At 66.6% G+C, this 55,208-nt stretch carries 53 protein-coding genes and 1 tRNA gene (1 of these 54 running past the window's edge); 24 read left to right on the top strand and 30 right to left on the bottom strand.

The genetic code is table 11. The features are described from left to right. On the top strand, nt 1-732 hold the 3' portion of the coding sequence (xylB, locus tag AC1DYK_RS06445) for a xylulokinase (RefSeq protein ID WP_478165502.1). The gene continues 723 nt to the left of window position 1, outside the view; 732 of the gene's 1,455 nt are visible here — the last part of the coding sequence; the start codon falls outside the window, past its left edge; the stop codon is at nt 730-732. Here xylB and AC1DYK_RS06440 read toward each other — a convergent pair. Both AC1DYK_RS06440 and AC1DYK_RS06435 read right to left on the bottom strand, forming a co-directional pair. Then, entirely contained in the window at nt 729-1,301 is a 573-nt protein-coding gene (locus tag AC1DYK_RS06440; RefSeq protein ID WP_478165501.1) for a hypothetical protein, read from the bottom strand. The genes xylB and AC1DYK_RS06440 overlap by 4 nt on opposite strands. Before the next feature lie 90 nt (nt 1,302-1,391). Continuing rightward, the gene (locus AC1DYK_RS06435) at nt 1,392-1,610 is read right to left on the bottom strand and encodes a hypothetical protein (RefSeq protein ID WP_478092306.1); all 219 of its coding nucleotides are present in this window, start codon (nt 1,608-1,610) and stop codon (nt 1,392-1,394) included. Nucleotides 1,611-1,845: 235 nt separating this feature from the next. On the opposite strand from AC1DYK_RS06435, the gene AC1DYK_RS06430 reads away from it, so the two are divergent. Further along, the gene (locus AC1DYK_RS06430) at nt 1,846-2,250 is read left to right on the top strand and encodes a hypothetical protein (protein WP_478165500.1); all 405 of its coding nucleotides are present in this window, start codon (nt 1,846-1,848) and stop codon (nt 2,248-2,250) included. Between the two features lie 40 nt (nt 2,251-2,290). Here AC1DYK_RS06430 and AC1DYK_RS06425 read toward each other — a convergent pair whose 3' ends face one another. The 3 genes from AC1DYK_RS06425 to phbB all read right to left on the bottom strand — a co-directional run bounded on the left by AC1DYK_RS06425 (nt 2,291) and on the right by phbB (nt 6,225). Continuing rightward, complete coding sequence (locus tag AC1DYK_RS06425) at nt 2,291-3,982, bottom strand: cation:proton antiporter domain-containing protein (RefSeq protein WP_478165499.1); 1,692 nt, start codon at nt 3,980-3,982, stop codon at nt 2,291-2,293. Between the two features lie 38 nt (nt 3,983-4,020). Beyond that, nucleotides 4,021-5,370 (bottom strand): dicarboxylate/amino acid:cation symporter, encoded by a 1,350-nt coding sequence (locus AC1DYK_RS06420; protein WP_478165498.1) that lies wholly within the window; start codon nt 5,368-5,370, stop codon nt 4,021-4,023. Nucleotides 5,371-5,487: 117 nt separating this feature from the next. Continuing rightward, nucleotides 5,488-6,225: an acetoacetyl-CoA reductase gene (phbB, locus tag AC1DYK_RS06415; RefSeq protein WP_478092316.1), complete on the bottom strand. Its 738-nt coding sequence runs from the start codon at nt 6,223-6,225 to the stop codon at nt 5,488-5,490. A gap of 214 nt (nt 6,226-6,439) precedes the next feature. Between phbB and AC1DYK_RS06410 the strand changes: the two genes are divergently transcribed. From AC1DYK_RS06410 to AC1DYK_RS06390, 5 genes are read left to right on the top strand one after another with little or no spacing between them, the layout of a single operon-like run. Then, nucleotides 6,440-7,456 (top strand): ABC transporter ATP-binding protein, encoded by a 1,017-nt coding sequence (locus AC1DYK_RS06410; protein WP_478165497.1) that lies wholly within the window; start codon nt 6,440-6,442, stop codon nt 7,454-7,456. A gap of 26 nt (nt 7,457-7,482) precedes the next feature. After that, the gene (locus tag AC1DYK_RS06405; protein ID WP_478165496.1) at nt 7,483-8,784 is read left to right on the top strand and encodes an ABC transporter substrate-binding protein; all 1,302 of its coding nucleotides are present in this window, start codon (nt 7,483-7,485) and stop codon (nt 8,782-8,784) included. Nucleotides 8,785-8,804: 20 nt separating this feature from the next. Then, nucleotides 8,805-9,695, top strand: a complete 891-nt coding sequence (locus AC1DYK_RS06400; protein WP_478165495.1) for a carbohydrate ABC transporter permease — start codon at nt 8,805-8,807, stop codon at nt 9,693-9,695. After that, the gene (locus AC1DYK_RS06395; RefSeq protein WP_478165494.1) at nt 9,692-10,531 is read left to right on the top strand and encodes a carbohydrate ABC transporter permease; all 840 of its coding nucleotides are present in this window, start codon (nt 9,692-9,694) and stop codon (nt 10,529-10,531) included. The genes AC1DYK_RS06400 and AC1DYK_RS06395 overlap by 4 nt, the downstream gene beginning before the upstream one ends. Beyond that, the gene (locus AC1DYK_RS06390) at nt 10,528-11,397 is read left to right on the top strand and encodes an endonuclease/exonuclease/phosphatase family protein (RefSeq protein WP_478165493.1); all 870 of its coding nucleotides are present in this window, start codon (nt 10,528-10,530) and stop codon (nt 11,395-11,397) included. The genes AC1DYK_RS06395 and AC1DYK_RS06390 overlap by 4 nt, the downstream gene beginning before the upstream one ends. Nucleotides 11,398-11,545: 148 nt before the next feature. Here AC1DYK_RS06390 and AC1DYK_RS06385 read toward each other — a convergent pair whose 3' ends face one another. Next, complete coding sequence (locus AC1DYK_RS06385; RefSeq protein WP_478165492.1) at nt 11,546-12,724, bottom strand: acetyl-CoA C-acetyltransferase; 1,179 nt, start codon at nt 12,722-12,724, stop codon at nt 11,546-11,548. A gap of 47 nt (nt 12,725-12,771) precedes the next feature. After that, nucleotides 12,772-14,499: a class I poly(R)-hydroxyalkanoic acid synthase gene (phaC, locus tag AC1DYK_RS06380; protein ID WP_478165491.1), complete on the bottom strand. Its 1,728-nt coding sequence runs from the start codon at nt 14,497-14,499 to the stop codon at nt 12,772-12,774. 103 nt (nt 14,500-14,602) lie between these two features. Between phaC and AC1DYK_RS06375 the strand changes: the two genes are divergently transcribed. Continuing rightward, nucleotides 14,603-14,899, top strand: coding sequence for a hypothetical protein (locus tag AC1DYK_RS06375; RefSeq protein WP_478093813.1), 297 nt, complete (start codon nt 14,603-14,605; stop codon nt 14,897-14,899). Here the strand turns inward: AC1DYK_RS06375 and pgeF are convergent. Both pgeF and maiA read right to left on the bottom strand, forming a co-directional pair. Continuing rightward, nucleotides 14,831-15,580 (bottom strand): peptidoglycan editing factor PgeF, encoded by a 750-nt coding sequence (pgeF, locus tag AC1DYK_RS06370; protein WP_478165490.1) that lies wholly within the window; start codon nt 15,578-15,580, stop codon nt 14,831-14,833. The genes AC1DYK_RS06375 and pgeF overlap by 69 nt on opposite strands. Before the next feature lie 2 nt (nt 15,581-15,582). Beyond that, a complete protein-coding gene (gene maiA / locus AC1DYK_RS06365) occupies nt 15,583-16,221 on the bottom strand; it encodes a maleylacetoacetate isomerase (protein ID WP_478165489.1) in 639 nt (212 codons plus the stop codon). A 102-nt stretch (nt 16,222-16,323) separates the two neighbouring features. Here maiA and AC1DYK_RS06360 point away from each other — a divergent pair, with 102 nt between their 5' ends. From AC1DYK_RS06360 to AC1DYK_RS06345, 4 genes are all read left to right on the top strand, one after another. Next, a complete protein-coding gene (locus AC1DYK_RS06360; protein ID WP_478156482.1) occupies nt 16,324-17,025 on the top strand; it encodes a fumarylacetoacetate hydrolase family protein in 702 nt (233 codons plus the stop codon). Between the two features lie 3 nt (nt 17,026-17,028). Beyond that, nucleotides 17,029-17,580: an NUDIX hydrolase gene (locus AC1DYK_RS06355; RefSeq protein ID WP_478156484.1), complete on the top strand. Its 552-nt coding sequence runs from the start codon at nt 17,029-17,031 to the stop codon at nt 17,578-17,580. Continuing rightward, nucleotides 17,577-18,053 carry a CreA family protein gene (locus AC1DYK_RS06350; RefSeq protein ID WP_478156485.1) on the top strand — a complete coding sequence of 159 codons (477 nt, stop codon included), beginning with the start codon at nt 17,577-17,579 and terminating at the stop codon, nt 18,051-18,053. Before AC1DYK_RS06355 ends, AC1DYK_RS06350 begins: the two co-directional genes overlap by 4 nt. A gap of 138 nt (nt 18,054-18,191) precedes the next feature. Beyond that, nucleotides 18,192-18,731: a murein hydrolase activator EnvC family protein gene (locus tag AC1DYK_RS06345; protein WP_478165488.1), complete on the top strand. Its 540-nt coding sequence runs from the start codon at nt 18,192-18,194 to the stop codon at nt 18,729-18,731. 16 nt (nt 18,732-18,747) lie between these two features. On the opposite strand, the gene AC1DYK_RS06340 is transcribed toward AC1DYK_RS06345, so the two are convergent. The 12 genes from AC1DYK_RS06340 to AC1DYK_RS06285 form a co-directional block, all read right to left on the bottom strand. Then, nucleotides 18,748-21,711, bottom strand: a complete 2,964-nt coding sequence (locus AC1DYK_RS06340) for an FAD-dependent oxidoreductase (protein ID WP_478165487.1) — start codon at nt 21,709-21,711, stop codon at nt 18,748-18,750. Next, nucleotides 21,708-22,664, bottom strand: a complete 957-nt coding sequence (locus tag AC1DYK_RS06335; RefSeq protein WP_478165486.1) for an encapsulin — start codon at nt 22,662-22,664, stop codon at nt 21,708-21,710. Before AC1DYK_RS06335 ends, AC1DYK_RS06340 begins: the two co-directional genes overlap by 4 nt. A gap of 22 nt (nt 22,665-22,686) precedes the next feature. After that, on the bottom strand, nt 22,687-23,622 hold the full coding sequence (locus AC1DYK_RS06330) for a DUF3237 domain-containing protein (protein WP_478165485.1): 936 nt from the start codon (nt 23,620-23,622) through the stop codon (nt 22,687-22,689). Between the two features lie 30 nt (nt 23,623-23,652). Continuing rightward, a complete protein-coding gene (locus AC1DYK_RS06325; protein ID WP_478165484.1) occupies nt 23,653-26,694 on the bottom strand; it encodes an AAA family ATPase in 3,042 nt (1,013 codons plus the stop codon). A 59-nt stretch (nt 26,695-26,753) separates the two neighbouring features. Beyond that, complete coding sequence (locus AC1DYK_RS06320; protein ID WP_478165483.1) at nt 26,754-26,966, bottom strand: hypothetical protein; 213 nt, start codon at nt 26,964-26,966, stop codon at nt 26,754-26,756. A 162-nt stretch (nt 26,967-27,128) separates the two neighbouring features. Further along, entirely contained in the window at nt 27,129-32,387 is a 5,259-nt protein-coding gene (locus tag AC1DYK_RS06315) for an amino acid adenylation domain-containing protein (protein ID WP_478165482.1), read from the bottom strand. Nucleotides 32,388-32,713: 326 nt separating this feature from the next. After that, entirely contained in the window at nt 32,714-33,046 is a 333-nt protein-coding gene (locus AC1DYK_RS06310; protein ID WP_478091510.1) for a hypothetical protein, read from the bottom strand. Nucleotides 33,047-33,146: 100 nt separating this feature from the next. Then, nucleotides 33,147-33,587: an ion channel gene (locus AC1DYK_RS06305; protein ID WP_478165481.1), complete on the bottom strand. Its 441-nt coding sequence runs from the start codon at nt 33,585-33,587 to the stop codon at nt 33,147-33,149. Between the two features lie 16 nt (nt 33,588-33,603). Next, entirely contained in the window at nt 33,604-34,632 is a 1,029-nt protein-coding gene (locus tag AC1DYK_RS06300; protein ID WP_478165480.1) for a DUF2955 domain-containing protein, read from the bottom strand. Nucleotides 34,633-34,642: 10 nt separating this feature from the next. Further along, nucleotides 34,643-35,758, bottom strand: coding sequence for an HlyD family secretion protein (locus tag AC1DYK_RS06295; RefSeq protein ID WP_478165479.1), 1,116 nt, complete (start codon nt 35,756-35,758; stop codon nt 34,643-34,645). Beyond that, nucleotides 35,755-37,311: an efflux transporter outer membrane subunit gene (locus tag AC1DYK_RS06290; protein WP_478165478.1), complete on the bottom strand. Its 1,557-nt coding sequence runs from the start codon at nt 37,309-37,311 to the stop codon at nt 35,755-35,757. The genes AC1DYK_RS06295 and AC1DYK_RS06290 overlap by 4 nt, the downstream gene beginning before the upstream one ends. 13 nt (nt 37,312-37,324) lie before the next feature. Continuing rightward, the gene (locus AC1DYK_RS06285) at nt 37,325-38,392 is read right to left on the bottom strand and encodes an AI-2E family transporter (protein WP_478165477.1); all 1,068 of its coding nucleotides are present in this window, start codon (nt 38,390-38,392) and stop codon (nt 37,325-37,327) included. On the opposite strand from AC1DYK_RS06285, the gene AC1DYK_RS06280 reads away from it, so the two are divergent. Beyond that, a complete protein-coding gene (locus AC1DYK_RS06280) occupies nt 38,391-40,025 on the top strand; it encodes a TAXI family TRAP transporter solute-binding subunit (protein ID WP_478165476.1) in 1,635 nt (544 codons plus the stop codon). The genes AC1DYK_RS06285 and AC1DYK_RS06280 overlap by 2 nt on opposite strands. 283 nt (nt 40,026-40,308) lie before the next feature. Next, nucleotides 40,309-40,539: a hypothetical protein gene (locus AC1DYK_RS06275; RefSeq protein WP_478165475.1), complete on the top strand. Its 231-nt coding sequence runs from the start codon at nt 40,309-40,311 to the stop codon at nt 40,537-40,539. A 302-nt stretch (nt 40,540-40,841) separates the two neighbouring features. Here the strand turns inward: AC1DYK_RS06275 and AC1DYK_RS06270 are convergent, their stop codons facing one another. The 3 genes from AC1DYK_RS06270 to AC1DYK_RS06260 form a co-directional block, all read right to left on the bottom strand. Then, nucleotides 40,842-41,219 carry a hypothetical protein gene (locus AC1DYK_RS06270; RefSeq protein ID WP_478165474.1) on the bottom strand — a complete coding sequence of 126 codons (378 nt, stop codon included), beginning with the start codon at nt 41,217-41,219 and terminating at the stop codon, nt 40,842-40,844. A 64-nt stretch (nt 41,220-41,283) separates the two neighbouring features. Then, the gene (locus AC1DYK_RS06265; RefSeq protein ID WP_478165473.1) at nt 41,284-41,802 is read right to left on the bottom strand and encodes a nuclear transport factor 2 family protein; all 519 of its coding nucleotides are present in this window, start codon (nt 41,800-41,802) and stop codon (nt 41,284-41,286) included. 321 nt (nt 41,803-42,123) lie between these two features. Further along, nucleotides 42,124-42,199: transfer RNA gene (locus AC1DYK_RS06260), tRNA-OTHER, on the bottom strand. Nucleotides 42,200-42,314: 115 nt separating this feature from the next. Between AC1DYK_RS06260 and AC1DYK_RS06255 the strand changes: the two genes are divergently transcribed. Both AC1DYK_RS06255 and AC1DYK_RS06250 read left to right on the top strand, forming a co-directional pair. Beyond that, a complete protein-coding gene (locus AC1DYK_RS06255; RefSeq protein ID WP_478165472.1) occupies nt 42,315-42,842 on the top strand; it encodes a thermonuclease family protein in 528 nt (175 codons plus the stop codon). Nucleotides 42,843-43,221: 379 nt separating this feature from the next. After that, nucleotides 43,222-43,500, top strand: a complete 279-nt coding sequence (locus tag AC1DYK_RS06250) for a DUF3303 domain-containing protein (RefSeq protein ID WP_477650274.1) — start codon at nt 43,222-43,224, stop codon at nt 43,498-43,500. Nucleotides 43,501-43,722: 222 nt separating this feature from the next. Here the strand turns inward: AC1DYK_RS06250 and AC1DYK_RS06245 are convergent, their stop codons facing one another. Both AC1DYK_RS06245 and AC1DYK_RS06240 read right to left on the bottom strand, forming a co-directional pair. Beyond that, entirely contained in the window at nt 43,723-44,049 is a 327-nt protein-coding gene (locus AC1DYK_RS06245) for a hypothetical protein (RefSeq protein ID WP_478165471.1), read from the bottom strand. Between the two features lie 125 nt (nt 44,050-44,174). Further along, on the bottom strand, nt 44,175-44,351 hold the full coding sequence (locus AC1DYK_RS06240; protein WP_478165470.1) for a DUF3606 domain-containing protein: 177 nt from the start codon (nt 44,349-44,351) through the stop codon (nt 44,175-44,177). Nucleotides 44,352-44,582: 231 nt separating this feature from the next. Between AC1DYK_RS06240 and AC1DYK_RS06235 the strand changes: the two genes are divergently transcribed. Both AC1DYK_RS06235 and AC1DYK_RS06230 read left to right on the top strand, forming a co-directional pair. Then, a complete protein-coding gene (locus AC1DYK_RS06235) occupies nt 44,583-44,804 on the top strand; it encodes a hypothetical protein (protein ID WP_478165469.1) in 222 nt (73 codons plus the stop codon). Between the two features lie 129 nt (nt 44,805-44,933). Next, entirely contained in the window at nt 44,934-45,149 is a 216-nt protein-coding gene (locus AC1DYK_RS06230; RefSeq protein ID WP_478165468.1) for a hypothetical protein, read from the top strand. A 610-nt stretch (nt 45,150-45,759) separates the two neighbouring features. On the opposite strand, the gene AC1DYK_RS06225 is transcribed toward AC1DYK_RS06230, so the two are convergent. Both AC1DYK_RS06225 and AC1DYK_RS06220 read right to left on the bottom strand, forming a co-directional pair. Continuing rightward, nucleotides 45,760-45,999, bottom strand: coding sequence for a hypothetical protein (locus AC1DYK_RS06225; protein WP_478165467.1), 240 nt, complete (start codon nt 45,997-45,999; stop codon nt 45,760-45,762). Nucleotides 46,000-46,677: 678 nt separating this feature from the next. Then, a complete protein-coding gene (locus tag AC1DYK_RS06220; protein ID WP_478165466.1) occupies nt 46,678-47,016 on the bottom strand; it encodes a hypothetical protein in 339 nt (112 codons plus the stop codon). Here AC1DYK_RS06220 and AC1DYK_RS06215 point away from each other — a divergent pair. Both AC1DYK_RS06215 and AC1DYK_RS06210 read left to right on the top strand, forming a co-directional pair. Continuing rightward, nucleotides 46,997-47,341: a hypothetical protein gene (locus AC1DYK_RS06215; protein WP_478165465.1), complete on the top strand. Its 345-nt coding sequence runs from the start codon at nt 46,997-46,999 to the stop codon at nt 47,339-47,341. The genes AC1DYK_RS06220 and AC1DYK_RS06215 overlap by 20 nt on opposite strands. A gap of 110 nt (nt 47,342-47,451) precedes the next feature. Beyond that, nucleotides 47,452-47,676 (top strand): hypothetical protein, encoded by a 225-nt coding sequence (locus AC1DYK_RS06210; RefSeq protein ID WP_478165464.1) that lies wholly within the window; start codon nt 47,452-47,454, stop codon nt 47,674-47,676. Between the two features lie 420 nt (nt 47,677-48,096). On the opposite strand, the gene AC1DYK_RS06205 is transcribed toward AC1DYK_RS06210, so the two are convergent. Together AC1DYK_RS06205 and AC1DYK_RS06200 are read right to left on the bottom strand one after the other, a co-directional pair. Then, nucleotides 48,097-49,530, bottom strand: a complete 1,434-nt coding sequence (locus tag AC1DYK_RS06205) for an AsmA family protein (protein ID WP_478165463.1) — start codon at nt 49,528-49,530, stop codon at nt 48,097-48,099. A 153-nt stretch (nt 49,531-49,683) separates the two neighbouring features. After that, nucleotides 49,684-49,857, bottom strand: coding sequence for a BON domain-containing protein (locus AC1DYK_RS06200; RefSeq protein ID WP_478165462.1), 174 nt, complete (start codon nt 49,855-49,857; stop codon nt 49,684-49,686). Between the two features lie 233 nt (nt 49,858-50,090). Between AC1DYK_RS06200 and AC1DYK_RS06195 the strand changes: the two genes are divergently transcribed. From AC1DYK_RS06195 to AC1DYK_RS06180, 4 genes are all read left to right on the top strand, one after another. Beyond that, the gene (locus AC1DYK_RS06195) at nt 50,091-51,290 is read left to right on the top strand and encodes a DesA family fatty acid desaturase (RefSeq protein WP_478158132.1); all 1,200 of its coding nucleotides are present in this window, start codon (nt 50,091-50,093) and stop codon (nt 51,288-51,290) included. Then, a complete protein-coding gene (locus AC1DYK_RS06190; RefSeq protein ID WP_478165461.1) occupies nt 51,287-51,445 on the top strand; it encodes a DUF3309 family protein in 159 nt (52 codons plus the stop codon). The genes AC1DYK_RS06195 and AC1DYK_RS06190 overlap by 4 nt, the downstream gene beginning before the upstream one ends. Before the next feature lie 284 nt (nt 51,446-51,729). Continuing rightward, a complete protein-coding gene (locus AC1DYK_RS06185; RefSeq protein WP_478165460.1) occupies nt 51,730-52,794 on the top strand; it encodes a glycosyltransferase family 4 protein in 1,065 nt (354 codons plus the stop codon). Between the two features lie 28 nt (nt 52,795-52,822). After that, the gene (locus AC1DYK_RS06180; protein WP_478165459.1) at nt 52,823-54,982 is read left to right on the top strand and encodes an amylo-alpha-1,6-glucosidase; all 2,160 of its coding nucleotides are present in this window, start codon (nt 52,823-52,825) and stop codon (nt 54,980-54,982) included. The last annotated feature ends 226 nt before the right edge of the window (nt 54,983-55,208 follow it).

The following is a 55,208-nucleotide window of genomic DNA, read 5'->3' as shown; positions in this document are numbered from 1 at the left end:
GTCGGGATGGGGCTGGTCGGCGCGGGACAGGGCTTCGTCTCGCTCGGCACCTCGGGCGTCATCTTCGTCTGCGGCGAACGCTTCGAGCCCGACCCTGGGCGGGCGGTCCACGCCTTCTGCCATGCACTGCCGGGCCGCTGGCACCAGATGTCGGTGATGCTGTCGGCGGCGAGCGCTGTCAGCTGGGCCGCGCGCAGCTTCGGCCTCGGCAACGAGGCCGCGCTGCTGGCCGCGGCAGCGACCCTCGACGCCAAAGGCCGCCAGCGAGCCCCGCTGTTCCTGCCCTATCTCTGCGGAGAACGTTCGCCGCACAACGACCCGGACGCGCAAGGCGTGCTGTTCGGCCTGACGCACGCCCACGGGCCGGCCGAGATCGCCTACGCGGTGGTGGAAGGCGTGAGTTTCGGGCTGCGCGACGGACTGGACACCCTCGCCAGGCCCGCGGGCGATCTGTTGCTGGTCGGCGGCGGCGCGCGCAGTCGCTGGTGGGCCCAGTTGCTGGCGGACATCCTCCACCTGCCGCTCGCGGTCTGCGCAGGCAGCGAGGCCGCCGGTGCCGTGGGCGCCGCCCGACTGGCCTGGCTGGCGGACGGCGGATCGGAAGCCGGGGTCTGCCCGCTTCCCGCCGTGCTCCAGCGCTTCGAGCCGGCGGCGGGCATCGCCGCGGGCCTTGCCAGCCGCCGTGCCCGCTTCAAGGCGCTGTATGCGGCGCTGGGCTCCTGCTTCCGCTAGCGTTCACCCAACTGCCCATAGGAGGTGCGCAGCCCCGCGTAGTCGGTCGGCCCGCTGCTTTCAGGTGGATGGCCGGTCGCGGACAGCCAGGCGGCGATGCTCGGCACCCGCCGATCGAAATAGTGCTGCAGGCGCGGCCAGTTGCCGGCCTCGGCATGGCCCTCGGTGATCTCGAGCGCCTCGACCGCGATGGTCCGCAGGCTGGTCACCATGGCCAGCGAGCGGCCGTCCAGCAGTTGCAGCGTCACCTCGCGCCCCTGGGCCAGGATCTCGGCGAGGATGCGCCGGTGCACGGCGTAGTCGGCCCAACTCCGCTTGATGCAGGCGTCGTTCAGTTCGCGGAAGACCCAGTGCATGTTGGTGGCGAACATCGCGGCCACCTGGCCCGCCTGGTCGAGGCTCCGCCTGGAAGCCCCGGCCTGCAGCCGTACCGCCCAGAAAAGGGCCGCGAGGACGCCAAGGGCCTGCACCCAGGCGGCCCATTCGGCCCCGGTTGCGGGGCGGTAGAACCAGGCCACGCCCGCCAACGCCACGCCGCCGGCGGCAATCGCCGCGCCAAGTTTTCGCATGGTCATTCCAGCACAGGGCCCGCGTCGTTCATTGGAGGACCTTCGTGCTTCGCACTGCGGTGCGAGCGCCTTCGGGCGGCCGGGCGTCGCTCATGCAAACGGGCCTTCCTTGCCAAACAGCTTCCGGATTGCCGCCACACCGGCCACCAGGGCATTCGCATAGGTGGAATGCGGATCGACCGCAGCCTCGATCGGAAGATAGGGAAGAACTTCGTCCATCACGTAGTCGGTAGCTTCCAGCAATACCCAATAGAACTCGCCCTCTTCGAGTTCTTGCACGGTCAGCGCGATATTCCGCAATTGCGACATGAGGTTAGGAGGGTTTCGGGATGGAACGAATCGATCCTATTCAGGGCCGTCTACAACACCTAGTCACAATTTCACGATTTGTTGCAAATGTGACCGATCGTAATTAAACGGGCAAGTCCCTCATTCGCCAACTGTGGATTAGTGCGCTGTTTACAAATTCCAACAAGATTTGCCTACAACTCTTATCTCCGCAACGGCCTAAGCTCATGGTTCCAACCCACTGCGCGGAGGAGCCATGAAGCATTTCAACCTGGACCCCCATATGACCGCCTCGGTCGGCGGCGCCTTCTATCCGACGGGCCACAGCTTCGTGATGTTTCCCGACGCCAAGGACGCCAGCGCCGTGGGCCACCGGCTGCTGGACAACGGTTTCAGCGGCGACGAGATCTACCTGATTCCGCCCGAGGTGGTGCTCGAGCAGATCACGCCCACGGTGCGCGAGACGGACAGCACCTTTCCATCGGCCGGCACCGACGCCGCCACGGTCCGCGCCTACACCAAGCTGGCGCGCGAAGGGCACACCGCCCTGCTGGTCAGGACCCGGGACGAGGCCGCCGCGAGCCGGCTGATGGATCAGGTGCGCACCGTGCCGTTCTCGATCGCGCAGCGCTACCGCATGCTGGTGATCGAGGACCTCTGAGGGCCGACGCAGGGAGCCTGGGGTCCCTCCGTCCCTTCGGCTAGGCGCCGGTGGCCCGCAGCAGCACCGTGCGGGCCATCGCCTGTGCCAGTTCCTGCTCGCCAAGGCACACCGTGACGGCATCCTGCTGGGTGAGCAAGCGGGCTTCATCCTCGTTGTGGCTGCGGATCACGGTCTCGATCGCCGGATTCAGCGTCCGGGCCGCCTCGATCATCTGCCGCACGTTCATGGCGTCGGCGGTGGCGATCACCAGCACGCGGGCGCGGGCGATGTGGGCCTGGATCAGCACCGACGGATCGGCGGCGTCGCCCCACACGGCGGCCATGCCCTCGCCGCGCAGCTGCTCCACGATCGCGCGGTTCTGCTCCGCCACGACGAAGGGGACGTCGTGCGCCGCCAGCGCTTCGGCGATGCGCCGGCCGACCCGCCCATAGCCGACCAGCACCACTTGCCGAGACAGGTACCTGGCCTCGGTGTGCATCGGCAGCTCGGCCAGCGGGTCGTCCCTCGACGCCAGTCGGCGCGCGACAGATGAATGCGCGTGCAGCCATTGCTGCAACGGCTCGATCAGGCTGAACCACAGCGGATTGGTGGCGATGGAGATCAGCGCGCCGGCCAGCAGCAGGCTCTGCCCTTCGGGCGGCAACAAGCCGAGCGAACCACCCAGCGCCGCGAGGATGAACGAAAACTCGCCGATCTGGGCCAGGCTCGCGCTGACCGTGAGCGCGGTGCCCAGCGGGTAGCGCAGCAGCAGCACCAGCGCACAGGCAGCGACCGACTTGCCGACCACGATCACGAGCACCACGGCCAGCACTTGCAGCGGCCGGTCGATCAGCACGGACGGGTCGAACAACATGCCGACCGAGACGAAGAACAGCACGGCGAAGGCGTCGCGCAACGGCAGCGATTCCTGCGCCGCGCGGTGGCTGAACTCCGACTCGCGCATCACCACGCCGGCGAAGAAGGCGCCGAGTGCGAACGAGACGCCGAACAGCGCCGCCGAGACGAAGGCGATGCTGACCGCGGCGGCCACCACGCAGAGCGTGAACAGCTCGCGCGAGTTGGTGCTCGCCACCTGCCACAGGATCCACGGGAAGACCCGCCGTCCGACCACCAGCATCAGGAGCACGAAACCGCCGACCTGCAGCAGCGTGAGGCCCAGCGTCTGCCAGACCGGCGGGCCGGCGGCGGCCGCGGCGGCCCCGCCCAGCGCCCCGGCCAGCGGCGGCAGCAGCACCAGGACCAGCACCATCGCCAGGTCTTCCACGACCAGCCAGCCGATCGCGATGCGTCCGGTGAACGATTCGAGGATGCCCAGGCTTTCGAGCGCGCGCAGCAGCACCACCGTGCTCGCCACCGACAGCGCCAGCCCGAACACCAGCGCACCGCCCGGGCTCCATCCCCACCAGGTCGCGAGCGCGGCACCGAACAGCGTCGCCACCGCCATCTGGACCAGCGCGCCGGGCAGCGCGACCTTGCGCACCGCCAGCAGCTCGTCCAGCGAGAAATGAAGGCCGACGCCGAACATCAGCAGCATCACGCCGATCTCCGCCAGCTGCGCGGCGATGCCCGCATCGGCGACGAAGCCCGGCGTGAACGGCCCGATGATGACGCCCGCCAGCAGGTAGCCGACCAGCGCCGGCAGCCGCAGCCGCGTCGCCAGGAAGCCGAGCACCAGCGCCAGGCCGAGGCCGGCCGCAATGGTGTTGATCAGTGAAACGCTGTGCGGCATCGCCTTGCATTCTGCAAGAACGTTTGCCGCAGCCAGGCTCAGGAGGCCATCTTTTCCGTACGGGCGTTGATCAGTTCCTCGGGCTCCTGGGCCTCGACCCAGGTCTCGTTGTTGAGCCCGGCCTGCAGCCGCACCTCGTCGAGTTCGTTGGTCCATTTGGCGACCACGATGGTGGCGACGCCGTTGCCGATCAGGTTGGTCAGCGCGCGGGCCTCGGACATGAAGCGGTCGATGCCGAGAATCAGCGCCAGCCCCGCCACCGGCACGTGGCCCACCGCCGACAGCGTGGCCGCCAGCACGATGAAGCCGCTGCCGGTGACGCCGGCGGCCCCCTTCGATGTCAGCAACAGCACCGCCAGCAGCGTGATCTCCTGCATCAGCGTCATCGGGGTGTTGGTGGCCTGGGCGATGAAAACCGCCGCCATCGTCAGATAGATCGAGGTTCCGTCCAGGTTGAAGGAATAGCCGGTCGGGATCACCAGGCCGACGCAGGTCTTCTTGGCGCCGAGGTTCTCCATCTTCTCCATCATCCGCGGCAGCACCGATTCGGAGGACGAGGTGCCCAGCACGATCAGCAACTCTTCCTTGATGTACTTGATGAACTTCCAGATGCTGAATCCGTGGAAGCGCGCGATCCCCCCCAGCACCACGAAGATGAACAGCAGGCAGGTCAGGTAGAAGGTTGCCATCAGCTTGCCGAGCTCGAACAGCGAGCCGATCCCGTACTTGCCGATCGTGAACGCCATCGCGCCGAAGGCGCCGATCGGCGCCAGCTTCATGATGTAGTTGATGATCACGAAGAGCACGTGCGAGCCCTTCTCGATGACGTCGAACACCAGCGTGCCGCGGCCGCCGAAGCGATGCAGCGCGAAGCCGAACAGCACCGCGATCAGCAGCACCTGCAGGATCTCGCCCTTGGCGAAGGCATCGACCACCGTGTTGGGGATCACGTTCATGAGGAAATCGACCGTGCCCTGCATCTTGCCCGGGCCGGTATAGGCTGCCAGCGCCCGGGTGTCGAGCGACGCCGGATCGATATTCATGCCGACACCGGGCTTGAGCAGGTTGACCAGCACCAGGCCGACCACCAGCGCGATGCTGCTGACCACCTCGAAATAGAGCAGCGCCAGCCCACCGGTCTTGCCGACCTTCTTCATGTCCTCCATGCCCGCGATGCCGACCACCACGGTGCAAAAGATGATCGGCGCGATCATCATCTTGATCAGCTTGATGAAGGCGTCGCCGAGCGGCTTCATGGTTTCGCCGACGGACGGATAAAAATGCCCCAGCAGCACGCCGACGACCACGGCCGTGATCACCTGCGCGTAGAGGGAGCGGTAGATCGGCAGCTTCTTGGCCGGTGCGGCCGGCATCGCTGTGGGTGTCATGCGGGGATCTCCTGGGTGTGATGTGTTGGATTGGGAGACAGACGCCGTCGAAGGCGCCGCGCAAACAAAAAAAACCCGCCGTAGCGGGTTTTCTCGGGGCTTTTCCAGGTGGGCGCCTCAGTGCATGTGAAGCCCACCATTGACCGAGAAGTCGGCCCCGGTGGAATAGCCGCCTTCGTCGGTCGCCAGCCAGGCGATGATCGACGCGATCTCGCTCGGCTCGCCCAGCCGCTTGACCGGGATGGTGGAGACGATCTTGTCGAGCACTTCCTGGCGGATCGCCTTCACCATGTCGGTGCCGATGTAGCCCGGACTCACGGTGTTGACCGTCACGCCCTTGGCGGCGAGCTCCTGCGCCAGCGCCATCGTGAAGCCGTGCATCCCGGCCTTGGCGGCCGAGTAGTTGGTCTGGCCGGCCTGGCCCTTGGCGCCGTTGACCGAGCTGATGTTGATGATCCGGCCCCAGCCCTTGTCCACCATGTCGCCCACGACCTGCTTGGTCACGTTGAACATGCTGTTGAGGTTGGTCTCGATCACCGAACTCCAGTCCTCCGGCGTCATCTTGAGGAACATGCGGTCACGCGTGATGCCCGCATTGTTGACCAGCACGTCGATGCTGCCGTGCTCCGCCTTGGCCTTGGTGAAGGCCTCGACGGTGGACTGCCAGTCACCGACATTGCCGACCGAGGCATGGAACTCGTAGCCCTCGGCCTTCTGCTCCGCCAGCCATTTGGCGTGGTCACGGGTGGGGCCGCAGCCGGCGATGACGGTGAACCCGTCCTTGGCCAGGCGCTGGCAGATGGCTGTTCCGATGCCCCCCATGCCCCCGGTGACGTATGCGACTTTTTTGCTCATGAAGATTTCCTTGATGTATGCGAGCCTGAACAGGCATTGTTCACTTTATAGAAGTTTCTAGCCAAGGCCCGATCAGGAAAACACTGAGCCTCGATTGCAACGGGGTGTCACAAGCCGTCCATATACTGCGCCCCCATGCTCTGTCACTTCGTGTATTCGCTTCCCCCCGAGGGGGCCAGCCCGCCTTGGGGCGGCCCTGCGGCGGCCTGAATCGATGTCATCCATCGAGTTGAAACGGATCGCCAAGTCATGGGGCGAAAGCACGGCCCTGCACGCGGTGGACCTGCAGATCGAGCCGGGTTCGTTCTGCGTGCTCCTGGGCCCTTCGGGTTGCGGCAAGTCGACCACGCTGCGCATCGTCGCCGGGCTCGAGACCGCGACCGCCGGCCAGGTGCTGATCGACGGCCGCGACGTCACCGCGCTGCCGCCGTCCCGGCGCGGCATCGCGATGGTGTTCCAGAACTATGCGCTGTTTCCGCACCTGAGCGTGGCCGACAACATCAGTTTCGGCCTCTCGGTGCGCAAGACGCCGGCGGCGGAGAGCGCGCGCCGGCTGCGCGACGCCGCGGCGCTGCTGGGCCTCGAGGCGCTGCTGGAGCGCAGGCCGTCGCAGCTCTCGGGCGGCCAGCAGCAGCGGGTGGCCCTGGGCCGCGCGCTGGTGGCGCAGGCCAAGGTCTGCCTGATGGACGAGCCGCTGTCCAACCTCGACGCCCAGCTGCGCCAGGACATGCGCCGCGAACTGCGTGACCTGCAACGCCAGCTCGGCCTCACGGTGGTCTACGTCACGCACGACCAGACCGAGGCGATGAGCATGGCCGACCAGGTGGTGCTCCTGAACCGGGGCCGGGTCGAACAATCGGGCATGCCGCGCGAGCTCTATGCGCGGCCGGCCACCACCTTCGCGGCCCGCTTCATCGGCACGCCGCCGATGAACCTGGTGGCGCTGGAGGCCGGCCGCATCGCCGGCAGCGACGTCGCCGCCGGCCTGCAGGCCGCCACGCTCGGCGTCCGGCCCGAGGCCATCGCGCTCGATGCCGCAGGCATCCCGGCCACGGTGCAGAGCGTGGAGTACCTCGGCGCCGACCTGGTGCTGCGCTGCGCGGTGGGAAGCCAGGTGCTGCTGGTGCGCACCGCCGGGCAGCACCGGGCGGAGCCGGGCGACCGGGTCGGCCTGCGCTGGGCGCCACAGGACGCGCACGGCTTCGATGCCGGCGGCAAGCGAATCGATTGAGCTTTCATCCAAAGGAAAAAACCACCATGCAACGGAAGACCTTCATCCAGACCCTGGCCCTGCCCCTGATGGCCGCCGGCGCCCTGCTCGCCGGCACCGCGAGCGTTCACGCGCAGGCGCCGGTGGAGCTCCAGTTCTACTACCCGGTGGCCGTGGGCGGCCCGATCGCGAAGACGATCGACGGCTTCGCGGCCGGCTTCATGAAGGAGAACCCGGGCGTGAAGGTGTCGCCGATCTATGCCGGCACCTACCAGGAGACCATCGTCAAGGCGCTGACCGCGCACAAGTCGGGCACGCCGCCGGTGACCTCGGTGCTGCTGTCGACCGACATGTTCACGCTGATCGACGAGGATGCGATCGTTCCCTTCGACGATTTCGTGAAAACCCCCGAAGACAAGGCCTGGCTCGCCGGCTTCTACAAGGCGTTCATGATGAACAGCCAGACCGGTGGCAAGACCTGGGGCATCCCGTTCCAGCGCTCGACGGTGGTCATGTACTGGAACAAGGAACTGTTCAAGGAAGCCGGCCTCGACCCGAACAAGCCGCCGACGACCTGGGCCGAACTCAAGGAGGCGGCCACCAGGCTCACGAAGAAGGACGCCAGCGGCAAGGTCACGCAGTGGGGCGTGCAGATTCCCTCGAGCGGCTTCCCCTACTGGCTGTTCCAGACCCTGACCACGCCGAACGACGCGCTCCTCGCCAACGAGGCCGGCACCCAGGTCAAGCTCGACGATCCGAAGGTGATCGAGGCGCTGCAGTACTGGGTCGACCTCGGCAAGGCCGGCATCCACCCGCCGGGCGTGGTCGAGTGGGGCACGACGCCGAAGGACTTCTTCGAGAAGAAGGCTGCCATCATCTACACCACCACCGGCAACCTGACCAACATCAAGGCCAACGCCAAGTTCGACTTCGGCGTCGGCATGATTCCCGGGAACAAGCGCAAGGGCTCGCCCACCGGCGGCGGCAATTTCTACATCTTCAAGAAGTCGACGCCGGCGCAGCAGGACGCCGCGTTCAAGTTCGCCAAGTGGATCACCCAGCCCGAGCGTGCCGCGCAGTGGAGCATGGACACCGGCTACGTCGCGGTCTCCCCGGCCGCCTACGAGACCGACACGCTGCGCAAGTACGGCCGCGACTTCCCCGCCGCGCTGGTGGCGCGCGACCAGCTGCCGGTGTCGGTGGCCGAGTTCTCCACCCATGACAACCAGCGCGTGACCAAGGCCCTGAACGACGGCCTCCAGGCCGCGCTGACCGGCAGCAAGACGCCCGCCCAGGCGATGCAGGACGCGCAGCGCGAAGCCGACCGCATCCTGCGTTCGTTCAAGTAGACCGCGGCGCCGGCCACGCCATGACGCACCCCGGCAGCACCGCCTCGCGCAACGCCGTCCATGCGTGGCTGCTGCTGTTGCCGGCGCTGCTGCTGCTGGTCGCGTTCACGCACTGGCCGGCGGTCTCGACGCTGGTCGACAGCTTCTTCTCGACCCCCAAGGGCAAGCGCCCGGGCGTCTGGGTCGGGCTCGAGAACTACGCCGTCATGACCGGCGACCCGGTGTTCTGGAAGGCGGTGCGCAACAACCTCTGGTTCGCGGGCGCGACCATCCCGCTGTCGATCGCGCTGGCGCTGGTGATGGCGCTGTGGGTCAACGAGCGGATCGCGGGCCGGGCTTTCCTGCGCATGGCCTATTTCACGCCGACCGTGCTGCCGATGATCGCGGTGGCCAACATCTGGCTCTTCTTCTACACGCCGCAGTACGGCCTGCTCGAGCAGATCACCGGCGCGCTGGGCCTGCCCTCGCACAACTGGCTCGGCAGCCCCTCGACCGCGCTCGGCGCGGTGACGCTGGTCGCGATCTGGAAGGAAGCCGGCTTCTTCATGATCTTCTACCTGGCGGCGCTACAGACGCTCAACCCCAGCCTGCGCGAGGCGGCGGCGATCGAGGGCGCCTCGCGCTGGTACTTCTTCCGCCGCGTGCAATGGCCGCTCTTGATGCCCACCACGCTGTTCGTGCTGGTCAATGCCTTCATCAATGCCTTCCGGATGGTCGACCACCTGTTCGTGCTGACGCGCGGGGGCCCGGACAACGCCTCGATCCTGCTGCTCTATCACCTCTACGAGGTCGGATTCAGCTTCTGGGACACGGCCTACGCCTCGGCGATCACGGTGGTGCTGGTGGTGGTGCTGGCGGGCATCGCGCTGTTCCAGTTCTTCGTGCTCGACAGGAAGGTCCACTACAAATGAGCGCCGCCGCCCCGGCCCAGCGCCTCGCCTACAACGAGCCCACGCTGCTTGACACGCTGGCCGCCTGGTTGCTCGCGTTGCTGTGGATCCTGCCGCTGGCCTACGCGGTGTGGACCGCCTTCCATCCGGCCGAGTACTCGACCCGCTTCGCGCTGCTGGCGCCCCTCACGCTCGACAACTTCCGCCGCGCCTGGGAGGCGGCGCCCTTCGCGCGCTACTTCCTCAACACCACCCTGCTCGTCGCGATGGTGCTGGCGGTGCAGCTCGTGCTGGGCACGCTGGCGGCCTATGCCTTCGCACGCTACGAATTCAGAGGCCGCGGCATCGCCTTCGCGCTGGTGCTGGTCCAGCTGATGATCATGCCGGACATCCTGCTGGTCGAGAACTACAAGACCATGGCCCGGCTCGGGCTGGTCGACACGCTGCTGGCCATCGGGCTGCCCTACTTCGCCTCGGCCTTCGCGATCTTCCTGCTGCGCCAGACCTTCATGGGCATCCCGAAGGAGCTCGACGAGGCCGCCCGGGTCGAGGGCGCCGGCGCCCTGCAGATCCTGTGGCGCGTCTACGTGCCGCTGGCGCGCCCGGTCTATACCGCATTCGCCCTGGTGTCAGTGAGCTTTCACTGGAACAATTTCCTCTGGCCGCTGATCATCACGAACAGCGTCAACGCGCGGCCGCTGACGGTCGGGCTGCAGGTGTTCTCCTCGGTCGACCAGGGGGTCGACTGGTCGGTGATCACCGCCGCCACCCTGATGACCTCGGCGCCGCTGCTGATCGCGTTCCTGCTCTTTCAGCGTCAGTTCGTGCAGAGCTTCATGAGGGCCGGCATCAAATGAAACTCGTGACCTGGAACACCCAATGGTGCTGCGGCCTCGACGGCGTCGTGAGCCCGCAGCGCATCGTCGATGGCGCGCGCGCGATGGGGGATTTCGACGTCCTGTGCCTCCAGGAGATCGCCTCGGGCTTCGGCGCCATGGCGGGCAGCCCCGGCGACCAGCCGGCCGAGTTGCAGGCGCTGCTGCCGGGCTTCCAGCTCTTCTTCGGCGCCGCGGTCCATGACTTCGATGCCGACGGCCGGCCGATGCGATTCGGCAACCTGATCGCCACGCGGCTGCCGGTGGCGCATGTGCAGCATCACGTCCTGCCCTGGCCAGCCGACCCATCCGTGACCAGCATGCCGCGCATGTGCACCGTGGTCACGCTGACCAGCCCCGAACTGGGCCCGCTGCGCGTGATGACCACGCACCTGGAGTACTACTCGCCGACACAGCGGCTGGCGCAGGCGCGCGCCCTGCGCGCGTTGCACAAGGAGGCCTGCGAGCAGGCCGCAGCGCCGCCGGTCGACGACTTCCATGGCTCGCCGTTCCGGCCCAAGCGCCACACGCCGCAAGCCATCCTCTGCGGCGACTTCAACACGCCCGCGTCCGACCCGGCGTATGACGCCATCCAGCAGCCTTTCGCCGACCCCGCCCTGTCGGCCCAGGCACCCGCCCTGCGGTTCCAGGATGCCTGGCCGCTGGCCCACCCCGAGCGGCCGCACGACCCGACCTTCCGCCTCTTCGACCGCACCTACGGTCCCGATCCGATGGCCTGCGATTTCGTCTTCGTGAGCGATGAACTGGCGCCGCGGGTGCGCAGGGTCGAGGTCGATTTGCAGACCCGCGCCTCGGACCACCAACCCGTGCTCCTCGAAATACAGTGAGCTCGCCTCCGGGCGGCCCGCAGGCTCACCCCCGCGGCCGGCAAAGCCAGGCCCGTTGGTGAAACACCGCGGAACCGGCTTCGCCGGGCCGCAGGTGTTGCCCGCTGCAAGGGGGTGGGCGGCTACACGCAGTGAGCCAACCTGGGGGTTAGCGTTCGATCGTCAGGGCGACACCCATGCCGCCGCCGATGCACAGCGAAGCGATGCCCTTCTTGGCGTTCTGGCGCTGCATCTCGTGCAGCAGCGTCACCAGGATGCGGCAGCCCGAGGCACCGATGGGGTGGCCGATGGCGATCGCACCGCCGTTCACGTTGACCTTGTTGACATCCCAGCCCATTTCGCGGTTCACCGCGCAGGCCTGGGCCGCGAAGGCCTCGTTGATCTCGAGCAGGTCGAGGTCCTGCGGCTTCCAGCCGGCGCGCTGCAACGCCTTCTGCGAGGCCGGCACCGGGCCCATGCCCATGAAGGCCGGGTCGAGGCCGGTGCTGGCGTAGCTGGCGATGCGCCCGAGCGGCTTCAGGCCCAGGGCGGCCGCCTTCTTGGCGGTCATCACCATCACGGCGGCGGCGCCGTCGTTCAGGCCCGAGGCATTGCCTGCCGTCACGCCGCCGGCCTTGTCGAAGGCCGGGCGCAGGCCCGCGAGGCCCTCGGCGCTGCTTTTGCGGTTGATGAACTCGTCCTGGGCGAAAACCACCGGGTCGCCCTTCTTCTGCGGGATGTTGACCGCGACGATCTCGTCCTTGAACTTGCCGGCATCCTGCGCAGCGGCCGCCTTGGTCTGGCTGCCGAGCGCCAGTTCGTCTTGTGCGGCGCGGCTGATGTCGTACTTCTTGGCCACGTTCTCGGCCGTGATGCCCATGTGGTACTGGTTGTACACGTCCCACAGGCCGTCGACGATCATCGAGTCGACCAGCTTCCAGTCGCCCATGCGCTGGCCGTTGCGCGAATTGGGCAGCACGTGCGGCGCCAGGCTCATGCTCTCCTGCCCGCCCGCGATGACGATCTCGCTGTCGCCCGTGGCCACCGCCTGCGCCGCCAGCATCACGGCCTTCAGGCCCGAGCCGCAGACTGCGTTGATGGTCAGCGCCGGTGTCTCCTGGGTGATGCCGCTCTTCAGCAGCGCCTGGCGCGCCGGGTTCTGGCCGCTGCCCGCGGCCAGCACCTGGCCCATGATGACTTCGCCGATCTGGTCGCCGCCAACCTTGGCGCGCGCCAGCACTTCCTTGATCACGAGGGCGCCGAGTTCGGTGGCCGGGATGTTGGCCAGCGAACCGCCGAACTTGCCCACGGCGGTGCGTGCGGCTGAAACGATGACGATGTCTTCCATGGTGTGTTCTCCGTGTGCGTGGATGGAAATAGCGAAAAGGGTGAGGGTCAGGCCTTGGCCTTGACGTAGCGGCCCGGCGCCGGCTCGCTCGCCTTGTAGGCGCTGCCTTTGCCATAGGCCTTGGGGGCAGGGATCTGCTTGCCCGCGTGGGTCTTGAGCCAGTCGGACCAGTCGGTCCACCAACTGCCGGGATGCTCGGTGGCGCCGGCCAGCCATTCGGCCGGCGTCTTCGGCAGCTTGCCGTCGGCGCGGATCCAGTGGCTGCGCTTCTTCTTGGCCGGAGGATTGATCACGCCCGCGATGTGGCCCGAGGCGCCCATCACGAAGCGCTTCTTGCCGCTGAGCAGCTGCGTCGAGGCATAGGCGCCGCCGATCGGCACGATGTGGTCTTCGCGCGAGCCATAGATGTAGACCGGCGCCTCGATGGCCCCGAGGTCGACCTGCTCGCCGGCCACGGTCAGCGCGCCCGGCGCCGCCAGCTTGTTCTCGTGGTAGGTGTGGCGCAGATACCAGCAGTACATCGGCCCCGGCAGGTTGGTGGCGTCGCTGTTCCAGTAGAGCAGGTCGAACGGCGGCGGCGTCTCGCCCTTGAGGTAGTTGCCGACCACGTAGTTCCAGACCAGGTCGTTGGGCCTGAGGAAGCTGAAGGTGGAGGCCAGCTCGCCGCCCTTCAGCAAGCCGCCCTGCCCCATCTGCATCTCGCGGAACTGCACGAAGTTCTCATCGATGAAGATGTCGAGCACCCCGGTGTCGGTGAAGTCGAGCAGGGTGGTCAGCAGCGTGACCGAGGCGGCGGGTTGTTCGCCGCGCGCCGCGAGCACGGCCAGCGCGGTGCTCAGGATGGTGCCGCCGACGCAAAAACCCAGGGTGTCGATCTGTCCGCCCTTCTTGTCCTGGCCGGTGATCTCCTGGGTCACGTGGATCGCCTTGATGGCGGCGTCCTCGATGTACTGGTCCCAGGTGTATTGCGCCATCGACGCATCGGGATTGCGCCAGCTGACCACGAACACGCGGTGCCCCTGCTCCACCGCGTAGCGGATCAGCGAGTTCTCGGGCTGCAGGTCGAGGATGTAGAACTTGTTGATGCACGGCGGGATCAACAGCAGCGGCCGTTCGTAGACCTTGGCTGTCAGCGGCTTGTATTCGAGCAGCTGGAACAGCGCGTTCTCGAACACCACCGCGCCCTCGGTCGTGCCGACATTTCGGCCGACCTCGAAGGCGCTTTCATCGGTCATGCTGACATGGCCCTGCTGGAGGTCATGCAGCAGGTTCTGGATGCCCTTGGCAATGCTCTCGCCCTGGGTGTCGAGCGCCTTCTTCTGCGCCTCGGCATTGAAGGCGAGGTAGTTGCTGGGCGACGAGGCGGCCATCCATTGCTCGACCGCGAAGCGAAGGCGGGAGCGGGTCTTTTCGTCGGTCTCGACCGCTTCGGCCATGCCCAGCAGCGTGCGCGCGTTCAGCAGGTAGATCGCGGCCGAGAAGGACGAGACCGGGTTGCTGCCCCAGGCAGCGCCGGCGAAGCGCTTGTCGGCGTGGGCCTGGGCCGCGAAGCCGTTGTGCCAGAGCTCGGAGGCTTCGCTGACGTACTGCTCCTGCAGCAGGCGGAGCTTGTCGCTGGACATGGCGAACTTGGGCATGTTCCAGGGCGCACCCGCCGGCCGGGTTCCCGAAGCGCCAAGCGCCTGGAAGGATTCGAGCGCCTTCTCCCAACCCTGCGTGAGCGCCTGCTGAAACGGCGCGAAAGTCTCGGCCCCGGCGGCCTGTGTGTGTTTCATGGTGTCTCCTGCTGCCTCGCCTCATAGGATCGGGTTTTGAGTATGCTGTATTCGCAGGGGCCCCACCAGTGCGGCCCGCCATTCCTTCCTGAAAACATCGTCTATGCACCTCGTCGTGATCGCCTGGCTCTATGTTGCACTGATGATGGCGGTCGCAGAGGCCACCAACACCACCGGAACCGTGCTCGGTGCGATCTTCACCTTTCTACTCTACGGCCTGCTGCCGGTGGCCCTGGTGGTTTACCTGATGGCCACCCCGGCACGGCGCCGCGCGATCAAGGCGCGCGAAGCGGCCGAGCGCGAGGCCGCGATGCAAGCCGCCAGGGCCGCTTCAGACCCGCCAGAGGCAGGCGGCGAAACGGCCGCTGACCCGGTCGCGACGGTGCGAGAAAAAACGTAACGGGTTGTGCACGGTGCACCAGGCCTCGCTGCTGTCGTTGCCGTGAAGCCGCGTGATGCCGGCCGCCTGCAGGCGCTGGCGCGCCAGCCCCGCGAGGTCGGCCATCCACTTGCCCGGCGTGCCGGCCGGCCGGAAGCACGCGCTGGCCGCCGGCGAGCCGGCTTCGAAGGCGGCCCGGACCTCGTCGCCGACCTCGAAGGCGTCGGGTCCGATGCAGGGGCCGAGCCAGGCCATGAGTTCGGAAGCGCCGCCCTCGGCCTCGAAAGCCTCGACGGTGCGCTCGAGCACACCCGCCGCCAGCCCGCGCCAACCTGCGTGCGCGGCCGCCACGCGGCGGCCGCCTTCATCGGTGAACAGCACCGGCAGGCAGTCGGCGACCATGATCGTGCAGGCGATGCCGCGTTCCGTCGTCGTGCAGGCGTCGGCGCTGGCGCCGTCGACGCTCTGCGCATCGAGGGTCAGCACCTGGGTGCCGTGCACCTGCGCCAGGAACACCGGCTGCGCGCCAAGGGCATCCCGGAGGCAGGCCCGGTTGGCCTGAACCTTCTCGGGATCGTCGCCGACATGGCCGCCGAGGTTCAGCCCCTGGAAGCTGCCGAGCGAAACGCCGCCCTCCCGCGTGGTGCATACCGCACGCACATTCGCGGGCGCTGGCCAGTCCGGCACGAGCCAATCGGGCATGCTCAGGCTTCCGCGTCGGGGCAGTTCGATGGCTGGGCGCGCTGGAAGGCGTCGAGCTGCATGCAGGCGTCGAATGCCGCCATCGTGCGCGGCAGGCCGCTGAAGTCGCAGTCGAAGCGCTTGCCATTGAAGATCTGCGGCACCAGGCAGCAGTCGGCGATGGTCGGCGTGCTGCCGTAGCAATAGGTGCCGGCCGGATACTGGGCCAGCTGGCGTTCGAAGGCCAGCATGCCCTCGCGCACCCAGTGGCGGTACCAGGCGTTCTTGGCCTCGTCGTCCAGCTTCAGTTCCCGCACCAGGTACTTGAGCACGCGCAGGTTGTTGAGCGGATGGATCTCGCAGGCGATCGACTCCGCCAGCGCCCGCACGTGGGCGCGGCCGACGGGATCGCTGGGCAGGAGCGCGGGCTCGGGCTGGATCTCGTCGAGGTATTCCATGATCGCCAGCGATTGCGTGAACCGCTCGCCCTCGTCCTCGAGCAGCGGCACCAGATTGTCGGGCGAGATCGCGGCGAAGGGGCCGGTCTTGTGCTCCCCGCGGGCGATGTGGACCGGGATGTAGTCGTAGTCCAGCCCCTTGAGGTTGAGCGCGATTCGCACACGGAAGGAGGCGGAGGAGCGGAAATAATTGTGCAGCTTCATCATCCGGCTAGCATAGCCGCGCCGCCCCGCGCAGGCCACCGCCGGGCAATTCGCCCGGTCGTCTGGCACACTGCTTTTTTCGCTGAAAAGGACGTTTCTCCCATGGCCTCCGAGTTTGTTTTCACCCCTCACCCGGTCGTATCGATCCCCGTCGTCGGCCAGGCCCCGCGCTTTCCGGTGCACCGCATCTACTGCGTCGGGCGCAACTACGAAGAGCATGCCAAGGAAATGGGCTTCACCGGCCGCGAACCGCCCTTCTTCTTCATGAAGCCGGCCGATGCCGTGGTGGTGGTCGAGGCCGGCAGCACCGGCACCATGGCCTACCCGACGCTGACCAAGAACCTGCACCACGAGATCGAGCTGGTCGCCGCGATCGGCACCGGCGGCAAGAACATCGCGGCAGCCGACGCCCACAAGCACATCTTCGGCTATGCCGTCGGCCTCGACATGACGCGCCGCGACCTGCAGAACGACATGAAGAAGCAGGGCCGCCCCTGGGACATTGGCAAGAGCTTCGAGCAGAGCGCACCGATCGGCCCGATCGTGCCGGCCGCGCAGGCGGGCGACATCGAGAAGGCTGAGATCTCGGTCCAGGTCGGCGGCGTCGACCGCCAGCGCAGCAACGTGAGCAAGCTGATCTGGAATCTGGCCGAAACCATCGAGCACCTGTCGGCCGCCTGGGAACTGCAGCCCGGCGACCTGATCTTCACGGGGACGCCCGAGGGCGTGGCCGCGGTGGTCGCGGGCGACACGCTGGTCGGCGAAATCACCGGCCTGCCCAAGCTGACCGTCCGGATCATCTAAACAATGATCCTGCGCGTCCCCATCAAGCACTGCAAGAACTGCGGCACCGCGGTCGTCTACCGCGTCCCGGACGACGGCGACACCAAGGAGCGCGCGGTCTGCCCGGCCTGCAACACGATCCACTACGAGAATCCGCTGAACGTGGTGGGGACCATCCCGGTCCTCGGCGATCGCGTGCTGCTGTGCAAGCGCAACATCGAGCCGCGCTGGGGCAAATGGACGCTGCCGGCCGGGTTCATGGAGCTCAACGAGTCGACCGAGCAGGGTGCTGCGCGCGAGACCGACGAAGAGGCCGGCGCCGAGTACGAGATGGAAGGCCTGTTCGCGGTCATGAGCGTGGTGCGCGTCGGCCAGGTCCACCTGTTCTACCGTGCCCGGCTGCTGAGCGAGCGCTTCGATCCGGGCCACGAAACGATCGAGGCCCGGCTCTTCGCCGAGGACGAGATCCCGTGGGAAGAGATCGCGTTCCGCACCGTGCGGGAGGCGCTCACGCGCTACTTCGACGACCGGCGCCGCGGCAGCTTCGATCGCGTCCACACGGTGGACATCGTATGAATCGCAGGCTGCAGCGGCAACTCGTTCTCGGCCTTGCCGTGGCGGCAACGGGCGCCGGGGCCGAACAGGTCGGCGAAGTCGACACCGCCTTCAAGCTGATCGGGCCGGACCACAAGATCGTGGTCGAGGCCTACGACGATCCGAAGGTGAACGGCGTCACCTGCTATGTCTCGCGCGCCAAGACCGGCGGCGTGTCCGGCGCGCTCGGCCTGGCCGAAGACAAGGCCGAAGCCTCGATCGCCTGCCGGCAGGTGGGACCGGCCGGCGTGATCCAGCCGCTGCCGCGGCGCGAGGAGGTCTTCAGCGAACGGCAGTCGATTCTCTTCAAGCGGCTGCGCGTCGTGCGCATCGTCGATGCCAGGCGCAACACGCTGGTCTACCTGGCCTATTCCGACCTGCTCATCGATGGCTCGCCGAAGAACAGCGTCACCGCCGTCCCGATCGATCGCGCCACACCGATCCCGCAGAAGTAGCGCGGGCGCCCCGGGGTGAGCCGCAGCACCGGCTGCAACCCCTGGTCACGCCCGCTCCTTCGACGGCGTGCTAAAAATGCGGTCCGGTCGCCGCGGCGGGGAACCCTTCGCGGCGATCACGTTCCAAAAAAAGCAGCCATGCAAGCCCAGAACTCACTTTCTCGCGCCACCGCCATCGCGGCCGTCGCCATCGCGGCCGCCGCCCTGGCGGCCTGTTCGACCCCCAAGGGCTCCGGTCCGCCCTTCTACCCCTTGCCACCGTCGGGCCAGACGCCCCCACCCACCGCCGCGCCGGCACCCAAGCCACAGGCCTTCTTCATCCGGCCGTCGAACGGCCGCACGCTCTCGGGTTTCGACGGCACCCGCAACAAGGGCCTGGATATCGCGGGCAACCTGGGCGACCCGGTGCTCGCGGCGGCCGACGGACGCGTCGTCTACGTGGGCGGCGAACTGCGCGGCTACGGCAACATGGTGATCGTCCAGCACAACGACACCTTCCTGACCGCCTACGCCCACACCAAGACCATCCTGGTCAAGGAGAAGGAGGTGGTACGCCAGGGCCAGAAGATCGCCGAGATGGGCAACAGCGACGCCGACCGCGTGAAGCTGCATTTCGAGATCCGCAAACAGGGCGTGGCGGTCGATCCCGAGCCCTACCTGAACGGGACCTTGCGCTAGCGAGCGCCGCAGCGCGCTACGAATCGCGCTGCACCAGGTAATTCACACTGGCGCGCAGCCAATCCAGATCCGGACCCGGTGCCGCGCCGGCAAACGCGGACAGGTCGAACTCGTTCGCCGCGGCGTCGGCGAGCGCAACGGCCGACTGACGCGCCCATTCGATGCTGCCGGTGCCCGCCACGATGTCGTGCATCCGCAGCACTTCGCGCGGCAGGCGACGTTCGCGCGGGCGCGCAAGAAAGTTGCTCATCCAGTCGCGCTCGCCCCGGCTCGCGTGCGACAGCGCATGCGTCAGCACCAGGGTGCGCTTGCCCTCGGACAGGTCGCCGTCGATCTCCTTGCCGTAGCGCTCCAGGCTCCCGCTCAGATTGAGAACGTCGTCCGTGATCTGGAAGGCCAGCCCCAACAGGTATCCGAAGCGATCGAAGCGACCGAGATTCGCATCCTCGGGATCGGCCACCAGCGCGCCGATCCGCAAGGGGTGGATGAAGCTGTACCACGCCGTCTTCTTCAGCGCCAGTCGCAGGTAGTCGTCGGACCCTACGGAAAGATCGTTGTCCCGCACCCAGCCCAGTTCGATGGCCTGCCCTTCCAGCGTCTCCATCAGCATGTGGTCGATCTCGTCCAGGATGCGCAACGCGCCGGCGGGTCCGAGAGACTCGCCGGTGCGGCGCAGCAGCCGCATGGCCAGCGCATTCATCGCGTCGCCGGTGTTCACGGCGAGCGGAATGCCGGCCTGCCGGTGCATGGTGGGCACGCCGCGGCGGACCTCGCTGCCGTCCTCGATGTCGTCGTGCACGAGGAAGGCGTTGTGCAGCATCTCGATGCCGGCCGCGGCGGGCAGCGCGTTCTCGCTTCGGCCCCCCAGCGCGCGCGTGGTGGCGATGCACAGCGCCGGCCGCAGGCCCTTGCCGGCCCGCGCCATGAAGTCCTTCACGAGTCCATACAGGTGCTTCTGCGGCTCCCAGTCCGGCACCCCGGCCGCCAGCGTGTCGACGATCATGCCGCGATACCAGCCCAGCCGCTCGACGAAGCCGCCCGGGCCCACGATGTCGCCGATGCCGGGGACGTCGTCGGCGACGCCCAGCGCGTTGCCGAGCGGCGTGGGCACGTAGGCGGATCCGCGCCTGACGCTCTGATCGACTCCGTATCCCTCACCCAGGCCTTGCACCGCCTGGTCGACGGTGTCGAGTGCATCGGCGACGGGCGTCAGGAAGGGGCCCACGACCTCCATCAGCGGGCGCACCTGGTCGAGCAGCGGCGACGCGGCGCGCAGCGCCTGCGCCGCGACCTGGGTGAGCGATGCGTCCCAGGGCAGTCCGGCCCGATGGCGCGCGGCGTCGTGAAGCCGCCATGGCGTCAGCAGTTCGACTTCCTGAAGCGGCCAGATTTCACAGCGCGGACCATCGAAGGCCGCAGCGTCCAGCAGCGCGTTCACCGCGCGCCGCGCCGCCTCGTTGGCGCCTTCCATCGTCGCCAGGTCGGTGTGCGTGCGCACGTAGTCGGACGCCAGGAACAGGTTCGCAAGGCCGGTGGCCGCGGTCGGCCGCAGCTTCCAGGTATCGACCAGATTCACCAGCAGCGGCTCGGCGTTCGCGAGGAAGCCGGGACGCGTCGGGTCGGCGGCCGTGTCCGAATCCAGGAACCAGGAGTGGAGGTCTTCGTCGCGCAGGATTTCCTGCTCGGTGTTGAGCGAGCGCTTGAGCTGCCGCCAGGTTTCGCGAGCGACCTCCTCGCGCGAGCACTGCATGGCCGGCCGACCGTCCGGGCCGGGCGTCGTCCAGTCGGAGACGTCGACCGAGATGATGTCCTTCACGTGCCCGCACGCGAGCATCGTCGGCACCACGCTGCGCCAGAAAGGGAATTGGGAGATGCTGGTCAGGGCCCACTCGGTGTCGATGTGGATCACGTGGCCATGCACCTCGGGCACGTCGCGGTACAGGTAGTACTGCACGCCGTTCATCCATTCGACGTTCGGTGCCAGCGTGCGCAGGTTGGCGAGCGAGGGATCCGCGGCCAGCAGGTCGGCGTTCACCAGCGCCGCCATGCGTTCCAGCGGCACGGCGGCGATGTAGTGGTCGCCGTGCACGACGGTGCGCACGCCCCGCTCGAGCACCACCACGCCGCTCACCTTGTTGCCGGCGCACAGGATCTGCTCGACCTCGGCGTTGAAGCGGTACTGCACGCCGCTCGCCTGGAGCCAGCTCAGCCAGGGGTCGACCCAGATCAGGTTCGTCGGGCCGTCCAGCACCCGATCGGCCGATCCGCCGGCCGGGTTGACGATCGTCAGCATCAGCTGCGTGAAGATGTCGCCGATGGTCCGGGCGCTGGCGCGCCGGGCCTTGGCCGCCACCAGCGAGCGCGTGATCCCGTCGCCGAGGAACTTCTGATAGGCCGCGGAGCGCTGCTCCGCGCCGATGAACTCCCACCAGCTGATGCCCTCGTACTCGTCGAGCCGCCGCTGTTCGCACGAGGTCAGGATCTGCCAGATCCGTGAGCCGAAGAATGCCAGGTCGTCGGGCGTGAGCCCGGTCATCGGGCCGAAGGCGAGCAGGATGTCGCGCAGCACCGTTCCCGCATCGCCGGGGGTTTGCGGAAAGTTCGCCGGCACCACGAAGGTCGGCTGGTCGTACTGCGTGAAACCCACGCGCGTGGTGGCGACCAGATGGTCGGCCACCGGACGGCCGTCGAACGACGGGATGCGCCGCATGGTGTCGACCACGTGCTTGTAGAAGCCCGGGAAGAAGCGGAAGCCATGTTCGCCGGGCAAGCGATGCTCGATGTCCGCCACGCCCCTGTCGGCCAGCTCATGCCCGGCCCCGCCGTCGTCGTTGTCGCTCACCGGGATGCTGCGCGCCTTGCCGCCCGCGATGTCGCGGCGTTCGAGGACCACCACCTCGAAGCCGCGCTCGATCAGCTCGTGGGCGGCGCTCATGCCGGCCACGCCGCCGCCGAGGATGATGACTTTCTCGGGCTTCATCTCTTCGTCTTGCCGGGCCTTTGCTGGTTCGGCACCGGATGCTGCGCGTCATCGGGCGCGTCGCCTTCGTTGGGTTCCGGTTTCTCGCCTTTGATCCTGATCACGCGGACCGCCTCCTTCTCCTTGATGCGCAGGACGATCTTCTCGTACACGCGGAAGACAAACTCGGGCTCGGGCGTCACTTGCAGGAAGCTCAGGGACACATCGGTGGCGACGACGAGTTCGACCGGCTCCGCACCGAGCGCTACGACGATCCCCGCGCGTTCGGGAAGCGTAGACGACCGCAGCAGCGGACCGCCGCCGAGGAACGGAATGATGCGATCCTGCGGCAGCACGAGGGACCCGGCATTGGGCGTCTGCACTGCGGTGAAGAACGCATGGTCGAACACCACGGCGAAAGGACCGAAATGGCCGGCCCTCTCGAGGTCGCCGATGCATTCGGACACCGCGCTCACGAGCAGTCCGCCCAGCACCTTCGGGTCCCGGTCCGGGGCGTCGATGTCATGGACCTTGCCGTCCGCCAGACCCTGGCTTGCCTGGCCGCCCATGATCTTCCCGACCGCCAGTTCCGGCGGCGGCGGCTGGTCCGGGCCCTTGAGTCCGTTGAACACCACGTGGTCCTCGAGCCGCGCGAGCACGTTGGCGGCCCTTCGGAACAGTTGCAACGCACTGGCCATGTCCGGGTCGGCCATCTGGGCGCCTCGCAGATACACCCTCACCTGGAGCGTGGCCAGCTGGACCGTTGACTTGTCATCGATCGACAGCCTTGGTTGGCCCTGCTTGCCGTAGTCGATCGTGTCGATCGACACATAGTCGGTGCTCGGTGGCAGCGGACCGACCAGGGGAAGGAAGCTCGCGCCCACCCGCGCCCGGGCCGCCTCCTCCTGGATCACCTTGCGCACTCGCGCCCACTGCTCGTCCGTCCATGGCACCTGCTGGTTGTTATCTGTCATCTCAGCTCCTTGTGTATTGCCTTCAAGAATTCAGGGGCGGCTGGCTTTCGAGGCGCGGCGCATAGATGTCGCACTCGACGCGCAGTTCGTTCATCACCACGCGCCCGAAGCCGAAGCACTGCAAAAGATTGATCCATTGCCAGCGCGGGTCGGCGGTGACATAGGTCGGCGTGGCGAAGAAGGCCGGAGCGCCGGTGTAGACCCCGCGCACCACATCGGCGTAGCCCTTCTGGCCGATATCGAAGACGCCGCCCGACTGCTCGAGCAGGAGCGCGCCGTCCGGCGTCTCGTAGGTGATCTTGATGTCGACCTCGCCGACGCCGTCCGGACGGATGCACATCCAGTCGCCGCCCTCGGGGCGAACGCGTCCCTTGAGCCGTGGCCCGTGCGCTTCACCATGGACGACAAAGAAATTGATGCGATAGCCCTGGGGCGTGTGTCCCAGCACCTCGGCGCGCAGCTGGACCGTCAGTGCGCCCAGGAATTCAAGGCCGTAGCCGAAACGCGGCGTGCCGGCCGTGCAGTACGCCGGAAACGCAGACGCCGGGGCTGGCCCGGACGCCGCCGATGCTGGCATGCGCGGTGGCGCGGCGTCGGCAGCGGCGGCGGTCACCGACCTCCAGCCGCCGTCCTCGGGCGCTTCGGCGATCAATTGCCCCGCCCGCCGCAACTGCGCCCGATAGTTCAGGCGCTGGCCCGGCCTCAGCGCAGGCAGGTACGCGATGAAGGACTGGGTACCGGCACGCGCCATCGCGGGCGCGGCATGGACGAGTTGCACGCGCCCTGCGTCGATGCGCAATTCCAGATCGACCACGTTGCTGGGGTGCCACGAGGTCGCGGTGATGACGACCATCGAACGCACGCCGGGCGCAATCTCTCCCGCCGGTGCCGGCACGGCCGCCGTTCCCAGCCGCAACTGGCACGGCGCGCGCAGGGGCGCGTCGCGAAACTCGCTCATGCAATCTCCTCCTCGCTTGCCCGCGGGCTCTTACACAAGAATGTCTCTGAGATCCCGTTCGACCCATTCCTCGAGCGAGCGCGCCTTTTGTCGGCGCGCCTTCGCCATCGCATTGCGCAGCGAGGCCTCGGCGCCCGCCGCATCGCCGCGGCGGAACTGGATGGCGGCCCGCAGGCGATCGATCTCCGGCTCCCACATCCGCTCGTTGCGGGCGTTGGCTTCGGCCTGCGCCGCGTCGAGCAGCTGCCAGGCTCGTTCGTCGTCATGCATCAGCATGAAGGCCTTGGCGCACATGGCGTTCATCGGCACCAGCGTCAGGCGTGACCCGGTCCCCATGAACTCCTCGAGCCCGTGCTCGATCTGCGAGCGCGCCTGCGCCTCATGACCCTGCACCGCCAATGCCGCCCCGCGATACGTCAGCGCCACCGCGTGCCAGAGGACGAAGCCCTCGTCCTTCGACAAGGTGCACAACTCGTCAGCCACTTGCAGTTGCTCGGCGACCTCCATGTCGTGCCAGCCGAAACAGAGCCCGCTGTGCAATTGAAAGGCCAGCGCGGCGGCCCGGCTCGGCGTATGCCCGAGTTCGCGCCCCAGGCGAACCATCCGCTCCCGCTCCTCGCGCGCCTCGTCGACCTGCCCCAGCATCCACAGCGCGGTGGCACGTGCGGTGCGCACCGCGACCGACGAGGACAGCTGGAATGTCGCGGCCAGTTGGCGTTCCTGTTCGAGATCGAACAACGCCAGGCCGGCATCGGCCTCCTGAACCGCCTGTTCGAATTCGCCGCGGTACAGGTGCGTGTAGGCGGTGGCATGACGGCCGGTGATCCGGATCATCGGGGCCGCCGTGGCCTCGGCCATCGCAAGCACTGCCTTGGCGGTGGTCGCCGCCTCGTCCATTTCGCCGCGCAGGAAATAGTAGGTCCAGAGGCCCCAGACGGGCGGATAGATCTTGTCGAACCGACTCAGTCGCGTCGCCAGCTCGCGGGCCCGCTCGCACGCGTGGCGCACATCGTTGGCGCCCCAGCCCTGCACGGTCATGAGGACCGGCGCGATCTCGTTTTGCAGATCGAGTTCGCACTCCAGCCAGCGCGACTCCTCGGGCATGCGCGATACGCTGCCGATGGCGCGCTGGAAATGCGCCGCGGCCTCGCGCATGGCCGTGCGCGCCAGCGCCCTTTGCCCGGCCTTGCGCCAGAACTCGACGGCCTGCTCGTCATTGCCGGCAGCCGACACATGGTGGGCGATCAGCTCCGGCTGCTCCGCAACGAGGTCCGGGAAGTGCTCCTGCAGCACGGCCGCGATACGCGCATGACAAGCCTGGCGCGTGCGCCGCAACAGCGATTCATAGGCCGCATCGCGAACCAGCGCATGCTTGAAGACATACAGCGCGCTGGCGCCCGAGCCCGTCTTCCACACCAGTCCCGCATCGATGATTCGTTCCAGATCCTCGGAGAGCGCTTGTTCGTCGCGCCCGCTCATCAACTGGATCAGCGAATGGGAGAACTCCCGGCCGATCGTCGCGCCGAGCTGCGCCGTCGCCCGGGCGTCGCCCAGCCGATCGATGCGTGCCATCAGGGAGGCATCGATGCTCGCCGGAATGAGGCCACTGCGAAATGGGCTGGTGAGTTCCCAGGACAACTCATGCTCTTCCACCACCCTGCCCTCGATGACGGAGCGCACCATCTCCTCCACGAACAGCGGCACGCCGTCGCAGCGCTGCGCGATCTCCCGCAACACTTCGCCCGGAACCCGCTTGCCGTGGGCGACGTTGCGAACGACCGACTCCACCTCGTCGTCGTCGAGGCGCGACACATCGATCAGCGGAGTCGCAACGCCCGACGGCCATGCGGGCTGGAACTCCGGGCGGGCGGTAAACAGCCCCAGCAACGGAAGCTCCCGCACGGACGATACGAACAACCGCAAGAACTCGATCGTCGAGGGATCCGCCCAGTGCAGGTCTTCGGCGATCAGGATGGTCGGACTCCTGGAAGCGAGTGCATGCAGGACGTCAACGAGGATCGCGAGGGTCCGGACACGTTGCCGCACCGGCGATATCTCCAGCGCGGGATAGCGCTCCCCCGACGGAATGGACAGCAGCGCGGCCATCAGCGGCGGCGCGTCGGGTGCATCGACGCCGAGTTCGGCCAGCCGCGCCTCGAGGCAGTCCAGGCGCTCGTCGGCCGCCAGCGCGCGATCCAGCCCGAGCCGGTGCACCAACAGATTGGTCACGGGCAGGAAGGCGCTGTTCTGGGCATAGGGCGTGCAGGAAGCGGCAAGCACGACGATGTCGTCGTCCGCGAACTGGCGCGTGAACTCCGCCACGAGTCGCGACTTGCCGATGCCCGGCTCGCCGCGGAGGGTGACGAAACGCGCGGAACCCGCCTGTGCCGCCGCCCAGTGCGACGCCAGCAGGGCGTGCTCGCGCCCTCGGCCGACGTAGGGCGTGCGCATGTCGACCCGCCCCAGGCCCGACTCGAGGCCCCCGGCCTGGGTGACGCGCCAAAGCCGCACGGCGGTGGCGACGCCCTTGAGCTCGTGTTCGCCTCGCGGCTCACCATGGAAGTGCTCATGGGCGATGCGCCACGTGGCTTCGGTGACCCACAGCGTGTCGGGCTCCGCCGCGGCCTGCACGCGCGACGCGATGTTGGGCGCGTCGCCCATCGCGATATTCTCCCGGCGGGCGCCCGTGCCCACCGGGCTGACCACGACACGCCCGGTGTCCGCCCCGGCGCGAATCTGGAGCCGCGCACTCGGGGGCCGCGCTGCGGCGTGGTTCAGCTGCTCCATCCCCTGCAGGATGTCGAGCCCGCAGGTGACGGCCCGCCGGGCATCGTCTTCGTGCGCACGGGGGAAGCCGAAATAGATCTGGACGCCGTCGCCCAGGAACTGGGAGATGTAGCCACCGCTGCGCTCGGCCGCTTCCTGGCAGACGCGCTGAAAGTCGGCGAGCAGTTCATGCAGGTCTTCGGGATCGAGCGTCTGGGAAAGAGCCGTCGAACCCACGACATCGCACATGAGCACCGTGATCTGCCGCCGCTCGCCGTCCACGCGCTGGGCGAAGTCCAAAAGCATGCCGCACCCGCCGCAAAAGCGCGCGCTTTCCGAGTTTGCAAAAGCGCACGAGGGGCAGTTCAACGTCCGCTCCCCGGCAACAGGTCGGCCCGCTGTCGCTCTTGCCAGACCTCGGTCTCCTGCGCGAGCAACGCATACGCCCGCGCGACGAGATCGCGCGGATCGGTTTGGAGGGCATCGGGAGCAGCCACAGCGGCGCCGGCCTGTTCACGCAGATCGCGAGCCGACGCGCAGGCAGATTCATGCACGACGGGCGAGCGGGAGAACGGCATACCGCCTCGGGAGTCCCTCCCTACTTGTCGCAGGAGGTGCATGGCCGGACTTTACCGAAGATTACCGTCTGATACCAGTTCTATGCAGAATTTAGTACTCGATAGTCATCGGCAACGGTGTGAGGCGGGTTGACGTCCGCACCGATTTCAGGCAGAGCGACTCTACAGGTTCTCCTCGCCAGCGATCTGCTGCAGGTTCTCGTAGATGAGCCGGCGCGGAACGACTTTCCGCCCCAAGTCCGCCTCGATGGCCGCCACGGCCCGCATGGCCAGGAGCGAGTGCCCGCCGAGATCGAAGAAGTTGTCGGCGCGGCCGATCTGCTCGACGCCGAGCAGCGCCGACCAGATGCCGGCGACGACCCGCTCGCCGTGGGTTGCCGGCGCCACGAAGCTGCGGCCATCGGCCAGCACGATTTCGATGACGGGGGCCGGCAGCGAAGCGCGGTCGACCTTGCCGTTCGGCAGCATCGGCATTGCATCGAGCGCCACGAAATGCTGCGGAATCATGTACTGGGGCAGGCGATTGCGCAGGTGCTCGCGCAGCGTCAGGGGCGTCGGCGACACGCCGCCGCGTGCCACGCAGTAGGCCACCAGTCGCACGTCGTCTTCGCTTTCGGCTCGCGTCACGGCCACGCAATGAAGCACCTCGGGATGGTCGAGCAGCGCCGACTCGATCTCGCCCATCTCGATGCGGTGGCCGCGCAGCTTGACCTGGTGATCGGTGCGACCCAGGTGCTCGAGCTGCCCGTCGTGGCGCCAGCGGCCGAGGTCGCCGGTGCGGTAGAGCCGCGCTCCTGGATCGTCGCTGAACGGATCGGGCAGGAAGCGCTCGGCCGTCAGGGCGTCACGGCGGAAGTAGCCGAGGGCGACGCCGGCGCCGCCGACGTAGAGCTCGCCCGGCACGCCGATCGGGCACACATGGCCGTGCGCGTCGAGCACCCAGACCGCGGTGTTGTCGATCGGCCGCCCGATGGCGATGCCGGTGCGCGGCGATTCGACCTTCCAGGCCGTGGTCCAGACGGTGGTCTCGGTGGGGCCGTAGATGTTCCAGAGTTCGGCGCAGCGTTCCATCAACCGCTCCGCCAGGTTCGGCGGCAGCGACTCGCCGCCGACCAGCGCGCGAAAGCCGGGCGCCCCGCTCCAGCCGGTTTCGATCAACGCGCGCCACGCCGAAGGCGTGGCCTGCAGCAGCGTCACGCCGTGCCGCTCGAGCAGCGCGCGCAGCGCGGCCGGCTTGTGCACTTGCCGCTGCGAGGCGATGACCACCTTTGCCCGCACGACCAGCGGCAGCAGCAGGTCGAGCACCGAAGGGTCGAAGGACGGGCTGGTGATCGCGAGCACGCAGTCCTGCGATGCCAGTCCCGGCAGCTTCGCCATGCCGGCCAGGAAATTGACCACGCTGCGGTGCGGCACGCGCACGCCCTTGGGCTGGCCGGTGGACCCCGAGGTGTAGATCATGTAGGCCTCGTCGGCCGGCGTGGCATCGAGCGCCGGCCGCGGCTCGAGCGGGTCGCCCGGGCTGCCGGCGGTCAAATGCTCGTCGTCCACCCGCAGCATCGGCAGGTCCAGCCCGTCGAGGATGGCCATTGCGCTGCGTTGCGTGAGCACGGCGGACAGCTGCGCATCGGCCGCCATGAAGCGCAGCCGCTCCACCGGATAGTCCGGGTCGAGCGGTACGTAGGCCGCACCGGCCTTCATCACCGCCAACTGCGCGATGAGCATCGCGGGGCTGCGCTCGATGCACAGGCCGACGCGCTGGCCGCGCGCAATGCCGCGCGCGCGCAGCACCCGCGCCAGCATGTTGGAACGGACTTCAATATCGCCGAAGCTGAGCGCTTCTTCACTTTCGGCGTCGATGACGGCCACGCGCGTTCGGATCTCGGACGCGCCCGGCTCCAGGTAGCGGTGCACCAGTTGCTGCGCGGGCAGCGGCGTCCCGGTGCCGTTCCAGTCGTGGCGCAAGAGGCGCATCTGCGCCGGCGACAGCATCCCGTGCTCCGACAAGTGGCGCTCGGGCTGCGCGAGCAGCCGCTCGACCAGCGCCAGGTAGTTCTCGAGCATGCGCGCAGCACTCGCCGCGCCGTAGAGATCGGTCGCGTACTCGAGGTGGATGCGCTGCGAGAACTCGGTATCGATGTGCATCGACAAGTCGAACTGCGCGGCCGTGCGCTCGAAATCGAATTCGTCGACCTCCAGGCCGAACAGCTCCGGCTTGCCGACCGGCGCGTTCAGCACGTTGAAGAGCACGCGCACCGGGCCCTCGGGACGCAGCGTGCGGTCGTGTCCCAGCGCGTCGATGAGTTCGTCGAAGGGCGCCTCCTGGTGCGCATAGGCCTCGAGGGCATTCCGGCGCACGCGGTGCACGAGCTGCGTGAAACTGGGGTCACCCGCGAGGTCGGTGCGCATCACCAGCGTGTTGACCAGGGTGCCGACCAACCGCTCCGCGGCGGCGCGATGCCGGTTCGCGATCGGCACGCCAATGGCGACGTCATCGCTGCGGGCTTGCCGCGACAGCATCAGCGCGAAGGCCGACAGGTAGATCACGAAGGGCGTGACGGCCTCGCGGCCACCGAATTCGCGCATGGCTTCGCGCAGCCGCAGCGGCAGGTCGGCCGAGACGCGCGCGCCCTTGAAGCTGGCCTTGAGCGGACGCGGGAAATCGCAAGGCAACTCGAGTTCAGACATCCCGCGCAGGCGTTCGAGCCAGTACGCCAGATGCGGGCGCCGCGCCTCGACCGATTCGGGCCGGCGCTGCCAGGAGGCGTAGTCGGCATAGTCGATCGCGGGGGGCGTCGATTCCGGCTTGCGTCCGGCCGCCAGGGCGCCGTACGCCGCCAGCGTCTCGCGCATGAGCAGCGCGCCGGCCCAGTTGTCGATGATGGCGTGGTGCAGCATCCAGAAGAGCACGTGCTCGCGCTCGCCAAGCCGGATGAGAGTCGGCCGGTGCAGTGGCGCCTGCGAGATATCGAAGGGTTGCGCAAGGCGATGCGCCAGCAGCGCGCGCGCCTGCTCGTTGCGCTCGCGGCCGGGCAAATGGCTCAGGTCGACAAAGTCGATCGGCACCGAGAGCCTCGGCACGATCCATTGCATGGGCTCGTCCTGCCCCATCACGAAAGCCGTGCGCAAGCCTTCGTGCCGCTCGATCATGAGGTCGAGCGCCTGTTGGCACAGGGCCGGGTCGAGCGTGCCGCGCAGCCGCAGCGCGATCGGCACGCTATAGGCCGTCGACGCCGGGTCGAAGTTCTGGATCACCCACATGCGGCGCTGCGACAGCGAGGCCGGCAGCGGCTTGTCGCGCGCCACGCGCTCCATGCCACCCTCGTGCGAGGCAGCGGCCCCTCCGCTCGATGCGCCCTGCCGTTGCACCTGCGCCGCCATCGCGGCGACGTTCGCGTGCTCGAACAGTTCGGCGAGCGGCAGTGCCACATCGAAGCGCGCCTGGATGCGAGAGCGCACTTGCGTCATCCGCAACGAGTTGCCGCCAAGTTCGAAGAAGCTCTCGTGCACGCCGAAGGCGCGTGTGCCGAGCACCTCGCGCCAGATCTCCCAGATGGCCTGCTCGCGCTCGTCGCGCGGAATCACGGTACCGGGCCGCGCCTCGGGCCCGGCCTGCGCATCGTTGCCAGGGGCCATCACCTCGCCGCCGCCGGTGTCGAGCGGTACCACCAGCGCCAGCTCGTTCGCAAGGAAGGCTTCGCGGCAGCGGTGCCGCTGGATCTTGCCGCTCGAGGTGCGCGGCAAGGCGCCGGCGCGCACCAGCGCCACGGCGTGCACCGGCAGCCCGTGTTCCACCGCAATCGCGCGGCGCACCGCTCGGAAGACACCGTCGGCGTCGGCGTCGGTGGTGGCCGCGCGCCGTTCGAGTTCAAGTGCCAGGACCACCGCTTCTCCGCTTGCCGTATCGACCGGGAAGGCAGCGCAGTGGCCCACGCGCAGGGCGGGATGGGCGCGCTCCGCGCTCCATTCCAGGTCCTGCGGATAGTGGTTCTCGCCGTGGACGATGACCAGGTCTTTCAGGCGTCCGGTGACGAACAGCTCGCCCCGGTCGAGGAAGCCCAGGTCGCCGGTGCGCAGATACGGCCCTTCGCCGTTGGCCAGGTAGCCGCCGAAGACAGCCTCGCTGGCCTCGGGCTGCATCCAGTAGCCCTCGCCGATGCCGGGCGAACGCACCCATATCTCGCCGACCTTGCCGTCGAGACAGGGGCGCGCCGCATCGACGATCAGAATCTCGGTGTCCGGCATGGCTCGTCCGCAGCCCACCAGCCGGCGCGCCTCGTGCGAGGTGTCCGTGGCGGCTTCGAAGCGATGGTCCAGCAGTGCGGTCGCATCCGCCGACACGATGCGAGGCGGTGCGTCGAGCCTCGACGAGCTCACGCCCAGCACGGCCTCGGCCAGCCCGTAGGACGGCGCGAAGGCATTCGGACGCAGGCCGGCGGCGCCGAAGACCGCCAGCACGCGCTCGACCGTCGCGGCGCGAATCGGCTCGGCGCCGCAGGTCAGCGATACCAGGCTGTCGAGGCGCACGCCGAGTGCCTTGTCGCCCAGTGCCTCCAGGCAGGCGGCAAAGGCCGATTCCGGGGCGCCGCTGTGCGTGATGCGGTGTGTCGCCACGGCCTCCAGCCAGCGCAGCGGCCGGCGCAGAAATGCCACGGGCGACATCAGGTAGCCGGTCGCGCCCGCGATCACCGGCGCCAGAATGCCGAACACCAGTCCGTAGTCGTGGAAGTGCGGCAGCCAGCAGAGCGACCGGCTGGTGTGGTCCCCATTGCTTGCCGCAGTCACCGCTCGGACGTTGGCGATCACATTGGCATGCGTGAGCCGCACGCCGCGCGGCGACGAGGTCGAGCCCGAGGTGTACTGCAGGTAGGCGAGGCTGCCGGGCTCGATCTCCGGCGGCGCGAAGGCTTGTTCCTCGGCGCCGACCAGCGTCGCCGGATCGGGAAGCGCCATCCAGCGCGCCATCGCGAAGGTGGCTGGGTCCAGCGTGGCGGCCGCGGCATCGAGCAGCGATGCGCTGGTCAGCACCAGCGCCGCGCGCGAATCGGCAATCAGGCTGCGCAGGCGCGGCGCCGCATGGTGCAGCCGAACCGGATCGGGAGCAGGAACCGGCACGGCCACCCGGCCGGCGACCATGCAGGCCCAGAACACGCGCACGAAGTCCAGTCCGGGCGGCAAGGCGAGCAGCACGCGATCGCCCGCCCGGGTCTGTGTCGACAGCCAGGCGGCGGTGCTGCGCACGTCGGCGAGGAGCTGGCCGTAGCTGCTCTCCTGCGCGAGGCTCAGGTCATCCTTGAGAAATCCGTAGGCCAGCTTGCTCGAATTCGCTTCGCACTGAGCCTCGAACAGCGACGCGAGCGTGTCCGGCGGCATGCCGGCGATGGCGACGGGCGGGGCTGCATCGTACGAAAACGAATGAAACATGTGATGGACTGGCCCCTGGGAGTGCTGCGCAAATTAAAACAAAAGTGTTTCATTATGTTGCACCGAGGCGCGCCGTCACCCTTTCGGTCCGTGGCGTGCCACCCTCCCGCCGGTATTCGTGAAGAAGTTGGCGTGCGGGCCGTGAGGGATGCCGTCTGTGCACGATCGCGTCGGCCCGGCCCTCCTTGGTTGGTTGAGACTGCTGCTCAGCATGTACCCAGGCCGGTCTCCCCAGATTGACAGATATCAATCGTGCTCGGCATTCGAGTTTGATTGCCCGGGTGCTGGCGCGCCGGGCCTCGACCGAAGGCCGGGCGGATTGACCGTCAGCGCCCCATCCGACTGTCGTAGCTACGCGAAACGCGATCGATCAGCGCCGGATCGCGCGAACCGGTGGCGTCGAACTGCACGCGCACGCTGCCATCCGCCTGTTGGCGCACGCTGGCGGTCACAGTGCCCCCACCGATGCGCCCGACGATGGTGCCGCTGCTGCGGTCCTCGACGCTGATGGCCAGGCCCTGGTCGCGCATGGCACCGGCCGCCGCGCCGAAGGAGCGGTCGAAGCTCGCCGGGGCCGACGTCGCAACGGGATAGCCGTAGTACGCGCAGCCCGAGACGGCCAACACGGCGGCGCAACTCGCCGCCCGCGCCAGGCGCATCAGGCGGACGGCCCCACGCCGCTGCGTGCCGCGTCCGCCGACCTGCTTTCCGTCATCCATCGTGAAGCTCTTCATGCTGTCGCCTCCATCGGTTGGCCAACTACTGCGCCCCGCCCTTCTCGGCCTGAGCCTTGATCATCTGTTGCAGGATCGCCATCAACGCGGCACCGGTCAGGCCGAACATCAACACCCCGTTCGCTGCCTCGAGCGGGCCCAGCAGTTTCCAGGGCTTGGTCATCACCACATCACCGTAGCCCAGCGAACTGAAGTTCACTGCAGAGTGGTACACCGCCTCGTACAACTCGCTGAACTCGCCCAGCAGCATGAACAGCGATCCCCAGATCATGATCTGGAGGAAGTTGCCCAGGATCAGCACGATCATCACGACCAGGAGCGAGCGAATCTGAACGAAGGGCCCTGCGATGATGGCCTCGCGGTGCGATTGGTGGGAGTAGTAGCGAACGCTCCAGAACGTGAAAGTCGCCTGCAGCACCAGGCACAGCAGGATGGTCGGCAGCCCGATCGCCAGATTGATCAGCATGGTGTGAATCCTCCGTTCAGCCTGGTCTGAAGAACAGCGCGTCGGATCTGGCGGCTCGCCAGTGTTCCAGCGCCCACACCGTCGCCCAGGCATAGAGCGCCACGGCAACGAACAAGGCGACGCGCATGGCCGATGCCTTGAGCACATCCTTGCCGCCGGCGCTGTCCTCGATGGCCGGCCCCAGCAGGAGCAGCATGGTCACCAGGGACTGGAGCCAGAAGGATGGCGGCAAGGCACTGGGCCGGACCCGGAACAGCCGCACCCCGGCCCACAGCGCGGCCGCGGCCATCCACAGCATCAGCATCCACAGGTTGGGGCGCAGCGAAAGGCCGAACCAGAGGCATCCGGCGATCGCTGCGCCCATGAGCGTGGATCCCACGAGCTCCTGTCCGGCGGACCGGGCGTTCGTGGCGCCGGCCTGCTGCCCCAGCGCCACCGACTTCATGATCGCTGCGACGTAGAAGGAGGGGTTGGTCAGCGCCAGCACGAAGACCGGCATGACGACCACGACGGCGCGCAAGGCGGTCCAGCTCGCCGACTCCCGGGTGGGGACCTGCGGTGCAGCCCTTTCGCCGGCCGGCACGGGGAGATCGGGGAAGAGAGCGTGCGAAGCGCCGCTGACCAGCACGCCGATGCAAAGCCCCACCGCGAGGGTCACGCCGATCTGGAATGCGAGGGCCTGCTCCACCACCCCGATGACCGGAATCAAGGTGATGGCCATCACCACGATCGTCGTCAGCGGATTGGCCTTGCGCACGCCTGAATAGAACACCGTGTAGAGCAACGCCCCTGTCAGCAGCACGCCGGCCAGCGCGTAGTTCTCGAGCACCGGGACCACCAGCACACCGGCCACCATCAGGGCGGCCACGACGAGGGCGAAGGCGATCCCCTTGAAGAGCGGGATCGGCGGACCGGGCTTGCACAGGATCAGAACGGCCACCACGCAGACCGCGTAGGGCGCCTTCAGCGCCAGACCGTAGGCGACCAGCACCGCGAGACCCAGGCCGATGGCCAGCCGCAGCACGGCCTTGTCGGCCCGGCCCATGCGGCGCCGCCTAGTAGACATAGGACAGCATGCTCATCATGTGGATGAAGGCCGTTCCCAGCCAGTTCATCAGTCCATGATCGCCGGTGTAGACCAGCACCTCGGCCTGTCCCCCGACCCGCGCGGCGCGCAGCTGCTCACGCTCGGACGGATCGAATTCGATCGCCACCGGAAAACGCTGCGCCTGCCGCAGCCAATCGCGGCTGTTGTCGATCGTCGGCAGCGTCCCGGGCTGCGCCGGCTGCCCGCTGGCGACCCCGCTGCCGACGCTGCGCACCCGGCCCTTCAGGACCTTGCCCGGCATGACATCGAGCACGATCGCCACCGCGTCGCCGGGCTCGATGTTGCCAAGATTGTTCTCGGTCATGTCGGCGCTGATCCAGAGGTCATGCATGGTGACCAGCGTCATGAGCGGCGCGCCGGCCTGCACGAACTGGCCGACGTCGGTGCGCAGGTCGGTCACGAGGCCGTCGGCAGGTGCGATCACCTCCGTGCGCTGCATGTCCAGCTCGGCCTTTTCGACGGCCGAGCGGGCACTGATCAGTTGCGCGTTCTTGTCGCCGCCGTCGCCGGCGGCTTCCCGGGCGCGGATCAGGTCCACCCTGGCGGCCTGCTCCTGGCTGAGTGCCTTGACCCGGCTGGCCTGCGCGCTCTGGACTCGGCGGATGGAAATCGCACCAGGGTCTTCCGCGAAGATCTGCTCCAGTCGCGTGGCATCCTGCTGGGCATAGACATAGTTGGCCGCGGCCGCCCGCAGCGAGGCCTGGGCTGCGTCCACCGAAGCCACCGACGCATTGACCGAGCGCCGAACCGACTCGTAGTCGGAACGGCTGCGTTGCAGTGCGATCCGGTATTGCTCGGGGTCGATCGCGAAGAGCTGCTGTCCGTGCTGCACGCTGTCGTTGTTCTTGACGTGCACCTTCAGCACCCGGCCCGACACCTCCGCCGCCACCGGCACCACGAAGGCCTGCACCCGGGCCTGCGATGTATAGGGCGTCAGGCGATCCGACACGAAGTACCAGGCCAGGCTGGCGACGATGAGCACCAGCACGACGATCGCGCCGATGCGGGCGCCCTTGCCGGTCTCCGGCGGCGGCTGCGTGGGCTGCGTGGCGGCTTCGCTCATGGTCTTGTCCCCTCCGGAGTGGGCAGCTCATCGGCTCCGGGCGGCGGTAGCGGGGCTGCCAGCAGCCCCTTCCAGTCGCTGCGCCGGCCCATGGTCTCCTGCGTCGCAGCGTCGAGCACCGGCCGGCTGCGGGCCGCCTCCCAACCGCCACCCATGGCCTTGTAGATGGCAATCAGGCTCTGCGACAGGCTGCCGCGGCTGGCGACCAGCTGGTCCTGCTCGCTGAAGAGCGTCCGCTGCGAGTCGAGCACGCGCTGGAAGTCGATCAAGCCTTCGTTGTACTGCCTGTCGGCGATTTCCAGCGAACGCTGCGCGGCCTTCACCGCGTCGGCCAGCAGCACGATCTGCTCGCCGGTCTTGGCAAAGCCGACCGACGCATCATCGATCTCGCGGGCGGCCCGCAGCACCGTGTCCTGGTACTGCTCATAGAACTGCTGGAACCTCGCGTCCTGCAGCAGCACGGTGTTGGTCAGCCGTCCATGGTCGAACACGTTCCACACCAGGCTGGGTCCGATGGCCCCGCTCAAGACCTGTGACGATCCCGAGACCGACGTGGCCGACAGGCCCAACGAGCCCAGCAGCGAGATGGAGGGATAGAGGTCCGCCACGCTCACGCCGATCAGGGCGGACTGCGCCGCCAGCTGCATTTCCGCCGCCCGCACATCCGGACGGCGTCGCAGCAGTTCGGCCGGCAGGTCGACGATGACGTCCAGGCCGGCCTGCGGGATCCGACCCTTCCCCTCGTCCATCTCGGGCAAGGGGCCCGGGGGGCGGGCCAGCAGGATGCTCAATGCGTTCTGGGTCTGGCGCAGGACGATCTCCAGCTGGGGCACGGTCGAGAGGGTGCCCAGGTACTGGGCCTTGGCCTGCTGGACGTCCAACTCGGACTCGTTGCCGCTCTTGAAATGCAGCTCCGTGATCTGCAGGCTGCGCCTTTGCAGCTCGGCGTTCTCGCGCGAGATCCGCAGCCGCAGTTCCACCGTGCGGATCGAGCTGTACAGGCCGGCGACCTGGGCCGCCATCAGCACCTGCATGTCGTCGTATTGGGCGATGCTGGCGAGATAGGCGGCGTCCGCCGACTCGATGCTGCGCCTGAACTTGCCCCAGAAGTCGAGCTCCCAGCTCACCCTCAGCGCGGCATTGGCAGTCACGGCACTGGTGTCGCGCCCGCCTGAACGCTGCTCGCCCACGCCGAGCACCTCGCCGGTCGCCTGCTGCACCTGCGGATAGCGCGTGCTGTCGGCAATGCCGAGCTGGGCCCGTGCCTCCATGATGCGCATGCCGGCGATCCGCACGCTGGGATTGACGCGCTGCGCCTCGGCGACGAGCTGGTCGAGCACAGGGTCGTCGAAGTTGCGCCACCACGCCTGCAGCAAGCCATTGCGCGGGCGCCGCGGATCGGCGGCGAGGGCCTCGAGCGAACCGCCCGACCAACCGGACAGCCAGGGCACCCGTGGCCGTTCGAAATCGGGGCCCACCGTGGTGCAGCCCCCGAGCATCGCGGCCGCGCCGGCCAAGGCCATCACTCGCACCCTCGATCCCTTCGAAGGCATCGTGCGCATCGGTTCAGGATACGGTCGGCAATTCGCTCTCGATCTCGACGACATCCGGATCGGTCGCCACCCACCGCATGAGGATCTGATAGCCCAGGCTCAGCGCGGTGGCGCCCACGAACATGCCCAGGATCCCGGCGCCTGCCAGGCCGCCCAACGCACCGATCAGGACCACCGGCATGGGGGCATCCACCCCCCGGCCCAGCAAGAGCGGCTTCAGGACGTTGTCGAGCATGCCGGCGACCAGCAGAAGCACGCTATGGATCACGGCCGGCACGGTTTCGTACGCCCCGCTCAGCCAGATGTAGGCGATGACCGGCACGGTGACCAGGAGCGCGGGCACCTGCGCAATGCCCAGGATCAGCACGATGATCGCCAGCACGCCGGCAAAGGGAATACCGGCAATGATCAGAAAGATGCCCACGACCATGGCCTGAATGAAGGCCACGCCGACCACGCCCAGGGCCACCGCGCGAATGGTCTGGGTCGCCAGTTCGGCGAACTCCACGCCCCGCCGGGTGCCCGCGATGCGTCCGAGGATCGACTTCGCGGCTTCGCTGCCCGACTGTCCGAAGGCCATGATGATGCCTGCGATGATGAAGGAGAACACGAAAAGCAGCACCGACCCCGCCATGCTGGCCACCATCTCCAGCGCCTTGGTGGCCAGTTCCCCGAGTTGCGGCTGCAGCCTCTTGACCACCGATGGCAAGTCCTTGTTGGCCAGCGACCAGAAGCTGCTCACTTGCTTGCCAACGACGGGCCACTCCGCCACGCCGGGCGGCGGGGGAGGAATCTTCAACTCGTTGTCGCGCACGCTGACGACGGTCTCGTGGACCGAATCGCCCAACGAGCCCAGCACCACGGCCGTGGGCCCCACGATCAGCGTGATGCCGCCCAGCACCAGCAACGTGGCCGCCAACCCCTGTTTTCCACCCAGCCTGCTGGCCAGCGCCTGATGGCCCGGGTACATCGTCACCGCCAGGATCAGTGCCCAGGCCATCATGGAGATGAAGGGCGAGAAGATCCGGTAACACAGCAGGGTCAGGGCCAGTACCAGACCGGCCCGGATGAGCACATCCATGAGCTTCCTGGACATCCGTGTTTCGCGTACGAGATCGGGCTGGGAGAGCGTTGCCATGGGTCGGCCTTCGAAAGTAGACGACAGAGCCATTGTCCTGCGGCGCTTTCTCTGCGACTTGACAATTCTCAAGCGCGCGGCACTCAGCACGTTTAGATTCCTCGGCACTCGTGCGGATGTGGCAGGATGCTGGCCCCGGGAAACTCGACTCCGTATGCAACTCGGTGATTTGCCTGTAGGCGCGCGACACGAACATGTGCGCTGGACGTTGGTCGCGGTGGCAAGCATTGCCTTCGCCTTTCTTGGCGCCTGGCTGTTGCAAAGCGCGATTCCGCGCCACATCGTTCTCGCGTCCGGCCTGCGAGACGGCATGTACCACCAGTACGCGCAGCGCTACAAGGAAATCCTGGCACGCGACGGCGTGATGGTCGAGGAACGCATCACGGGCGGCGCGGACGAGAACGAGCGCTTGCTGCAGGATCCCAACTCCGGCGTGGACGTGGCCTTCGTGCATGGCGGCGTGGTGCGCCCGGCCGACCGCGGGACGCTGGTCATGCTTGCCGCCCTGTACTACGAACCGCTGTGGGTCTTCCATCGTGACAGCGTCGTACACCAGAACCTCGATGAACTTCGCCACAAGCGGCTCGCAGTGGGCTCATTGGGCAGCGGCGTGCGCGCGTTCATGGAGCCCTTGCTCGCGGCGAACGACATCACCCGCTTCAACTCCGATCTGGTGCCCCTGGTCAATCTGGAGGCCCTGCGCGCGTTGCAGGCGGGACAGGTCGACGCCGCATTCCTGATCGGGCCCGCGCAGTTTCCGGCGATCTGGCAGGCCTTGCACGACCCGGACTTGAAGCTGATGAGCCTGGCCCGCGCAGAAGCCTATCCGCGCAACTTCCCCTACATCACGAAGCTGACCTTGCCACCGGGAACGATCGATCTCGCGCGGCACATTCCGGAGCAGGAGGTGAAGCTGATCGGCACCAAGGCGATGCTGGTCTCGCGCGACGGCTTGTCGCCGGCGATCGTCAACCTGTTGCTCGAAGCCGGGCGCGAGTTGCACGGGAACCAGGGCTATTTCGAGGCGGACGACGAATTTCCGAACACTGCGATGGTGGACCTGCCCGTGTCGACCGATGCGAATCGCCACCACCGCTTCGGTCCCAGCGTACTCCACCGCTATCTGCCGTTCACCGTCGCGGCCTATCTCGAACGCCTGGTCGTGCTGCTGGTGCCCGTGCTGTTCGTGATCGTTCCCTTGACCAACTTTCTGCCGCGACTGTTCCGCTGGCGCATACGGTCGCGCATCTACCGCTGGTGCGGAGAGTTGGCACTGCTCGAACGCGATGTCCGAACACGCACCGGCGCCTTGCCCGTCGAGCAATGGCTGGCCGACCTGGGCCGCATCGAGCAGGCTGCCACGCGGATCCGCGCCCCATTGAGCTATGCCAGCGAAGCCTACACGCTGCGCGAGCACATCGGCTTGGTTCGCCAGGCCGTGATGGCCAAGTCACAAGGCGTTGACGCGAACACGGATGGTGATCCTGCAAATGCCAAGACTGAATCTGAGCGGCATGTTCTTCAGTCCCGCACCGAGTCTGTCCAGGAAGGCCCGTCGCCAGATACGAATGCATGAACCTTTTAGTGTTCACTTTTGCATTTCGCGTCTAAACTGCCGAGTCGTACGGGCCAGAGCTTGAGTCACCAGTCAGGTCGACGTTATTGCACTGTCAGGTGGCGAATTGTCTTCTCGTACGGACTCGTCGGTGTCTTGTGCGAACTGATATGGAGCCACTAACATGAAACTTGCCATAGCCGCGTTGGTCATCGCAGTCTCCGGGTGCGCCAGCCAACGAACATCATCACCACCACCACCATCGTCAGCCGTTCGTCCCGTCGGCCAAAGCCAGCTCGCCCCCATGGCAGCCGCTACATGCGTCGCGCAGAAATGGGCGACGAGTGCCGGGCAGACGGTCTACATGCAGTACGTGTATGCGAACGACACGGCATTCGATGTCTTCGTTCCAGGCCAGCAGCCACCCGACGGCTCGGCCGCCCTCGTACGCCCAGCCGCCAGTGGACCCGGTTCGATGGTGAGTTTCCGCGGCCCCGAAACCGCTGCGACTGGCGCCGTCGGCCAGTGCTCCTGAGAGCCGCCGTCACCAACGCCATCGGCCCGGTTGCCTCGGACCAGCGCTTCCGCCGTAGGCAGAGGCGCTACCAGGTCGCTCAGATTCTGGACAAGAAGTAGGCATCGCCGGGCCGGGTCAGGCCGTGCACTTCGAGGACTTGCCTGTGTGGCTCGGCGGCCTGAGGGTGCTCGTCCTGGGCGCTGTCCATGCGCCTGCAACCGGAGCGGCCGCGTTCTCGAAGACGCGCACAACGACGCTCCGGCAGCCGGCGTCCGAGATCGATGTCCGCGCACAGCCGCTTTGAGGCGACCGGCGATCCGTCAGTACTTGATGTCCCGCTTGTCCTGGCGACCGTCTTGCTTGGTGTCCCGCTTGTCCTGCCTGCACTGGCTGTTGCTCTTCTGGTTTTCGGCTCGGCAGTCGACCTTGCCCGAGCGCGCGTCCTGTTTGGCACCCTGGTTCACGTCCCTGCCTTGCTGGCGCTGCTGCGACTGATCGGTGGCCAGGGCAGCGCCCGATAGCATCAGGAGGCCGGCTGCCACCAGCATCCCGCCCGTCCCGCTCCAAAGTCCGTGTCTCGATTCGACCATTTGCATTCTCCTTTTCGCTTGGTTGAAAGCGGAAAGCATGGAAAAGCGAACTTCCATTGCTGGAAATTCATGATGGCACCAATCGCCACCGAAGAGAACAAATTCCATGCATCAGCATGCTTGGGGGCAGTTTTCGCCCAACCACCTCACGCCGAGCGTTAGGAGGCACCTTCTACTCCAGTCCGTCCTTCTTCATTTCGGCCAGCGCCCAGCCCTTGTGCGAAGTGAAGAAGAACAGCCGCCACTTGCCGCCCTCGAAGCGCCAGCGGCTGAAGCTCGGATCGCTCACGTCCTCACGCTTGTACTTGCCATCGGTCTTGGGAGGGATGAGGGCGACCTGGCGCAACTCTACGCTGGCGGTGCCATCGGGCATCATGCGCACTCGCTTGGCCTCCCATTGGAGGTCGGTGTTCTTCACGTCGTATTCGAAGGTGGTCTGCACCGCCTTCTTGCCCTTCATGCGTTCGTAATAGTCCTGCGCTTGAGTGAACCAGACGTCCTCCGTCATCAACGCCAGCCACGCTTTCACGTCGTGCCGGTTCCAGGCCTTCTCGAACTGAGCGATCGAGTCGCGCAGTGCGGCCTCGGTGCCGGCGGCCTCCTTGGCCTTCTTGGGTTGTGCGCCCGCGCCCTGCCCGAGCACCGTCCCCACGACGGCCAAACCGATCAAGAGGACGCGTCGCTTGTCCATGTTGTGCCCCGCCCGAAGTGGAAGAGTTCACGATGAGCGCCGAAGCGGAAAACGTCAATAGCTCGAAGGAGCTCAACTCCGAACTACACCGCTGAAACGAAAAAGCCCTGGCCGTTTCCGGTCAGGGCAAAAGGTCGGTGGTCGACCTTGGAGAAAGGGTGCATGCCCATTAGGTCCACCAACTGCGCCGGAGTTCCAGAAACTGAAAAGCCGCCCAAACGGGCGCGGTCGGGTTTGTCAAAGACCCGCGAATTGGCCAAACGCAAAGAGAAACAGGTCACGCCTTGTGAGCGTAACCCGTTGATCTGACTACGTTTTTTGTCGGCGTGAAAGGATTCGAACCTTCGACCCCTTGCACCCCATGAGGGGAGTTTTCGCCCAACCACTGGTCACGCCGAGCTTTTTTCGCGCCCACCCTTGACACACGAGGCGGCCAAAAATCGCCGTCCCGCGCACGCATCCCCCTCGGAGCGAGGCGCGTTTGTCAGGCCGCCCCAGGGACAATCGCCTCGATGATTCGCTCCCTCACACTTCTCCTCCTATTCGCCCTCCCCCTCGCCGTTTCCGCCGCACCGCGCACTTGCTTGGTGGTCGGCGTTTCCGACGGCGACACGCTCAAGGCCCGCTGCGGCCAGCCCGGCAGCTATGAGGAGATCAAGGTTCGCCTGAACGGGATCGACACCCCCGAAAGGCGCCAGCCCTTCGGCGAGCGCGCCAAGCAGGCCATGTCCGACCTGGTCTACATGAAGGACGTCGACCTCGACTGCATCAAGACCGATCGCTACGGTCGCAGCGTGTGCAAGGTGATGGTGATGCCCGCCTCGGCGCCGCGCGGGCCCAGGACGCTCGATGCCGGCCTCGCCATGGTCACGGTCGGGATGGCCTGGTGGTACAGGGACTACTCTCGCGAGCAGACCGCCCAGGAGCGCGGCCAATACGAGTTCGCCGAAACGGAGGCCAAGGCGAAGCACGTCGGGCTCTGGCGCGATGCCGAACCGGTACCGCCTTGGGACTGGCGAAAGGCCCAGCGCGGCGACTGATCAGGGTTCTCCCCGAGGCCCGTGGACAGACCTGTGGAAAACCGCATGCGAAACCTCGGGGATCGACTCCAGATGGGGCCGCCGACGAGATGCCCAAAAAACAGGCACTGTGGCGACCAGACCTTTTCGCCTACCTAGATCGGTCCGGCGTCGAACACCTCGACCGGTGCCAGCCGCAGGTATTGCCACGCCTCGGGTGGCGCGGACCCCCTTGTTGATCCCCTCGGGAGCCAACCAGTCGGTCGCCGACTTGGCCGGGTTGTAGATGTGGGCGCGATCGACTATCAATGACCAAGGGCATGACCCAATGCCTGGCGATGCTCGCGCGGCACTCGCCCGCATCGCACCTCCACGGTGCCGCAAAAAGAGGAAGAACATCATGCTTTTCATTGGCCATTGGCGCGTTCTTTCCGGCAATCGCAATGCCGTCATCGAGCGCTTCGCGAAGACGGGTGGGCAGGCCCCACAGGGCGTCAAAATGCTCGGGCGCTGGCACGACGTGGCGAACGGTACGGGATTCAGCATCAGTGAGGCGGACGACGCCTCCGCGATGGCGCGTTGGGCTCTGGAGTGGTCCGATCTGATGGAATTGGAAATACACCCGGCCCTGAACGACGAGCAACTGGGTGCCGTGCTAGCCGGTCTGCAACGCAAGTAGCTCGTTCCCCAGGCGAACGCTCGCAGGCCCCCCGCACCAGCTCCGCCCAGCGCGGGCTTTTTCATGTGAGGCCGCGCGCCTCTGCCGCGCTTCTCAACGGCTGCAGCCACTCCACGGCCGCCGCCGCGGGTGCCATCTCTCGCAAGCGCTCGTCGCGCCACAGATCGGCCGCCACCTCGTCAGGCCCGATGTGTTCGCCCAGATGCTGATTTGCACCAGAAATCATCGGCGCGAGCGTGTCGCGCGCTCGGCATGGAGGCGCTGATCCCCCGCTTGGGCGGGCTTTTTCGTGGTGTCGCGACGCCTTCGCCAGAGGTCACGCCAGTCCGGCATGCGAGGGATCGGCCCGAAACACCTCAACGCCCGGCGGCCGAGCACCGTGACCATGTGGACGCACGCAGGCTGAGGTTGGCCCGTTGCGGCCGCGGGGAAGCTGCAGATGATGTAGCCGGCGTGGTGAAGAACCTTGAGTTCCTGCTGAACTCTCGGATTGACGATCTCAAGAGGCATCTCCGCATCGGCGAGCGCCTGGAGCAATTCCATCGACATGACAGATCTCCCCAATCTTGCTGAAGTCGGGCGGACGGCCGCCGGCTTCGAGACCGCCTAGACCGCCCAGACAACCGAGGCTGTTTCGAGGACCAGTGCCGGCGACCGTCCGATTCTCTTTAACACTACCGGCCGAGATGCTCCCGTACCGCCTCGGACGAGGTCCCTACCGCTGCCACCGCAAGGCGGAGCTCGGCCTCGGTCACGTCATAGGCCGCGGTCCAGTACCGCACGTCGTGGTCTTCGTTCACATTGATCTCGGCCCAGTCTTGAGGGCCGCGGTTGCTCAGGTCGTCGGCCATACGTCGCTCCTTTTTTCGTGGAAGCACAGCGTGCGGCTTCAGCAGGTCGGGGCAGGTAAGACAACGCTGCATCTGTCTGCGGGAGAGAGTCGCGCGCCCGAGATCCAGCGGGTGGCGGACCCCATCGAGACACGCTGCCGCAGGGTATTGCCTAGGAGTACCCAGTCCGTGCCGGAGACGGTGCGAGTACGTCCAGCGAACGCAACGTCACCGGCGCGCTAGAGGGTCTCGATGACGATGCAAAGCCACTTCAATGGCGGCGCCGGCCCTCCCCCGTTCCCCTCACCCGAATGGCACATGAAGGTTGAGAGCGACGGTGGTCTTGACGGCACACGCAGCCCCAATCAGGAGGCCGCTGAAGAAGGTTTGGATCGTCGCCTCAAGGTTTGGCTTGAGGCGTATCACAACCGTCCCCGCCCCGTGGGCGACGATCACATTCCCTACGACTCGTGACTGGACCAGGCGGATATTCAAATGGGGCCATTTCGCGCGCCGAGCGACGAACCTCGCTAGAGCGCGCACACTGGTCGCTGTCAGTCTTGCCGCGAAAGGTCTGTATGCCCCCCGGCGGGGGAGATGCGCATGTCTCTTTTCTTGGAAGCCGCCGAAGCCTTGGTTGCCGACTATCTAAACGGACGCAGCATGCCGGAGGCTGCTCACAAAGCCGCGGTGCAAGCGGCCCGAACGCGGCTACTCAATGGACAGGTGCCCATCCTTGACGAGACGCTGTCCAGCTATATCGACAGCGAGGTGAATGAACCGATTGCGAAGAGCTACAACGATTCGGCGTCTGAATAGCTCCCTGTCACTCCGATTCAGGATTCCTAGAGGTGGCACCGGCAATCCGAGCGTATCGGGCCAGCTTCTGGAAGTGATCGCGAGCGCCGCCTTCGAGGCCGTCCGCGAGGGCATGGATGGTGGCCAGCACCTGAGACGGTATTGCACCTCGCAAGTGAACCTTATGGTGTGGCATCTGCACCAGAGACCGCAGACACCAACGACACCGGTGTTTCGCCCTCAAGACAACGGCCTCCGTCCCGGCCGCACAAAACGCCCCAGGGCTCACGCTCTGCCAGGATCCCCGCAAGGGGGAAATGCCGCCCAAAGAACCCGACCCGCGCAAGCTTGGCGGGTTTTTCGTTCAGCGCCACGCGCATCCGTCTGACAGTGCTGCACACCGGAAGATGTGCAATGATCTACGACCCATCAAAAAGGGGGGTGTCATGAAATCCCACCGAAGCGCCTCGGATGTGGCACTGATTTGGGTCATCGTGTTTGTGCTCCTCGTGTCCGTCGGCGCACTGGCCTTCAAGTTCTTGACTGAAGAGGATCCTGATGGCGTCTTTGGTACGAGGCCCGCTACGACCCAAGTGGCCGTACAGAACAGATCCACCGGGACATCGAGCGGCTAAGACGATGGCGGACTGCCGCCGTGTCGCGCCAGTTCTTCGCGCCCTTTTTGTGTGATCTCGGCGACGATCGCCGGTCCTTGTACGGTGGTGCCGTCCGGATCTCGATGCGGGAGAGGAACTGCTGCTTCCACCAGGCCGGCCGCCTTAAGGATCGCGACGTACCCGATCTCGTTGACGTCGGTGACGGTCAGCGGAAATTCCGCGTTCTCGATCCTGCGCAGGTAGTCCATGGGCATGACGAACCTCCGGTGTTTCCTATATACCGTGTCTGTCCTCGGGTAAGCCTAGATGAGTTCCGAACCATGACCGAAAACCCCGCGAGTCTCGGGCGCGCCGCCGTCGCGAAGAAGCGCGCCGCGCTGCCGAAGCGGATGACGAGAAGCTGACAGCGGCAGTGATCGGGCCACTCGTGGCATCGGACTATCCGGATGCAGACCTGCTCGACGCCTCGCCGGAGCGCGGCCGCTGAGAGGGACGCTGAGAGGGATGGACCCTTTCTCCAAGGTCGACCACCGACCTTTTGCCCTGACTGGAAACGAGACGACCCAAGAATTTGTCAGTCGCAAAGACAAACGGGTCACGCCTTGTGAGCGTAACCCGCGAGATCACCGACCCAGGCCAAGCTCAGGAAATCGCGATGCTCGCGTCGCACCTGCTGCGCATCGTCGATGCCCGTCGACCGGTGCCTCGTCTAGCCGGCCCGGTCTAGGCTGCGAGCGATGCCGCCCCGGGCTGCAGGGCGCGTGATCGGGGGCCCCCGGGGTCAGTGGCGTGGGTCGCGGCGCGGCTAAGGGGCAGCTGTGGTGGCCTCGCCGAAGGTGGCGTTTGCGGCTGCCGCATGTGCCGCGATAGGACCGACTCTCATGCTCGACGGTAGATCACAACGACCGCCGCAGCGATCGTTGCGGCAGCGCTCACGCCAGCGGCGATGTTTGCGTTCTTCTGGTCAGCGGCGTGGTGCCCTGGCTGGAAGCGATGTTCCGCCCGAGGTTTGCGGCGTCCATCTTGCGGGCATAGCCGACGGTCTCGATGGCCTTGGAGGCCGCGTTCCCGGCGCCGGCCTTGAGCTTCGCGGCGTTGAGATCGAGCGTGGTCTGGAGGTCGGCGGTGCGGCCGCTGGCCGGTTTGACGCCGGCGCGCTCCTGCTCGCGCAGCGTGGCGCCACGCTGCTGCGCGAGGTTCTGCTCGACGCTGGCCACGGCAGCAGCCGACTCGGCCGCGCGCCGCTCGGGCGTGTCGTACTCCTGCGCCACGGAGTCGGCCGCCGACCCGGCGCTCCCGACCGACGCAGCCGACGAGCTGGACAATATCCCGTGGGACCGCAGCGAGCTGGGCGCGGCCGACAATTCGATCATCGAAGCCCTTCGAGCGCTGGACGCAACCGAACAGGAGATCCAAGATGAAATTGCCGCAGAGGCCCGACGGGCGGAAAGCAATGATTCGATTCGTGCTGGCCATGAGCAAGGTGCAACCGAGCCGACGGAAAACCGTGGCCAGCCGGGCGCAGATGATCAAGGCGATGCCCTCGCCGATCGCGACTCAGCCGAAGGCTTGAAGCCCCAACCGCTGAACAGGTAGTTCGGCAGCAGCAGCGCGCGGCCGCCGGCGAGAAAGCAACCGCAGGCAGGAAGAAGGCCGACGCCGAGCGAGGCCAGTTCACCCACACCGGCAGCGATCGTGCCGCCGACGTGGCGACCGCGCAGGGGCAGACCGACATCTTCGGGACCACCCCCGAGGTGCCCAAGGCCGACGCCGCGCCGAGAGCGCCAATCACCGATGCCGGCGAGAAGGCCGGCGGCGCCCGCAAAGACCGCTGGAAGGAGCGAGGCCTCAACCTCGATGACCTGGCCGAGATCAGCGCGAGCGAGGCCGCCGAGCCGGTGCAGCAATCGGCCGTCCAAAAATCCGAGTGATCGCCGGCTAAAGTCGGAGCGGCCATGCGAGGTCTGTGCGTGGCTCTCGGGCGCGCCGATCGGTATACGCGGGAAGGCGTTGAAGTCCGCAACGTGCTCCGACCACCGCTGGGCAGTTTCGGAGGCATGTCAGGGATTGACAGGACGGCCGCTGTACCTGAGCTCCAGCAGGAGCGGCGATCACGTCGAGGGCGATGCCTATGCCGGGCTCGATCAGCCCTTCGCAGCGTTCGCACCGGCGTACAAGTTGGCGGTCCGAGTCTGCGATGTACTGTTCCTGCATTTGAACGTGCGCTCGTGCCAGGCCTCACCGGCCCGCGGACGATGCGCTGCTGCTCACCGTCGGCCGCACGCGCAATGTCGCACCGGGCATCGTCTATCGCATGGAGTACTTGCTGCGCATCGAGGCCGAAGGCCCGACTACCTGCGCGTCTCGCTGGGCGCCGCCACCGAACCGGTGTAGAACACTTCGCAGCGTTCGCCAAAGAGCTCGCTGCCCTTTTGCAACAGTCCGCGCACAGGCCCGGTGAGGGACGCGAGCAGACTCGGTTGCTCCACCAGCGGATTCTGGAACGTGCCGTTGATTCGCTGCCGCACCTTGGCGCAGCCCTTCGCGTCGATCAGCGCCATGGTTACGTTGTTGAACCGGCCGTTGACGAAGTCGAGCCCTCCGCGCAAGGCGATGCGGTTCTCCTTCGTTACCATCGCCACATCCTGCGCGTGGGCCACGCCGCGCTCGACCTTCCAGTCGGACACGAGAGCGCGGATCTCGCTGCTGCCACCCGTTCCCTGAAGGATGTTCGCAAAGTCATACCCCTTGGTGACCACCAGGCCGAGAGGCCCGGCGAAGAAGAAGGCCCCCGCATCCACGAGGCTGAAGTTCTGGCTGGACTCAAACCGCGAAAGCTTCGCGTCCAGATCGCCGCCACTGAGCGTGAGGTTCTTGCCGCGCAGCGAGATCTGCCCCTTCACGGACTGCCGCATCTCCTTCCCGGTTCCCTGCATCGACAGGTTCGCGGAGAAGTCCATCCGGCCTGCTGCGACCTTCTGCCGCGCCATGGTCTTGAAGAACTCCTCGATGGGGAACTGCGGGAGGGAGTACTGGATGCGGTATTGCGGGACGGCGCCCGAAACGTCCACCTGTAGACTCCCCGATCCCTGCGTGCCAAAGATCCACGCCGTGAGCGGGCTCAGATCGAAGACCCCGTCCTTCGCGACGGCCGAGAACTTCAGATCCGACACCGTGAGGCCCTCGTTGCGGAGCTCCCCGCAAGCGATTTCTGCGGTGAATGAAAGGTCCTTGATGAGGTTCGAGACCTGCCCGCCCGAAAACCGCAGGCGATGCATGTCCAGGCGGCAATCCGCAGCCTCGAACCCTCCCCCGGATCCTTGGTCCACGTAGACGAGCGTCCCGTGCGAAAGGGAAACGTTCGGCCAGTCCAGTGGAGGCAGCGTTGCTGCGGCGGCCTCCGGCTGCTCAAAGTTGAAGCGGCCATCGCGGTCCTTCTCGATGGAGACCGTGGCGTGTTGCAGCGTGATCCTCTCGACCTGCACCTCGTTCTTGAGTAGGGGCAGCAGGCCGACCTCGATCCTGGCCTGCTTCGCGTATGCGAGGTCCCTCCCCATGTTGTGAATGTGCACATCCTCGAGCGTGACGAGCATGCCGGGGAAGAAGCTGATTCCCCGCCGTCCGCCGACGCTGACCTCCACCCCCAAGGCGCGCGAAGCCGCCCCCTCCAAGCGCGCCTTGCCGACGTTGCCGTCCACAAGGAAAAACAGCGCCCCCGCGACCAGGACGAGAAGACCCGCCACCCCGATGGCGACGGAGAGGAGGGTTCTGGTTGATCGTGCCATCGGCTCAGCTGTCACCGAGGTCGGTGTTCGCTATCAGACAAACTCGCGCGCGCCGGTGGGACGAGAGTGTTGGTGCCGCGAGTCCAAGGCGACGTCGAAGGCAAAGGAGCACGGGACGAAAAGCCACCAAACCTCACGAACGCGGCCGTCCCACTACGAAGGGACCGAGGGACGCACGGCGATCTCATTCTTGACCGCCTTCACACCGTTGACCTTGCACGCGAGGCTCTCGGCCATGCTCTTTTCCGTTGCGTTCCTGGCGAAGTCAGACCGCATGATGGTGCCATTGAGCGTCTCGACGCGCATGCTGGACGCGTCGATGTCCATGTTGTCGACGAAGATACAGGCCATAGCGGCATCGCTTCGGATCTGTCTTGACTGTACGGTGGCGCACAGACAACGCCCATGGCTCGCTCCATGCTACCAAATGACAGTCATCCGGCGCTGGTACGGTAGCGCACAGACGGCGGCCCGGGCCTGACTAGGATTGCGGACAGGGACATCGTGACCACGTCCGAAATCATCGGACGTCGGTGCGCCGTTCTGCCGTGGACCTTGTGATGCAACTTAGCCTGCTCGATCTGCCCTGGTGGGGTCTTGTGCTGGTCACGCTGGGCTTGACCCACGTCACCATCGCTGCGGTCACCATTTTCCTGCATCGCCACCAGGCACATCGCGCGCTGGAACTGCATCCCATCGCCAGCCACTTCTTCCGTTTCTGGCTGTGGCTCACCACCGGGATGGTGACCAAGGAATGGGCGGCGATTCATCGCAAGCACCACGCCAACTGCGAAACGTCCGAAGACCCCCACAGCCCGCAGATCCATGGCATCAGGAAAGTGCTGTTCGAGGGCACCGAGCTCTATCGCCTGGAATCCAGGAACGCCGAAACGCTCGAAAGGTACGGCCGTGGCACCCCCAACGACTGGATCGAGCGCAACCTGTACGCGAGACACACCCGGCTCGGGATTGGGGTCGTGCTGATGATCGACGTCACCCTGTTCGGCCCGATCGGGCTCAGCATGTGGGCGGTGCAGATGCTGTGGATCCCGTTCTTCGCCGCCGGCGTCATCAACGGCGTCGGTCACTACTGGGGCTATCGCAATTTCGCGCCGAACGACAGCTCCAGCAATGTCGTGCCGTGGGGCATCCTGATCGGCGGCGAAGAGCTCCACAACAACCACCATGCCTATGTCACCTCCGCCAGGCTGTCCAGCAAGTGGTGGGAGTTCGACATCGGCTGGATGTACATCCGCATCCTGGAAATGATCCACTTGGCCAGGGTGCGCAAGGTGGCGCCAAGGATTCGCTACAACGCATCCAAGACTCGCTGCGACATGGGTACCCTGCAGGCCGTCATCACCCACAGGTACGACGTGCTGGCCAAGTTCGCCAGATTCTTGCGCCCGATCGCCGTGGAGGAACTCCTCCGCCTGCGGGCGAGCACGATCCCGAGTTCGACCGACTCCAGAGCGCTGGATTCGGTCAAGTACTTGCTGCAAAGGGACGCGAGGGGACTGCCGGAGAAGGAGCGCGCCGCCCTGGAACAGACTCTGCATTCGAGCGCGGTGCTGAGCACCATCTACTCGATGCGACAAGAACTCATTGATCTGTGGAGCCGATCCGCCGCCTCGAAGGAGCAGTTGGTGAAACTGTTGGAAGACTGGTGCCGGCGCGCTGAGCAAAGCGGCGTTGGTGCTCTGCGCGAATTCTCTCGAGTACTGCGCCGCTACGACTCACTGACAGGAGAAATGAAATGACATTGGGAACAATTCTGCTGATCATCGTGGTTCTGCTGCTCCTCGGCGCGATTCCAAGCTGGCCCCACAGTCGGGGTTGGGGCTACGGCCCCAGCGGGGGTATCGGGCTGGTACTGCTGGTCCTGGTCGTTCTGTTGTTGATGGGAAAGATCTAGCCCTCGCGCTGAGTTGATCGATACCTCCAGGCGCCGATGCCGTCGCCAGGAGACTGAGCATGGAAAAACAAGCCGGTAGCTTACCGACCGCCCCACGTCACCGCACTAGCGGCCCCTCGACAGCCTACGCTGCGTCGAGGCCTCCTGGGCTTTCATATACGCCGCAGCATCTATGTTTTACAGACCGTCCCCGCTCGATTTGTCTGCCTTGATGAACACGCGCAGGTAGTACGGCACATTCCGCGCACCCCCGAGTTTTTCTTCGAGCACCTAGGAGAGCAGCCATGAAAATTGCTCAGGTCGCACCGCTCTACGAAGCGGTTCCGCCCTACCTGTACGGGGGGACCGAAAGGGTGGTCGCTCACCTGACCGACGCGCTTGTGGACCAAGGCCATCAAGTCACCCTATTCTCGTCCGGCGAGGCGCGAACGCGAGCCACGCTCGTGGCGACGCGCAGGCAGGCGATCCGGCTGGACCCTGCCGTGCTCAAATCCGACCTCGCGAGCCACCTGTCGATGCTGGATGAGGTACGGCGCATGGCCGACGAGTTCGACGTGCTGCATTTCCACATCGACATGTTGCACTTTCCCTTGTTCGAGGATGTCGCCGCGCGTACTTTGACGACACTGCACGGCCGGCTCGACATCGCCGACCTGCCCGATACCTACCGCCGATGGAAGAAGTATCCGCTCGTGTCTATTTCGGACAACCAACGCAAGCCGCTGCCCGATGGCAACTGGTACGCGACCGTGCACCACGGCATAGCCGCAGACAGCTGTCGGTTCAGTGATTCGGCGCGCGGCGACTACCTGGCTTTCCTCGGTCGCATTTCGCCTGAGAAGCGGCCGGACCGCGCCATCGAGATCGCGAAGGTGTCGGGCGTTCCGCTCCGCATCGCCGCGAAAGTCGACAACGTCGATCGCGAGTATTTCGAGCGCGAGATTCGCCCACTGCTTGACCACCCTTTGGTCGAATTTCTCGGGGAGATCGACGATGAGCACAAGAGCCAGTTCCTCGGCGACGCGCGCGCGCTGCTATTCCCGATCGATTGGCCCGAACCGTTCGGCCTGGTGATGATCGAGGCGATGGCTTGCGGCACGCCGGTGATTGCCTGGCGCCGTGGATCGGTGCCCGAGATCGTCGACCCCGGCGTGACAGGTTACATCGTGGACGACGTCGCGCAAGCGGCCGAGGCCGTCGAAGCCGTGCGGCGTCTGCCGCGCGCACGGGTACGTGCCGTATTCGAAGAGCGCTTCACGGCGCAAGCAATGGCGCAGCACTACGCGCAACTCTACTGGCAGCTCGCGCGCGACAGCCGAGCCTCGCTGCTCGAAGGCGAGGCGGCATGAAGAGACCTGGACCTGAAGGAGCGGTGCCTTGAGCGCGGCAGCAGAAAAATCCACGGTGACGCAGGAAGATGCATGGCCCGCCCCGCCTGCGCGCTCCGGGCAGCGGCTTTTCGTCTTGAAGGAAGGCGACACCTTCCTGGTCGCCGATGCGTTTGGCGATGTCACCGGAGAGGGTGACGGCCTCTTCCACAATGACACCCGCCTCTTGTCGACTTTCCGCCTGCTGATGGACGGGCTCCAGCCGGCGCTCCTTTCGAGCGCGGTGAGCCAGGACAACGCCTTCTTCACGGCCAACATGACCAACCACCCGTTGCCGCCGCTGGGTGAAACCTCGATGCCCGAGGGCGTGATACATCTGGAACGGCGGCGCTTTCTGTGGGACGCCCGCGTGTATGAACGCATTTCCCTTGCCAACTACAGCGACGAGGCGGCGCGCGTGCCGATCCAACTGCTTTACGCAGCCGACTTCCGGGACATGTTCGAGGTGCGAGGCCATAGCCGGAACAAGCGCGGCGATCCCGCCGACGCGCAAGTCGATGACCGCGGCGTCGCATTGCGCTATCAGGGTCTCGACGCCGTATGGCGCAGCGTCGTGGTGTCGTTTTCCGAGGTGCCGCAACGCTTGACCGAAGATCACGCCGAATTCGAGGTGTTTCTAGCCAGACGCGCACGCTGGACGTTGTATGTCGAGGTCGGGACCGCGCACACCCTGCCGTCGCGCCAGAGCTACCGTGATGCCGCGGCGCAGGCACGCTGCATCCTGCGGCTGCACCGCCGCCGTGGTTCGCGGCTGCGTGTATCGAATCGGTTGTTCCAGGCATGGATCGACAAGTCCGAGGCCGACCTCGCGTTGCTGACCACCGAATTGCCCACCGGCCCGTATCCCTACGCCGGCATTCCATGGTTTTCGACGCCCTTCGGCCGCGATGCGGTGATCACGGCGATGCAAACGCTCTGGATCGATCCGGCCCTTGCGCGTGGGGTGCTTTCTTTCCTGGCGGCTCACCAGGCGCTCGAGACGTCGACCTTCCGGGACGCCGAGCCGGGCAAGATCATGCACGAGACGCGCAAGGGTGAGATGGCAGCTGTCAATGAATTGCCCTTCGGCAAGTACTACGGCGGCGTCGACACCACCCCGCTGTTCGTAATGCTCGCCGCAGCCTATGCCCAGCACACCGGAGACTTCGAATTCATCAATGGCATATGGAGCGCGCTGGTGGCGGCAATGACGTGGATCGAGAGCAACGTGGCACGCCATGGCGGCTTCCTGAGCTACGCACGCGGAGAGGCCACCGGGCTCGCCAACCAGGGTTGGAAGGACAGCCACGACTCCGTGTTCCACGAAGACGGCAGCTCGCCGGTTGGACCGATCGCCTTGGTGGAGGTACAGGGCTACACGTATGCGGCATTGCGTGGCATGGCGTCGCTGGCAACCCGTCGTGGCGATGACCTTGCTTCTGAACGGTGGAGCAAGTCTGCGTCGTCCCTGGCGGCTCGGGTGGAGCAAGCCTTCTGGCAGGACGATCTCGAGTTCTATGCGATCGCGCTTGACGGCAAGGGCAGCCCTTGCCGCGTGCGCGCTTCCAACGCCGGCCACCTCCTGTTCAGCGGCCTCCCTTCGCTCGAACGTGGCCGCATCGTGGCTCGGCATCTTCTTTCGGGCGCTTTTGATTCCGGGTGGGGCGTGCGCACGCTGCCTTCGAACATGGCGCGCTTCAACCCGATGTCCTATCACAACGGCTCTGTCTGGCCGCACGACGTGGCACTTTGCGCCGCGGGGGTGGCGCGGTATGGCGACCGCGATGGCGCGGTCCATCTGCTGAACAACCTGTTCGAGGCCGCCGCGTTCTTCGGGCTGCGCCTGCCCGAGTTGTTTTGCGGATTCAAGCGTTCGCCGGGCGAATCGCCCATCGCCTATCCGGTAGCCTGTCTCCCGCAGGCCTGGGCTGCTGGATCGGTGTTCATGCTGCTGCAGGCGTGCCTGGGGGTGGAAATCGACGCACAGGCTGACTGCATGCTCATCAACAGGCCCCGGCTGCCCGTCGGCATCGATTCGCTGAACATCGGCAGCATTTCTGTAGGCGCAAGCCGATTCGATTTGGCGTTCCGGCGGGTGGAGGGCGGCGTGGTGGCCTTCGTCGAGCCGGAAGGCGGCGCGTCACCCACGCGCGTCGAAGTGCGCCTCTAACGGCCGCCGGCCACGCGCGTTGTCTTCGCGGCCCTACAGGCCTGTTGCGCCTCCGTGGCACGCTTATGTGGCGCTTGTTTGACCTGCCCCCTCCTGCCGTGCCATTCATAACGAGGAAGTCCGGGGTTGCAAGATTAATTGATCTCGGTGGTTGTTGAGCTGGATCGAGCTGCGTCGCCAGCGCGCTGGCGATGCAGCTCGGCGAACTTCGCCGGTGGCATTCGCT

Source organism: Variovorax sp. P2_H12 (assembly GCF_056403395.1).
Note: the sequence above shows the minus strand (reverse complement) of the source record. Positions and strands in the feature narration are given on the sequence as shown.

Excerpts from the sequence above, each read along its gene's own strand:
- AC1DYK_RS06440 (WP_478165501.1), bottom strand. The coding sequence starts at position 1,301 with ATGCGAAAACTTGGCGCGGCGATTGCCGCCGGCGGCGTGGCGTTGGCG.
- AC1DYK_RS06435 (WP_478092306.1), bottom strand. The coding sequence starts at position 1,610 with ATGTCGCAATTGCGGAATATCGCGCTGACCGTGCAAGAACTCGAAGAG.
- AC1DYK_RS06430 (WP_478165500.1), top strand. The coding sequence starts at position 1,846 with ATGAAGCATTTCAACCTGGACCCCCATATGACCGCCTCGGTCGGCGGC.
- AC1DYK_RS06425 (WP_478165499.1), bottom strand. The coding sequence starts at position 3,982 with ATGCCGCACAGCGTTTCACTGATCAACACCATTGCGGCCGGCCTCGGC.
- AC1DYK_RS06420 (WP_478165498.1), bottom strand. The coding sequence starts at position 5,370 with ATGACACCCACAGCGATGCCGGCCGCACCGGCCAAGAAGCTGCCGATC.
- phbB (WP_478092316.1), bottom strand. The coding sequence starts at position 6,225 with ATGAGCAAAAAAGTCGCATACGTCACCGGGGGCATGGGGGGCATCGGA.
- AC1DYK_RS06410 (WP_478165497.1), top strand. The coding sequence starts at position 6,440 with ATGTCATCCATCGAGTTGAAACGGATCGCCAAGTCATGGGGCGAAAGC.
- AC1DYK_RS06405 (WP_478165496.1), top strand. The coding sequence starts at position 7,483 with ATGCAACGGAAGACCTTCATCCAGACCCTGGCCCTGCCCCTGATGGCC.
- AC1DYK_RS06400 (WP_478165495.1), top strand. The coding sequence starts at position 8,805 with ATGACGCACCCCGGCAGCACCGCCTCGCGCAACGCCGTCCATGCGTGG.
- AC1DYK_RS06395 (WP_478165494.1), top strand. The coding sequence starts at position 9,692 with ATGAGCGCCGCCGCCCCGGCCCAGCGCCTCGCCTACAACGAGCCCACG.
- AC1DYK_RS06390 (WP_478165493.1), top strand. The coding sequence starts at position 10,528 with ATGAAACTCGTGACCTGGAACACCCAATGGTGCTGCGGCCTCGACGGC.
- AC1DYK_RS06385 (WP_478165492.1), bottom strand. The coding sequence starts at position 12,724 with ATGGAAGACATCGTCATCGTTTCAGCCGCACGCACCGCCGTGGGCAAG.
- phaC (WP_478165491.1), bottom strand. The coding sequence starts at position 14,499 with ATGAAACACACACAGGCCGCCGGGGCCGAGACTTTCGCGCCGTTTCAG.
- AC1DYK_RS06375 (WP_478093813.1), top strand. The coding sequence starts at position 14,603 with ATGCACCTCGTCGTGATCGCCTGGCTCTATGTTGCACTGATGATGGCG.
- pgeF (WP_478165490.1), bottom strand. The coding sequence starts at position 15,580 with ATGCCCGATTGGCTCGTGCCGGACTGGCCAGCGCCCGCGAATGTGCGT.
- maiA (WP_478165489.1), bottom strand. The coding sequence starts at position 16,221 with ATGAAGCTGCACAATTATTTCCGCTCCTCCGCCTCCTTCCGTGTGCGA.
- AC1DYK_RS06360 (WP_478156482.1), top strand. The coding sequence starts at position 16,324 with ATGGCCTCCGAGTTTGTTTTCACCCCTCACCCGGTCGTATCGATCCCC.
- AC1DYK_RS06355 (WP_478156484.1), top strand. The coding sequence starts at position 17,029 with ATGATCCTGCGCGTCCCCATCAAGCACTGCAAGAACTGCGGCACCGCG.
- AC1DYK_RS06350 (WP_478156485.1), top strand. The coding sequence starts at position 17,577 with ATGAATCGCAGGCTGCAGCGGCAACTCGTTCTCGGCCTTGCCGTGGCG.
- AC1DYK_RS06345 (WP_478165488.1), top strand. The coding sequence starts at position 18,192 with ATGCAAGCCCAGAACTCACTTTCTCGCGCCACCGCCATCGCGGCCGTC.
- AC1DYK_RS06340 (WP_478165487.1), bottom strand. The coding sequence starts at position 21,711 with ATGAAGCCCGAGAAAGTCATCATCCTCGGCGGCGGCGTGGCCGGCATG.
- AC1DYK_RS06335 (WP_478165486.1), bottom strand. The coding sequence starts at position 22,664 with ATGACAGATAACAACCAGCAGGTGCCATGGACGGACGAGCAGTGGGCG.
- AC1DYK_RS06330 (WP_478165485.1), bottom strand. The coding sequence starts at position 23,622 with ATGAGCGAGTTTCGCGACGCGCCCCTGCGCGCGCCGTGCCAGTTGCGG.
- AC1DYK_RS06325 (WP_478165484.1), bottom strand. The coding sequence starts at position 26,694 with ATGCTTTTGGACTTCGCCCAGCGCGTGGACGGCGAGCGGCGGCAGATC.
- AC1DYK_RS06320 (WP_478165483.1), bottom strand. The coding sequence starts at position 26,966 with ATGCCGTTCTCCCGCTCGCCCGTCGTGCATGAATCTGCCTGCGCGTCG.
- AC1DYK_RS06315 (WP_478165482.1), bottom strand. The coding sequence starts at position 32,387 with ATGTTTCATTCGTTTTCGTACGATGCAGCCCCGCCCGTCGCCATCGCC.
- AC1DYK_RS06310 (WP_478091510.1), bottom strand. The coding sequence starts at position 33,046 with ATGCGCCTGGCGCGGGCGGCGAGTTGCGCCGCCGTGTTGGCCGTCTCG.
- AC1DYK_RS06305 (WP_478165481.1), bottom strand. The coding sequence starts at position 33,587 with ATGCTGATCAATCTGGCGATCGGGCTGCCGACCATCCTGCTGTGCCTG.
- AC1DYK_RS06300 (WP_478165480.1), bottom strand. The coding sequence starts at position 34,632 with ATGGGCCGGGCCGACAAGGCCGTGCTGCGGCTGGCCATCGGCCTGGGT.
- AC1DYK_RS06295 (WP_478165479.1), bottom strand. The coding sequence starts at position 35,758 with ATGAGCGAAGCCGCCACGCAGCCCACGCAGCCGCCGCCGGAGACCGGC.
- AC1DYK_RS06290 (WP_478165478.1), bottom strand. The coding sequence starts at position 37,311 with ATGCCTTCGAAGGGATCGAGGGTGCGAGTGATGGCCTTGGCCGGCGCG.
- AC1DYK_RS06280 (WP_478165476.1), top strand. The coding sequence starts at position 38,391 with ATGAGCTTCCTGGACATCCGTGTTTCGCGTACGAGATCGGGCTGGGAG.
- AC1DYK_RS06285 (WP_478165477.1), bottom strand. The coding sequence starts at position 38,392 with ATGGATGTGCTCATCCGGGCCGGTCTGGTACTGGCCCTGACCCTGCTG.
- AC1DYK_RS06275 (WP_478165475.1), top strand. The coding sequence starts at position 40,309 with ATGGCAGCCGCTACATGCGTCGCGCAGAAATGGGCGACGAGTGCCGGG.
- AC1DYK_RS06270 (WP_478165474.1), bottom strand. The coding sequence starts at position 41,219 with ATGGAATTTGTTCTCTTCGGTGGCGATTGGTGCCATCATGAATTTCCA.
- AC1DYK_RS06265 (WP_478165473.1), bottom strand. The coding sequence starts at position 41,802 with ATGGACAAGCGACGCGTCCTCTTGATCGGTTTGGCCGTCGTGGGGACG.
- AC1DYK_RS06255 (WP_478165472.1), top strand. The coding sequence starts at position 42,315 with ATGATTCGCTCCCTCACACTTCTCCTCCTATTCGCCCTCCCCCTCGCC.
- AC1DYK_RS06250 (WP_477650274.1), top strand. The coding sequence starts at position 43,222 with ATGCTTTTCATTGGCCATTGGCGCGTTCTTTCCGGCAATCGCAATGCC.
- AC1DYK_RS06245 (WP_478165471.1), bottom strand. The coding sequence starts at position 44,049 with ATGTCGATGGAATTGCTCCAGGCGCTCGCCGATGCGGAGATGCCTCTT.
- AC1DYK_RS06240 (WP_478165470.1), bottom strand. The coding sequence starts at position 44,351 with ATGGCCGACGACCTGAGCAACCGCGGCCCTCAAGACTGGGCCGAGATC.
- AC1DYK_RS06235 (WP_478165469.1), top strand. The coding sequence starts at position 44,583 with ATGACGATGCAAAGCCACTTCAATGGCGGCGCCGGCCCTCCCCCGTTC.
- AC1DYK_RS06230 (WP_478165468.1), top strand. The coding sequence starts at position 44,934 with ATGTCTCTTTTCTTGGAAGCCGCCGAAGCCTTGGTTGCCGACTATCTA.
- AC1DYK_RS06225 (WP_478165467.1), bottom strand. The coding sequence starts at position 45,999 with ATGCCCATGGACTACCTGCGCAGGATCGAGAACGCGGAATTTCCGCTG.
- AC1DYK_RS06205 (WP_478165463.1), bottom strand. The coding sequence starts at position 49,530 with ATGGCACGATCAACCAGAACCCTCCTCTCCGTCGCCATCGGGGTGGCG.
- AC1DYK_RS06200 (WP_478165462.1), bottom strand. The coding sequence starts at position 49,857 with ATGGACATCGACGCGTCCAGCATGCGCGTCGAGACGCTCAATGGCACC.
- AC1DYK_RS06195 (WP_478158132.1), top strand. The coding sequence starts at position 50,091 with ATGCAACTTAGCCTGCTCGATCTGCCCTGGTGGGGTCTTGTGCTGGTC.
- AC1DYK_RS06190 (WP_478165461.1), top strand. The coding sequence starts at position 51,287 with ATGACATTGGGAACAATTCTGCTGATCATCGTGGTTCTGCTGCTCCTC.
- AC1DYK_RS06185 (WP_478165460.1), top strand. The coding sequence starts at position 51,730 with ATGAAAATTGCTCAGGTCGCACCGCTCTACGAAGCGGTTCCGCCCTAC.